This is a genomic window from Pontibacter cellulosilyticus (assembly GCF_014306105.1).
Classification (GTDB): Bacteria; Bacteroidota; Bacteroidia; order Cytophagales; family Hymenobacteraceae; genus Pontibacter; species Pontibacter cellulosilyticus.
Genome location: NZ_JACRVF010000005.1, coordinates 403,701 through 461,371, shown reverse-complemented (window position 1 = coordinate 461,371; position 57,671 = coordinate 403,701). Strand labels below are relative to the sequence as shown.

The 57,671-nt window shown below is 44.9% G+C and carries 53 protein-coding genes (2 of these 53 cut by a window edge); 28 read left to right on the top strand and 25 right to left on the bottom strand.

Features of this window, described 5'->3' with window-relative positions; translation table 11 throughout:
• The 4 genes from H8S84_RS17495 to hemG all read right to left on the bottom strand — a co-directional run.
• Window positions 1-96: the beginning of a 3-deoxy-7-phosphoheptulonate synthase gene (locus tag H8S84_RS17495; RefSeq protein WP_187068655.1), read on the bottom strand. 1,008 nt of this gene lie to the left of the window's left edge; the window shows 96 of its 1,104 coding nt (coding positions 1-96); it begins with the start codon at window positions 94-96; its stop codon lies beyond the left edge, outside the window.
• Window positions 97-338: 242 nt separating this feature from the next.
• Window positions 339-1,304, bottom strand: a complete 966-nt coding sequence (locus H8S84_RS17490) for a TerC family protein (RefSeq protein ID WP_187068654.1) — start codon at window positions 1,302-1,304, stop codon at window positions 339-341.
• 230 nt (window positions 1,305-1,534) lie between these two features.
• Window positions 1,535-2,275 carry a polyprenol monophosphomannose synthase gene (locus tag H8S84_RS17485; RefSeq protein ID WP_187068653.1) on the bottom strand — a complete coding sequence of 247 codons (741 nt, stop codon included), beginning with the start codon at window positions 2,273-2,275 and terminating at the stop codon, window positions 1,535-1,537.
• Window positions 2,276-2,292: 17 nt separating this feature from the next.
• On the bottom strand, window positions 2,293-3,639 hold the full coding sequence (gene hemG / locus H8S84_RS17480; protein ID WP_187068652.1) for a protoporphyrinogen oxidase: 1,347 nt from the start codon (window positions 3,637-3,639) through the stop codon (window positions 2,293-2,295).
• A 156-nt stretch (window positions 3,640-3,795) separates the two neighbouring features.
• Between hemG and H8S84_RS17475 the strand changes: the two genes are divergently transcribed.
• Window positions 3,796-4,323 (top strand): D-glycero-alpha-D-manno-heptose-1,7-bisphosphate 7-phosphatase, encoded by a 528-nt coding sequence (locus H8S84_RS17475; RefSeq protein ID WP_187068651.1) that lies wholly within the window; start codon window positions 3,796-3,798, stop codon window positions 4,321-4,323.
• Between the two features lie 180 nt (window positions 4,324-4,503).
• On the opposite strand, the gene H8S84_RS17470 is transcribed toward H8S84_RS17475, so the two are convergent.
• Window positions 4,504-7,794, bottom strand: coding sequence for a WD40/YVTN/BNR-like repeat-containing protein (locus tag H8S84_RS17470; RefSeq protein ID WP_187068650.1), 3,291 nt, complete (start codon window positions 7,792-7,794; stop codon window positions 4,504-4,506).
• A 345-nt stretch (window positions 7,795-8,139) separates the two neighbouring features.
• Between H8S84_RS17470 and H8S84_RS17465 the strand changes: the two genes are divergently transcribed.
• Window positions 8,140-8,442, top strand: a complete 303-nt coding sequence (locus tag H8S84_RS17465) for a DUF2867 domain-containing protein (protein ID WP_187068649.1) — start codon at window positions 8,140-8,142, stop codon at window positions 8,440-8,442.
• Window positions 8,443-9,067: 625 nt separating this feature from the next.
• On the opposite strand, the gene H8S84_RS17455 is transcribed toward H8S84_RS17465, so the two are convergent.
• On the bottom strand, window positions 9,068-10,462 hold the full coding sequence (locus H8S84_RS17455) for a type III PLP-dependent enzyme domain-containing protein (protein WP_187068648.1): 1,395 nt from the start codon (window positions 10,460-10,462) through the stop codon (window positions 9,068-9,070).
• Between the two features lie 177 nt (window positions 10,463-10,639).
• Between H8S84_RS17455 and rocF the strand changes: the two genes are divergently transcribed.
• The 5 genes from rocF (at window position 10,640) to H8S84_RS17430 (ending at window position 16,529) form a co-directional block, all read left to right on the top strand.
• Window positions 10,640-11,611 carry an arginase gene (gene rocF / locus H8S84_RS17450; RefSeq protein WP_187068647.1) on the top strand — a complete coding sequence of 324 codons (972 nt, stop codon included), beginning with the start codon at window positions 10,640-10,642 and terminating at the stop codon, window positions 11,609-11,611.
• Window positions 11,611-13,401 carry an arginine--tRNA ligase gene (gene argS, locus H8S84_RS17445; protein WP_187068646.1) on the top strand — a complete coding sequence of 597 codons (1,791 nt, stop codon included), beginning with the start codon at window positions 11,611-11,613 and terminating at the stop codon, window positions 13,399-13,401. The genes rocF and argS overlap by 1 nt, the downstream gene beginning before the upstream one ends.
• Before the next feature lie 56 nt (window positions 13,402-13,457).
• Window positions 13,458-14,054 carry a glutathione peroxidase gene (locus tag H8S84_RS17440; protein ID WP_187068645.1) on the top strand — a complete coding sequence of 199 codons (597 nt, stop codon included), beginning with the start codon at window positions 13,458-13,460 and terminating at the stop codon, window positions 14,052-14,054.
• A 47-nt stretch (window positions 14,055-14,101) separates the two neighbouring features.
• Window positions 14,102-15,037, top strand: a complete 936-nt coding sequence (locus H8S84_RS17435; protein WP_230407235.1) for a 1,4-dihydroxy-2-naphthoate polyprenyltransferase — start codon at window positions 14,102-14,104, stop codon at window positions 15,035-15,037.
• A 193-nt stretch (window positions 15,038-15,230) separates the two neighbouring features.
• The gene (locus H8S84_RS17430; protein WP_187068644.1) at window positions 15,231-16,529 is read left to right on the top strand and encodes a T9SS type A sorting domain-containing protein; all 1,299 of its coding nucleotides are present in this window, start codon (window positions 15,231-15,233) and stop codon (window positions 16,527-16,529) included.
• Window positions 16,530-16,609: 80 nt separating this feature from the next.
• On the opposite strand, the gene H8S84_RS17425 is transcribed toward H8S84_RS17430, so the two are convergent.
• The 4 genes from H8S84_RS17425 to H8S84_RS17410 form a co-directional block, all read right to left on the bottom strand.
• Window positions 16,610-16,936 carry a HesB/IscA family protein gene (locus H8S84_RS17425; RefSeq protein WP_187068643.1) on the bottom strand — a complete coding sequence of 109 codons (327 nt, stop codon included), beginning with the start codon at window positions 16,934-16,936 and terminating at the stop codon, window positions 16,610-16,612.
• 12 nt (window positions 16,937-16,948) lie between these two features.
• The gene (locus H8S84_RS17420; RefSeq protein WP_187068642.1) at window positions 16,949-17,356 is read right to left on the bottom strand and encodes a hypothetical protein; all 408 of its coding nucleotides are present in this window, start codon (window positions 17,354-17,356) and stop codon (window positions 16,949-16,951) included.
• A gap of 12 nt (window positions 17,357-17,368) precedes the next feature.
• Window positions 17,369-17,782, bottom strand: coding sequence for a Fe-S cluster assembly scaffold IscU (gene iscU, locus H8S84_RS17415; protein WP_187068641.1), 414 nt, complete (start codon window positions 17,780-17,782; stop codon window positions 17,369-17,371).
• Window positions 17,783-17,896: 114 nt separating this feature from the next.
• Entirely contained in the window at window positions 17,897-19,111 is a 1,215-nt protein-coding gene (locus H8S84_RS17410) for an IscS subfamily cysteine desulfurase (protein ID WP_187068640.1), read from the bottom strand.
• A 118-nt stretch (window positions 19,112-19,229) separates the two neighbouring features.
• On the opposite strand from H8S84_RS17410, the gene mce reads away from it, so the two are divergent.
• The 3 genes from mce (at window position 19,230) to H8S84_RS17395 (ending at window position 21,829) form a co-directional block, all read left to right on the top strand.
• Window positions 19,230-19,631: a methylmalonyl-CoA epimerase gene (gene mce / locus H8S84_RS17405; protein WP_187068639.1), complete on the top strand. Its 402-nt coding sequence runs from the start codon at window positions 19,230-19,232 to the stop codon at window positions 19,629-19,631.
• Window positions 19,632-19,717: 86 nt separating this feature from the next.
• Window positions 19,718-20,290, top strand: coding sequence for an L-threonylcarbamoyladenylate synthase (locus tag H8S84_RS17400; RefSeq protein WP_187068638.1), 573 nt, complete (start codon window positions 19,718-19,720; stop codon window positions 20,288-20,290).
• 96 nt (window positions 20,291-20,386) lie between these two features.
• Window positions 20,387-21,829 (top strand): CCA tRNA nucleotidyltransferase, encoded by a 1,443-nt coding sequence (locus H8S84_RS17395; RefSeq protein ID WP_187068637.1) that lies wholly within the window; start codon window positions 20,387-20,389, stop codon window positions 21,827-21,829.
• Between the two features lie 216 nt (window positions 21,830-22,045).
• On the opposite strand, the gene H8S84_RS17390 is transcribed toward H8S84_RS17395, so the two are convergent.
• A complete protein-coding gene (locus tag H8S84_RS17390) occupies window positions 22,046-24,574 on the bottom strand; it encodes a PspC domain-containing protein (protein ID WP_187068636.1) in 2,529 nt (842 codons plus the stop codon).
• Window positions 24,571-24,915, bottom strand: coding sequence for a PadR family transcriptional regulator (locus H8S84_RS17385; protein ID WP_187068701.1), 345 nt, complete (start codon window positions 24,913-24,915; stop codon window positions 24,571-24,573). Before H8S84_RS17385 ends, H8S84_RS17390 begins: the two co-directional genes overlap by 4 nt.
• 281 nt (window positions 24,916-25,196) lie before the next feature.
• Here H8S84_RS17385 and H8S84_RS17380 point away from each other — a divergent pair, with 281 nt between their 5' ends.
• Window positions 25,197-26,294: a putative type IX sorting system protein PorV2 gene (locus tag H8S84_RS17380; RefSeq protein ID WP_187068635.1), complete on the top strand. Its 1,098-nt coding sequence runs from the start codon at window positions 25,197-25,199 to the stop codon at window positions 26,292-26,294.
• A gap of 26 nt (window positions 26,295-26,320) precedes the next feature.
• The gene (gene porU2 / locus H8S84_RS17375; RefSeq protein WP_187068634.1) at window positions 26,321-31,297 is read left to right on the top strand and encodes a putative type IX secretion system sortase PorU2; all 4,977 of its coding nucleotides are present in this window, start codon (window positions 26,321-26,323) and stop codon (window positions 31,295-31,297) included.
• A gap of 54 nt (window positions 31,298-31,351) precedes the next feature.
• Here the strand turns inward: porU2 and H8S84_RS17370 are convergent, their stop codons facing one another.
• The 3 genes from H8S84_RS17370 to H8S84_RS17360 are packed head-to-tail and all read right to left on the bottom strand — an operon-like array spanning window position 31,352 to window position 33,987.
• Window positions 31,352-31,837, bottom strand: a complete 486-nt coding sequence (locus tag H8S84_RS17370) for a dihydrofolate reductase (protein WP_187068633.1) — start codon at window positions 31,835-31,837, stop codon at window positions 31,352-31,354.
• Between the two features lie 2 nt (window positions 31,838-31,839).
• Complete coding sequence (gene fmt / locus H8S84_RS17365) at window positions 31,840-32,769, bottom strand: methionyl-tRNA formyltransferase (protein ID WP_187068632.1); 930 nt, start codon at window positions 32,767-32,769, stop codon at window positions 31,840-31,842.
• A 3-nt stretch (window positions 32,770-32,772) separates the two neighbouring features.
• Complete coding sequence (locus tag H8S84_RS17360; protein WP_230407234.1) at window positions 32,773-33,987, bottom strand: exo-beta-N-acetylmuramidase NamZ family protein; 1,215 nt, start codon at window positions 33,985-33,987, stop codon at window positions 32,773-32,775.
• Between the two features lie 73 nt (window positions 33,988-34,060).
• Between H8S84_RS17360 and H8S84_RS20330 the strand changes: the two genes are divergently transcribed.
• Complete coding sequence (locus tag H8S84_RS20330) at window positions 34,061-35,269, top strand: ABC transporter permease (RefSeq protein WP_187068631.1); 1,209 nt, start codon at window positions 34,061-34,063, stop codon at window positions 35,267-35,269.
• A gap of 60 nt (window positions 35,270-35,329) precedes the next feature.
• Here the strand turns inward: H8S84_RS20330 and H8S84_RS17350 are convergent, their stop codons facing one another.
• From H8S84_RS17350 to H8S84_RS20160, 3 genes are all read right to left on the bottom strand, one after another.
• The gene (locus H8S84_RS17350) at window positions 35,330-36,166 is read right to left on the bottom strand and encodes a mechanosensitive ion channel family protein (RefSeq protein WP_187068630.1); all 837 of its coding nucleotides are present in this window, start codon (window positions 36,164-36,166) and stop codon (window positions 35,330-35,332) included.
• A gap of 96 nt (window positions 36,167-36,262) precedes the next feature.
• Window positions 36,263-36,961 carry a peptidoglycan DD-metalloendopeptidase family protein gene (locus H8S84_RS17345; RefSeq protein WP_187068629.1) on the bottom strand — a complete coding sequence of 233 codons (699 nt, stop codon included), beginning with the start codon at window positions 36,959-36,961 and terminating at the stop codon, window positions 36,263-36,265.
• A gap of 46 nt (window positions 36,962-37,007) precedes the next feature.
• Window positions 37,008-37,565: an HNH endonuclease gene (locus H8S84_RS20160; RefSeq protein WP_187068628.1), complete on the bottom strand. Its 558-nt coding sequence runs from the start codon at window positions 37,563-37,565 to the stop codon at window positions 37,008-37,010.
• Window positions 37,566-37,832: 267 nt separating this feature from the next.
• Here H8S84_RS20160 and H8S84_RS17335 point away from each other — a divergent pair, with 267 nt between their 5' ends.
• The 4 genes from H8S84_RS17335 to H8S84_RS17320 all read left to right on the top strand — a co-directional run bounded on the left by H8S84_RS17335 (window position 37,833) and on the right by H8S84_RS17320 (window position 42,695).
• Window positions 37,833-38,921: a ferredoxin--NADP reductase gene (locus H8S84_RS17335; protein ID WP_187068627.1), complete on the top strand. Its 1,089-nt coding sequence runs from the start codon at window positions 37,833-37,835 to the stop codon at window positions 38,919-38,921.
• Between the two features lie 115 nt (window positions 38,922-39,036).
• A complete protein-coding gene (locus H8S84_RS17330; protein ID WP_187068626.1) occupies window positions 39,037-40,767 on the top strand; it encodes a M3 family oligoendopeptidase in 1,731 nt (576 codons plus the stop codon).
• Between the two features lie 212 nt (window positions 40,768-40,979).
• Window positions 40,980-41,780 carry an META domain-containing protein gene (locus tag H8S84_RS17325; protein ID WP_187068625.1) on the top strand — a complete coding sequence of 267 codons (801 nt, stop codon included), beginning with the start codon at window positions 40,980-40,982 and terminating at the stop codon, window positions 41,778-41,780.
• A gap of 108 nt (window positions 41,781-41,888) precedes the next feature.
• Window positions 41,889-42,695 (top strand): copper resistance protein NlpE N-terminal domain-containing protein, encoded by an 807-nt coding sequence (locus H8S84_RS17320; RefSeq protein WP_187068624.1) that lies wholly within the window; start codon window positions 41,889-41,891, stop codon window positions 42,693-42,695.
• A 76-nt stretch (window positions 42,696-42,771) separates the two neighbouring features.
• On the opposite strand, the gene paaD is transcribed toward H8S84_RS17320, so the two are convergent.
• From paaD to H8S84_RS17295, 5 genes are all read right to left on the bottom strand, one after another.
• On the bottom strand, window positions 42,772-43,257 hold the full coding sequence (paaD, locus tag H8S84_RS17315; protein WP_187068623.1) for a 1,2-phenylacetyl-CoA epoxidase subunit PaaD: 486 nt from the start codon (window positions 43,255-43,257) through the stop codon (window positions 42,772-42,774).
• 9 nt (window positions 43,258-43,266) lie between these two features.
• The gene (gene paaC / locus H8S84_RS17310; protein WP_187068622.1) at window positions 43,267-44,022 is read right to left on the bottom strand and encodes a 1,2-phenylacetyl-CoA epoxidase subunit PaaC; all 756 of its coding nucleotides are present in this window, start codon (window positions 44,020-44,022) and stop codon (window positions 43,267-43,269) included.
• Window positions 44,022-44,660, bottom strand: a complete 639-nt coding sequence (locus H8S84_RS17305) for a phenylacetic acid degradation b (protein ID WP_187068621.1) — start codon at window positions 44,658-44,660, stop codon at window positions 44,022-44,024. Before H8S84_RS17305 ends, paaC begins: the two co-directional genes overlap by 1 nt.
• 12 nt (window positions 44,661-44,672) lie before the next feature.
• Complete coding sequence (gene paaA, locus H8S84_RS17300; protein WP_187068620.1) at window positions 44,673-45,659, bottom strand: 1,2-phenylacetyl-CoA epoxidase subunit PaaA; 987 nt, start codon at window positions 45,657-45,659, stop codon at window positions 44,673-44,675.
• Window positions 45,660-45,726: 67 nt separating this feature from the next.
• The gene (locus H8S84_RS17295; RefSeq protein WP_230407233.1) at window positions 45,727-46,350 is read right to left on the bottom strand and encodes a TetR/AcrR family transcriptional regulator; all 624 of its coding nucleotides are present in this window, start codon (window positions 46,348-46,350) and stop codon (window positions 45,727-45,729) included.
• A 237-nt stretch (window positions 46,351-46,587) separates the two neighbouring features.
• Here H8S84_RS17295 and H8S84_RS17290 point away from each other — a divergent pair, with 237 nt between their 5' ends.
• The 11 genes from H8S84_RS17290 to H8S84_RS17240 all read left to right on the top strand — a co-directional run bounded on the left by H8S84_RS17290 (window position 46,588) and on the right by H8S84_RS17240 (window position 55,594).
• Complete coding sequence (locus H8S84_RS17290) at window positions 46,588-47,361, top strand: enoyl-CoA hydratase/isomerase family protein (RefSeq protein ID WP_187068619.1); 774 nt, start codon at window positions 46,588-46,590, stop codon at window positions 47,359-47,361.
• Between the two features lie 50 nt (window positions 47,362-47,411).
• Window positions 47,412-47,912 carry a sterol desaturase family protein gene (locus H8S84_RS17285; RefSeq protein ID WP_187068618.1) on the top strand — a complete coding sequence of 167 codons (501 nt, stop codon included), beginning with the start codon at window positions 47,412-47,414 and terminating at the stop codon, window positions 47,910-47,912.
• Window positions 47,885-48,760 (top strand): MerR family transcriptional regulator, encoded by an 876-nt coding sequence (locus tag H8S84_RS17280; RefSeq protein ID WP_187068617.1) that lies wholly within the window; start codon window positions 47,885-47,887, stop codon window positions 48,758-48,760. The genes H8S84_RS17285 and H8S84_RS17280 overlap by 28 nt, the downstream gene beginning before the upstream one ends.
• A 222-nt stretch (window positions 48,761-48,982) precedes the next feature.
• On the top strand, window positions 48,983-49,498 hold the full coding sequence (locus H8S84_RS17275; RefSeq protein WP_187068616.1) for an RNA polymerase sigma factor: 516 nt from the start codon (window positions 48,983-48,985) through the stop codon (window positions 49,496-49,498).
• 16 nt (window positions 49,499-49,514) lie between these two features.
• Window positions 49,515-51,011 carry a phytoene desaturase family protein gene (locus H8S84_RS17270; protein ID WP_187068615.1) on the top strand — a complete coding sequence of 499 codons (1,497 nt, stop codon included), beginning with the start codon at window positions 49,515-49,517 and terminating at the stop codon, window positions 51,009-51,011.
• A gap of 21 nt (window positions 51,012-51,032) precedes the next feature.
• Window positions 51,033-51,866: a phytoene/squalene synthase family protein gene (locus H8S84_RS17265; RefSeq protein WP_187068614.1), complete on the top strand. Its 834-nt coding sequence runs from the start codon at window positions 51,033-51,035 to the stop codon at window positions 51,864-51,866.
• Complete coding sequence (locus tag H8S84_RS17260; RefSeq protein ID WP_187068613.1) at window positions 51,866-52,399, top strand: hypothetical protein; 534 nt, start codon at window positions 51,866-51,868, stop codon at window positions 52,397-52,399. The genes H8S84_RS17265 and H8S84_RS17260 overlap by 1 nt, the downstream gene beginning before the upstream one ends.
• 149 nt (window positions 52,400-52,548) lie before the next feature.
• On the top strand, window positions 52,549-53,247 hold the full coding sequence (locus H8S84_RS17255) for a lycopene cyclase domain-containing protein (protein WP_187068612.1): 699 nt from the start codon (window positions 52,549-52,551) through the stop codon (window positions 53,245-53,247).
• Window positions 53,248-53,252: 5 nt separating this feature from the next.
• Window positions 53,253-54,104, top strand: coding sequence for a 4-hydroxy-3-methylbut-2-enyl diphosphate reductase (locus H8S84_RS17250; protein WP_187068611.1), 852 nt, complete (start codon window positions 53,253-53,255; stop codon window positions 54,102-54,104).
• A 24-nt stretch (window positions 54,105-54,128) separates the two neighbouring features.
• Window positions 54,129-54,821 (top strand): fatty acid desaturase, encoded by a 693-nt coding sequence (locus H8S84_RS17245; protein WP_187068610.1) that lies wholly within the window; start codon window positions 54,129-54,131, stop codon window positions 54,819-54,821.
• A 209-nt stretch (window positions 54,822-55,030) separates the two neighbouring features.
• Window positions 55,031-55,594: a hypothetical protein gene (locus H8S84_RS17240; protein ID WP_187068609.1), complete on the top strand. Its 564-nt coding sequence runs from the start codon at window positions 55,031-55,033 to the stop codon at window positions 55,592-55,594.
• A 73-nt stretch (window positions 55,595-55,667) separates the two neighbouring features.
• On the opposite strand, the gene H8S84_RS17235 is transcribed toward H8S84_RS17240, so the two are convergent.
• The gene (locus H8S84_RS17235; RefSeq protein WP_187068608.1) at window positions 55,668-56,018 is read right to left on the bottom strand and encodes a heavy-metal-associated domain-containing protein; all 351 of its coding nucleotides are present in this window, start codon (window positions 56,016-56,018) and stop codon (window positions 55,668-55,670) included.
• A gap of 24 nt (window positions 56,019-56,042) precedes the next feature.
• A protein-coding gene (locus tag H8S84_RS17230) for a TonB-dependent receptor (protein WP_187068607.1) crosses the window boundary here: on the bottom strand, window positions 56,043-57,671 show its 3' portion. Its footprint extends 591 nt past the window's final position; 1,629 of the gene's 2,220 nt are visible here — the last part of the coding sequence; its start codon lies beyond the right edge, outside the window; the stop codon is at window positions 56,043-56,045.

The following is a 57,671-nucleotide window of genomic DNA, read 5'->3' as shown; positions in this document are numbered from 1 at the left end:
GGCACTGCATGGCCCAGCAATTAACACAAGCTGCCCGTTCGCCTGGCGAAAGCTGCTCTTAGATGTTAACTCGATGGTGGTTGTACTTGCTCTCATGGCATATTAATTTTTGCTCTTCCGTTTAGAGACTTGGTAAAACAAAAAGGGCCCCGCGTTTGCAGGGCCCCTTTGGTATGGTTGTGTACTTTTTCTATTATGCACAATATGTTACCACAGGAGCCCCACACGAGGAACCTTCACTGAATTGGCAAACATAATGCAATAAGATAGATACATATTTTTCGTCTTTGAACTACAATTAAAATTATAAAAACTTACAAAAGCAAATTAATGAAACACTATTTTACAGTTTTGTCCTGCTTTTCGCTTTCAAGTGGTAGCTCCGGCAGCTCTTCTTTCGGTTTCGGGAACAGCAGCGAAGCAATCACAGATACAGCCAGAATGCCTCCTACTACCATTAAAGCAATGCGCATATCCAGGTGGTAAATATCACTTATCAGTAGTTTAACTCCAATAAAGGTAAGTATAAGGGATAAGCCGTAGTGCAGGTAATGGAAGAGCTGCATGATACCCGCCAAGGCAAAGTATAAAGCCCGCAGCCCAAGCAACGCAAACACGTTGGAAGTATAAACAATGAAGGGGTCTTTTGAGATGGCAAGTATGGCCGGTATAGAGTCGGCAGCAAATACCACATCGGTACTCTCGATCATAACCAGTACCAGAAATAGCGGCGTGGCGAACAGCTTACCATTCTGCTTAACGAAGAATTTTCCGCCTACAGCTGCTTTGGTAACGCGCATGTGCTTGCTAACCCAGTTTACCAATGGGTTGTGCTCCGGGTCTATGTCCTGGTCTTTGGTAAAGGCCATCTTAATACCGGTATAAACCAAGAAAGCGCCAAGTATGTAAATAATAAAATGGAACTTGGCTATCAGGGCTACACCAACAACTATAAATATGGCTCTAAGCACAAGTGCCCCCAGCACTCCCCAGAACAGCAAATTGTGTTGATACTTTAGCGGTACTTTAAAATAATTGAAGATCAGAATGAAGACAAAGAGATTGTCTACACTCAGAGACTTCTCGATCAGGTAACCCGTCAGGAACTCAAGTGCAGAATCCTGTCCTTTCCAGAAATAGATCACTACGTTAAAGCCCAGTGCCAGCAGAATCCAGAACAAACTGGTAAGCAGCGCCTCCTTTATTTTTACCTCATGCTCTTTGCGGTGGAAAACGAACAGGTCGAGGCCCAGCAACAGTAGCACGAAAACATTAAATATGATCCAGAAGAAGATTTCATTCATAGTAAAAGACCGCACAGCGGGGATTGAAGCCAGGGCATAACTGCACCCTAACAAACAAATTTAAGCTAAAAGCTAGCTTGTTGTATACATTGGCGACAGAATGATTGCTGAATGAGACGAAATGCCGTCTGCACCAGACAAAGACTGTACCTGTAATGCCTTCATACACTATATTAACACTCAAAGATACTTTTGTAAGCCGCTTGTGGTTATTCATGAAATTACAAGCTTTATACTTCGTACCTATCAAAATGGCGGAAAATGCTGCTTACCTTCATCTTTAGTACTCCCAACACCGCCTCCTTAAAAATGCCGCTCGACATTTTAGATTCGCCTTTGGTGCGGTCGGTAAAAATAATCGGCACTTCCTTTATCTTAAAGCCATATTTGTAAGCCAGAAACTTCATCTCTATCTGGAAGGCATAGCCCACAAATCGGATTTTATTAAGTTGTATGGTTTTGAGCACTTTCTGACGGTAACACTTAAACCCGGCTGTGGTATCGTGGATGGGCATACCGGTTATCAGGCGAACATAGGAGCTGGCGAAGTATGACATCAGCACACGGCTCATAGGCCAGTTAACCACATTTACCCCTTGCACATAACGGCTTCCGATGGCTACATCATAACCCTCTACGGCGCAGGCATTGTACAGGCGTATCAGATCTTCAGGGTTGTGAGAAAAATCGCAGTCCATCTCGAAGATGTACTCGTATTTGTGGCGCAGGGCGTATTTAAAGCCGTGGATGTATGCAGTGCCCAGGCCAAGTTTACCTTTGCGGGTTTCCAGTTGCAGCCGGCCGGGGTACTCTAGTTGTAAGTCGCGCACAATGTCGGCAGTACCGTCAGGAGAACCGTCGTCTATGATCAAAAGATCAAAAGGATGGCTCAAAGACATTACTTTCCTAACCATTGCCTCTATGTTCTCCCGCTCGTTGTAGGTTGGGATGATAACCAGCGCGTCTTTCATTACGCAAATATAGGCAATCAGCTATTCACGAATAAGGGCCTCTTTAAATTAATTTTGTGAGCGAGTTCTTTCGAATGTTTTATACAGTTTGGCACCGATACCCCTGCCTGCCAATTAGCAGCAATAAAGAGCCCGTCCTGCTCCAATGTTTTGGCTATGTCGTGGGCATCTTCTATGTACAGATCGTATTGCGGAATGGAGTGCTCCCAGAGATGTGCGTACTGAAAAATGGGTTTATCTGCCGTTATGTCGTAAAGCCTGCGTAGTTCCTCGTGTACTTTTCGCATCTGCAAAGAGCGTTCTACCATTGCATTGGGTGCATACTGGCTACCTCCTACAAATGTAGTAAACATTACTTCATGGGGGCGGCAGCGTCCGTCGAACACAGAGCTAGTCCAGATGGATCCGGAGGCGAATGTACCTTCAGCTTTAGGGTGCAGCGCTCCAAAGCCTTTGAGGTGGTGGCCTACATCGTGGCGATTATATACGGTGTATACCATAGCCATAGGCGGATAGTTGATGTTTTGCAGTGCAGCCGCCATACCCGGGAATGTAAAGTGTAGCAGGTCGGCAGCTTGGTAGGCTGGTAAGGCCAGTACCAGTATATCATACTCCTCGGTGTCGTAATCGCCGGAGGAGGCGCAGGAAATAACATACTTACCATGGGCACGGGTAATCATTTCTACGCGGTGCTCTGTATGCACTGATACCAGTTTTTCGGCGATGGCATTAGGTAGCGTGCTCATGCCCTCCGCAAAGCTGAATACCTCTTGCCTGGAGTAAGAATCCTTGTGGTGTACTAAACCACGCAGCACCGAGCCATACTTTTTCTCCATTGCCTTTAGCTGCGGCATGGCCTTATGTACAAGCAACTGGTTTGGGTCGCCGGCATACAGACCGTTCACAAGCGGATTAACACCATACTCCACTACGCCTTTACCGAACCTGCGCTCAAAAAATTGCGAAATGGTTTCGTAATCAATATCGGCGGGTGGCACGTTCTTTTCCTGAAGTATGCGGTATTTTGTTTTCCAGGAGAAGAAGTTGTTAGACAGCAGCGAGAACGGAGAGGTGGGTAATTGGTGATAGTCGCCGTCGCGTAGCACATAACGCTGGTGGTCGAGCGGGGCAGCTGGCAGCAGTTCGTGCTCCAGTTTTAATTCCCTAATGAGTTCTCTAAGCTCAGTGGAGGTCTGCAAAGAGTTAGGCCCTAGCTCAAGAATATAACCACTGGTTTTAACTGTGCGCATCACACCGCCAACTTGTGAACCCGCCTCAAAAAGATCATAGGCAACTCCTAACTTCTGGAGATAGTAAGCTAAAGCCAATCCTGATATGCCTGCTCCAATTATAGCAACTCTCATACGCATAATTCCCAACAAACGTAACCCTCTTGGCTTTGGTCTAATAGTATTAGACTAGCTTTCGCGATTATCTGTTGCCTATATTCAGTTAATTTTTTTGATGTATTTGAAACGAAGAAATTCTAATTTTAGCACATCAATCATATTATTATAAGCATGCAGCAGCAGAAATGCGTTTTCCTGGACCGTGACGGAGTACTAAACAGAGAACGCGGAGAGTACACCTATAAATTGGATGATTTTGAAGTGCTTGCAGGCGTGCCTGAGGCGCTGCGCCTGCTGAAGGATAACGGATACCTGCTTATCGTGGTTACAAACCAAGCTGGCATTGCCAAAGAATTGTACAAAAAAGAAGATGTGCTAGCCTGCCACAACAAACTGCAGGACTGCACCGGCTCTTTGATAGATGCCATTTACTATGCTCCCGGCCACCCAAACTTTTCTGAGTCGCTTTCGCGCAAGCCCGATAGTTTAATGCTGGAGCGAGCCATGGCTAAGTATAATATTGACCCCGCCCAAAGCTGGATGATAGGCGACTCGGAACGGGACCTGCATGCCGCTGACAAAGTAGGAGTACGCTCTATACTTGTGGGGGATAAGTATGAGAAGGGTACACATGAGTACCAGGTGAAGGACCTGCTAGAGGCGGCCCGGCTTATACTTGCTGAAGTGAATGTTGAATAGCTTTCTTGCTTCACCTCTCTTTGTTAAGCTGCCAGTTTTGATTATACATGCTGCCCTTTAGCAGGAGTTGATAATTAGCTTCTTCAAGTGATAACATTGCTTAAGACTTAATTCCTGAAAGCAAAAGGGCGCCATGCAAGTATTTGCACGGCGCCCTGTTATTTATTTAAAAACTTTACACTAGTTACTGCTCGTCGGATTTATTTCTGAATAAGCTTTAACTACCATAATAGGAGTAGCCTCTACTTTCCGGCGGTACTCAGCCCATTGTGTAGTGAAAAACTGGTTTACTTTAGCTAAAGCCTCCCGCGTCATTACATCTGCCTGGGCTACCAACTGGGCTTCTGTTTGTGTTGGAGCATCTGAGCGGCCGTTTACGTAGGAGCTAGCTTCACGTAGCTTCGACACCACCGTCAGTTGGTATGGACGTCCGTAACCTTGCTTCTCCATCTTTTTGCCTACAATATCTTCTCTTATAGTTTTAAGAGAATCCTGTACCGCTTTGGTGGCCTTGCGCAGATCTGCGAACTCTTTTCCGTTTTTATCCTTCAGCTGAGCCATCATTAATTCTGTTGCAGCATTTGCCTCCTGAAGGCGATCGGTTGCTTCAGTTAGTTGGCTGATGTTTTGGTTCAATCTATCCTGAAGGTCACGACGGGCCATAAGCACCTCTTTGTTGAAAGGTATGCGCGGGTCTGGATTTACGTTAATGAAAGTCGAATCTTTAGCACCTGCATACTGGAACACCAGCTTATAACGGCCCGGCAGTACCTGGCTTCCGGACGGCTCCGCATCTGTTTTCTTAGGCTTATTGCTGCCCGGCTGGCGCAGTCCCTTCTCGGTCAGGTTCCAGGTCATGCGCTGTACGCCAAGGGTGCTATCCGGCACCTGCTGCAACGTACGGATGTGCTGATTCGCCTCGTTGTAAATGCGCACATATACTGTATCAGTTTTAACTGTTTTTTTAGTCTCTACTGCAGACGTAGCCGGGAGAGTTGTTGCCATTTGATCGCCTGTTTCCTTATTCACCGTCTTTTTCTTCTGTTGCTTTTTAGCAGGCTTAGAAGATGTAGGAGCTACATCAGCAGACTTCTTTTTCGGCTGGATGTAATACGTCAGGTTGACACCAGAGCGGCGATTCTCAGCTTGGTACAGGTTATCAGTGTCATTCATGTAACCAGCTGGGTTGCGGTAGTTAACCAGATAGGCATCAGATGCCTCAAAGGCTACAAGCGGCTGCTCTAACGCTTTGCCACCTGTAGCGGCCAGCTTACGAAGCGGACGAATATTATCTAACACAAAAATGGAGCGGCCAAAAGTGCCAACGACTAAGTCAGCCTCGCGTTCCTGCAGGGCAAGGTCCATCACAGGTGTGGCCGGTATACCTTGGTCCCATTGCGTCCATGATTTACCTGCGTTTATACTTACCCAAAGGCCGTGCTCTGTACCGGCAAACATTAGGTTTGGTTCAGTAGGGTCCTGCAAAAAGCTGAGGGCATAGCCTTTTACTTTTTTCTCATCTACCAGGCGTACCCAGCTTTTGCCATAGTCGGTGGTGCGGTAAATGTATGGCGCCAGATCAGAGCCCGCACGATAGTGGTTGGCTACCACAAAGGCCTCACCGGCATTATGGCGGGATGCAGTTATCTGCGGAATCCAAGCCTCTTTTGGCAAGCCAGGTATACGGCCGTTCACATTGGTCCAGGTCTTGCCTCCATCGCGGGTTAACTGCACGTTGCCGTCATCGGTACCAACCCAAATTACACCCTGCTGTAGTGTACTTGGAGCAATGGTAAGGATAGTATTATGGTTTTCGGCGCTGGTTACATCCAATGTTAAACCGCCGCTTTCATCCTGCTTTTGCTGTTCAGGGTTGTTGAGTGTGAGGTCTGGAGAGATCGTTTCCCATGTCATACCCTTGTCGTTAGACTTGTGCACGAATTGGCTACCGTAGTAGATGGTGCCTTTGTTAAACGGATCCTGGGCAATGGCGGCATTCCAGTTAAAGCGCAGCTTTGTTTTATAGTCAGCTATAGTGGGCTTCAGGAACTGCGTACGGCCTGTTTCTTTATCAAAGCGGGCCAAATTACCACCCTGCGACATCGCATAGCCATAGCGGGCATCTTCCGGATCAGGCATCACATCAAAACCATCGCCGTAGAGCACCACCTGCCAATCATAGTTGCGGATGCCTCCTTGTGCGAAGGTATAAGCCGGACCGGTCCAGGAGCCATTGTCCTGCAAGCCGCCGTAGATGTTGTAAGGTACTTCGTTATCAACGTTGATGTGGTAGAACTGCCCGATCGGGATTGTTTCGGGAAATGTCCAAGTTTTGCCTCTATCGCGGCTAATGGCCACTCCACCGTCATTGCCATCTATAATTAGGTTCGGGTTTTCCGGGTGTATCCAGAAAGCGTGGTGGTCGGCGTGCACTTTAGACAGATCGGCAATCACCTTGAAAGATTTGCCAGCGTCTTCGCTAACGGCAATAGGCTGATAAATCATGTACACGCGGTTCTCGTTTTTCGGATCTACAAAAATCTCGTTGAAGTAGAATGGACGGTTTGTCACGATAGAAGCATCATCAGTTACCTTGGTCCATTTCTCTCCACCATCGTCGGAGCGGTACAGGCCGTTTTTACTTGCTTCTACCAAAGCATAAATACGGCTTGGCATGCTGCGGCTCATGGCAATACCGATGCGGCCGAAGTCTCCTTTAGGCAAACCGTCTGCTTCGGTTTTCTTCTTCCAGCTTTTGCCTCCATCGTAGGTAATATATAAACCGGAACCGGCTCCGCCCGAAGTAAAGTCCCAGGCTGTGCGGCGGTGCTGCCACATGGCTACCACGAGCTTGTTCGGGTTGGTAGGGTCCATCACCATGTCGGCTACACCCGATTTCTCGTTGGTATAAAGCACCTGCTCCCAAGTTTTACCGCCATCAGTTGTTTTAAACACACCTCTTTCCTTGTGCTCACCAAAAGGCATACCGATTGCTCCGGCATATACTACATCCGGATTGGTCGGGTCGATGAGGATACGGTGGATGTTGAATGTTTTGTCGAGGCCCATGTGCTGCCATGTGCGGCCGCCATCTATACTTTTGTAGATGCCATTACCTATGTTAACGGAGTTACGCGGGTTGCCCTCGCCGGTGCCCACCCATAGCACGCTTGGGTTGCTCTGCTGGATGGCAATAGAACCAATGTTGATGTTAGGCTGGCTATCGAAGATCGGGTCCCAGGAAACGCCTCCGTTCTCGCTTTTCCAGACACCGCCGGATGCGGCACCTACATACATAACATCGGGGTTGCTGACCACGGCGTCAATGGCGGTGATACGGCCGCTCATCACGGCAGGCCCGATGCTACGGGCTTTCATCTGCTTGAACACAGCCGTAGGTAACTCCTGCGCCTGTGCCCCCGCCATACCTAGCATGGCAGCCAGGAGAAGATGGGGTAATTTTTTGTACATATAAAGTAAGGTTAGTTTAGGTTGATTTGTATAAGTAAATGTAATTAAGTTTTGATATAGTGTTCAATGAATGAACAAAATTTTGATCTATCGAAGAGTTGATTCTCTGGAAAAGGAGTAGGATACTTATACTTGTGCAGATTAGGTATTGTATTTTAGGATTGGCTTGTAAATAGAATCTGTGTTCTTCGGTCGATAAGACTGTATTGACAATTAAGTTTAGTATTTTATTAGTAGACTTGGTAAATCAAAATTAGCTTATCAATCATATAGATAATACAGATTGTAGAAGTAGGTACTCATATTAGTAGGTATTGTATCTGATACCCCAGCAATATTGAACAAGTGCAAGAAGCCGATAAACACGAGAGAGTTGTAGAAATGGTTATGAAAACAGAAATGCCTGAGAGTTCAATTTTGAAAAAGTATGGCAGCACCTTTGACTACGTTGATTATTATCAAAGTTCATTTATAGACAAAGAACAATCGATTGATGTAGATAAAATCGTGAAAATGTTCTTTACGAGCCCACCAAAATGGGTGAATGTCTTATTTACTCTGAGAAATAAGGTAGTGGGATTTTTAGGACTAAAAACACCGGACGGGATGGCTGAAAGACAGCAACAACTCGACAGCTTCAAATGTTAGCCAGGAGAACAACTTGGACTTTTTAAATTGTATGAAAGAACCGAAAATGAAGTCATTTCAGGCGAAGACGACAAACACCTGAGCTTTAGGTTTTCACTATTGCTTGATTAGCAGCACGACCAATCTGGAGGAAAGACTTTAACAATAACGACAACAGTAAAATACAACAACGTTTTTGGATAGCTCTATTTTTGCCTGTTCGTCCATTACATAAACACATTGTTGCGACGATGCTAAAAAGAGTGATACGACAAATAGAAGCTGAAAAAAAACGACCCGCTAATCTCGTATAGCTGCTATACGCAAATTGTTGATAAACTTAACAAAACAAAAAAACCGGCCCAAGAGCCGGTTTTAATATTTTAAAGCAGTGGCTTATACTTAGCCGTTTGCTCGGGTGTCTGTAGCAACTTTAGCAGTTACTGTGGTTTTTGTTGCTTGCTCAACTTTTGCATAGTTGTAGGCTGGGCAATACGTTTTGCAAGACGCCATACCAAGCGCTAAACATAAAGAACCTACTGCTAACACTCTTTTCATATTACTATCGTTTTGGGATTTGAGATCAAAAATATAACTTTTCAATTAAAAGCAAAAAGCGTTTACTAAAAAGTTTGTTTTCATGGTGTTATACTTCGTAGCCTAGTATGTTTAACATGCTTTCGTAACTCTGCTCCGGCGCAAACTGCCAGGTTTTCAAGTTACCGTCTTCATCACGGTCTACGAGTATATGTTGCGGCGATGGTATTAAACAATGCTTTATACCGCCATAACCGCTTAATTGTTCTTGATAAGCTCCTGTATGGAAGAAACCAATGTACAAAGGCTGCTCTTTTGGGGTTTTCGGCAGGAAAACCTGGAACGAGTGCATCTCAGAATTATAGTAGTCCTGGCTATCGCAGGTCATACCACCTAATTGTATTTTACGGTATTCCTTGTCCCAATGGTTTATGGCAAGCAGTGGCCAGCGCTGGTTAAGTGCCCATGCATCCGGCAGGTTTGTGATAAACGAGCCATCAATCATGTACCATAACTCCTTGTCGTTCTGTAGTTTCTCGTCGAGTACAGAGTAAATGTTGGCAGCACTTTCGCCTACGGTAAAAATTCCGAATTCAGTAAAAATATTTGGCTCCGGCACACCTTCCTCCGCACAGATGCGCTTAATGGTACGCAAAATCTCCTGCGTCATGTACTGGTAATCGTAATCAGCCTGAATAGAAGTTTTGATCGGGAAGCCACCACCGATATCTATCGTGTCCAGCTCCGGACATACTTTCTTTACCTCGGCATACTTATGTACAAAACGGCTAAGCTCCGACCAATAGTATGAAGTGTCCTTGATACCTGTGTTAATAAAGTAGTGAAGCATCTTCAGCTCAAACCTATCGTCTGGCTTTATCTGCTGCTCATACAGGTCTATCACATCGTTGTAGCGCACACCCAGGCGCGAAGTATAAAACTCGAACTTCGGCTCCTCGTCGGAGGCCAAACGTATACCTACTTTGGTTTTGTTTTTGACATGCTCTTTGTAATAATCTATCTCACCCAGGTGGTCAAGTATAGGCATGCAGTTCTTAAAGCCGTCGTTAATCAATTCAGTTATCCACTGGCGGTAACGCTCACGTTTAAAGCCATTGCAGATAATGTAAGTGTTCTTGTCAATCTTACCTTTTTTGTACAGCGCGCGCACTATCTGCATATCGTAACCAGAAGAGGTTTCAATATGTATATCGTTCTTCAGCGCCTCTTCCATCACAAAAGAGAAATGCGATGCTTTGGTGCAGTAGCAATAAGTATAAGTGCCTTTGTAATCCAGCTTTTCGATGGCCTCATTAAACAGGCGCTTGGCACGCTGAATCTGAGAACTTATCTTGGGCAGGTATGTTAATTTTAAAGGCGTGCCGTATTGCTTGATGATGTCCATCAGCGGAATGCCGTTGAACAAAAGCTCGTTATTCTCTACCTGGAATTCTTCTGTCGGGAAGTCGAACGTTTGATGAATCAGGTCGGTGTATTTATCCATTCTGTGATGTGTGGGTTAAGAAAACATGCAATATTGATTGTATTTTACCATCTTTGCAAAAACTTTGTTCAGATTATGTGAAACGTTCATAAATTTATTTACATCACACCCTTTTAAGGGCGATAGATAAACGAATGAGCTTTGGAGGTGGGGCAGATAAAATCTAAGAACTAACACATGAAAAAAATAAAACTGATAGAAGTAAAGTCTGAGTTAGGAGCCGGAACACGCGGCGCAAGTATGGGCGTTGATGCCCTGCGAGTGGCCTGCTGGGACAAAGGCTCAGACTACTTTAAGCGCTTTAACTCTGTTTCTGTTCCGGATCTGAATTATACTTTGTTCGATAAGGACGTTTTTCCGAACGCGCACCGCATCGACAGCATCCTGACGGTACAGAAAAACATCGCCAATGCCGTAGAGCAAACCATAGACATGGGTATGTTCCCATTGGTGCTTTCTGGCGATCACTCCAATGCACACGGTACTATTGCTGGCATAAAGGCTGCTTACCCGGAGGCAACGCTGGGCGTGATCTGGATAGACGCGCACGCCGACATCCACTCACCTTATACTTCGCCGTCGGGTAATGTGCACGGCATGCCGCTTGCCATGGCTCTTAACATCGATAACTTGGACCGCCAGATAAACGACCCGGAGCCGGAAACCATCTTCTTCTGGAATTCACTTAAAAAGTTAGGTTTTAACGGACCAAAACTGGAGCCTCGGCACCTGGTGTACATCGTAGTGCGCGATACCGAAGAGCCAGAAGATTACCTGATGCAGCAGCAGGGCATCAAGAACTATACTTATGCCGAGTTTACTCAGAAGGGAGCCGAACGCGTTGCCGACGAAGCTTTGGAGCGCTTGAAAGACTGCGACATAATTTATGTATCGTTTGACGTGGACAGCCTGGACTCTAAGTTTTCGAAGGGTACCGGAACACCGGTAGAGGTGGGACTGACGGTACAAGAGGCCAAGGAACTAAATTATCACCTGCTGCAGGACCCACGCGTGGTGTGCTACGAAATGACGGAGATAAACCCGACGCTTGACACCGAAAACACGATGGCCGAGAATGCCTTCGATATACTTGAGACAGCCACAGAGGCTATCTTGCACCGAGAATCTAAAAGTACAGCCATACATTAATGCAATTACAATACGCTATTAGCCAAAGTATAAGCCAGGCGCTTCAAGCTTTGTTCGATATTTCTGTTGATGCCTCTCAAATAGCCCTGCAGCCTACCCGCAAGGAGTTCGCTGGCTCATTTACGTTCGTTACTTTTCCTTACACCAAGCAGGTGGGCAAAGGCCCAGAGCAGATTGGGCAGGCCTTGGGTGAGTACCTGAAGGAAAACGCCAAAGAGATCAGGGATTTTAACGTGGTGAAAGGTTTCCTGAACCTGGAGGTAGAGGACACAGAGTGGCTGGCGCTGTTCCGCAACCTGATGCAGAACCCGAACTTCGGACAGGCGGAGGAAAGTGGACGCAATGTAATGGTAGAGTACTCTTCGCCAAATACGAACAAGCCATTGCACCTAGGCCACCTGCGCAATAACTTCTTAGGCTACTCTGTGGCCGAGATTATGAAGGCAAATGGCCACAACGTGATGAAGGTGAACCTGGTGAATGACCGCGGTATCCATATCTGTAAGTCAATGCTGGCTTACGAGAAAATGGGTAACGGCGAAACACCGGAGAGCAGCGGCATCAAAGGCGACCACTTGGTAGGTAAATACTACGTGTTGTTTGATAAGGGCTACAAAGAGCAGATAGACGAGTTGGTAGCGCAGGGCATGGACAAAGAGGAGGCGAAGAAAAAAGCCCCTTGGATGCTGGAGGCGCAGGATATGCTCCTGAAGTGGGAGCAAGGCGATGCGCACGTGGTTAACCTTTGGAAAATGATGAATAGCTGGGTTTACGCTGGCTTTGATCAGAGCTACCGCACCATCGGTGTTGATTTCGACAAGTTTTACTATGAATCTGAAACTTATACTTTAGGAAAAGAGCGCGTAGAGGAGGGGCTTCAAAAAGAAGTATTTTTTAAGAAAGATAACGGTTCTGTTTGGGTAGATCTGACGGATGATGGCCTTGATGAGAAACTACTGTTAAGAGCCGACGGCACTTCGGTATACATTACCCAGGACCTGGGCACAGCAGAACTAAAGTATACCGATTTTCCATACGACCAGTCGTTGTACGTAGTGGCTGATGAACAGAACTACCACTTCCAGGTACTGAAGGCAACACTGAAGAAATTAGGGAAGCCATACGCTGATGGTATTTTCCACCTGTCTTACGGTATGGTAGACCTGCCTTCTGGCAAGATGAAATCCCGTGAAGGTACCGTAGTGGATGCAGACGAGTTGGTGCAGGAGATGATCGATACCGCACGTCAGCAGACAGAGGAACTGGGCAAGATTGAAGGCTTTACGCCGGAGCAGGCGCAGGAGCTGTATCATACGTTGGCTCTGGGCGCCTTGAAATATTTCCTGCTAAAAGTAGACCCTAAAAAGCGCATGTTGTTTAATCCGCAGGAGTCGATTGATTTCCGTGGTAACACTGGCCCGTTTGTGCAGTACACACATGCCCGTATCTCAGCCATACTTCGTAAGGCAAGCGAAATGGGTATTGAGGTGGATGTTAACTCTTTCGGTAATGTAGAGAAGCTGCACGAAGTCGAACAGGAAGTTATCTCCCAACTGGTAAATTATCCTGCTGTTGTAAAAGAGGCTGGTAACCTGTATGCACCGTCTGTTATAGCAAACTATGCTTACGAGCTGGCTAAATCCTATAACCGCTTTTACCAGGAGATCTCCATCTTTAACGAGACGGATGAGCAGGCGCGTAGCTTCCGAATAGCCATGTCGGCCATGGTAGCACGCCTGATTCGCCAAAGTATGGCCTTGCTCGGCATCGAGGTACCGGAGCGAATGTAATTTCATTAAACAAAAAGATCATCATACTGTTTCTGCATAAGTATAACCAAACCTAAATGAACAAGAGCATTGCTTTCTTAACTATGGCTGTTGCAGTCGCATTTACTGCCTGCAAAGAGCCAAATCAAGCAACTAAATCAACGGAAGAAACTATGGCAACAGAAACAGCATCAAACACAGCAATTAAAAGCGATTTCTATAACTTTAAAATGGAGTCGCTGACTGGCAAAGAAATCGATTTTTCGCAGTACAAAGGCAAAAAGGTATTGCTGGTAAACACGGCATCGGAGTGTGGTTACACGCCGCAGTACGAAGATCTGCAGAAACTAAACGAGCAGCACGGCGATAAGGTAGTTATACTTGGTTTCCCGGCAAACAACTTTGGCGGTCAGGAGCCGGGCAGCAATGAAGATATTGCGAGCTTCTGCCAGAAAAACTATGGCGTAACGTTCCAGATGTTTGAGAAGATCTCTGTTAAAGGCGAAGACAAGCACCCGCTTTATACTTGGCTGGCCCAGAATGCGCCGAACAATGAAGAGCCAAACTGGAACTTCTGCAAGTACCTGGTAAATGAAAACGGTGAAGTAGTGGCTTTTTTCCCATCTAAGGCAAAACCAATGGGAGAGGAGATTCTTGCTGCTATCCAAAAGTAGTTTTATACTTGCCGCTGTAAATTTTACACAGCATACTCATTTATACTTTGAACAACACATCACAGAACATATCCCAGAATCCAGGCTTGTTAAAGACCTGGATTTCGGCTTTTAGGCCACGTACACTTCCGCTGGCTCTTTCCTGTATTGGTATGGGAGGGTTTATGGCGGCTGCCTATGGCTCCTTTAATAGCACCATTGTAGCCCTATGTGTGCTTACCACGCTTTTCCTGCAAATACTCTCCAACTTGGCCAACGACTACGGCGACACCAAGCACGGCGCCGACAGCGAATACCGCGAAGGACCTATGCGTGCCGTACAAGCGGGGCACATAAAAGCGGAGCATATGAAAACCGGTATGGTGGTTTTTAGTTTGCTGTCGTTGGTATCGGGGCTTTTGCTGCTGTGGGTAGCCTTCGGAACAGAGGGAGTGCTTTTGTTTATACTTTTCCTGGCTTTAGGCCTTGCTTCTATCTGGGCAGCTATCAACTATACGGCTGGTGATAAACCTTATGGTTATGCTGGTCTAGGCGATATTTTTGTATTTGTGTTTTTCGGTTTGGTAGGTGTGCTAGGTACCTATTACCTCCAGGCACAGGAGTTGCAAACGTTGGTTATACTTCCCGCCCTGATCTGTGGCTTCTTTTCTACAGCTGTACTTAACGTCAACAACATCCGAGACATTAAATCTGATACTTTGGCAGGTAAACAGTCTATCCCTGTACGCCTAGGGCCGCAAAAGGCACGGGTATATCATTTGCTACTATTATCTGGTGGCGTGCTTAGTGCAGTGCTCTATGTGGCACTTAATTTTTATAGCTATTGGCAGCTGCTGTTTATACTTGCCTTACCACTTGTTGCTTTAAATGGAATAAATGTGTGGCGCAAACAGACATCTAAAGAGCTTGATCCTTATTTAAAGCAGATGGCAATGACAACACTCTTGTTTGTGCTGCTGTTTGGACTTGGGCAGGTATTTTAAAGTTAAAACGTAATAATTAATCGAAGCCGAATCTAACAAGATTCGGCTTTTTTATTGTTGTAACATTGTATTATTTCTTTAAAAGCAAATGCAAATATTGAACTTTAGAAGGAAGTTGAAAGTTGGGAATTTGATTCTGATCTCCAACTTTTTAAGTATAGACACATTTTTCTAAAACCGCTAACTCTAAAGTATGAAGTATAATTTTACGCAGCTCTCAAAAGTTTATGTTTCTTTAGTACTGGTTGGGTTGCTCACCTGGTCTCATGCAAATGCTCAGGTAAGTATGGGAAAGTATAATACTTACTATAGTCAAAATTTTGATTTGCTTCCTAATCAGACAAATGGCACTTGGGCTAGCGGCACCGAATATTTTACTGGGTGGCAGCTGCATCGTACTAAACCTGCTTATACATCCTTGACAGTTAATACTGGTACAAGCAACACCGGCGGTCTTTATAGCTATGGTGCTTCAGGAGCCTCAGACAGAGCACTGGGATCTATCGGTTCCGCGACTTATGGTGAGTTTGCTTATGGCTTACTGCTACAGAACAATACAGGCAGTGACATTAGAGCCTTAGATGTAAATTATGTCGGAGAGCAGTGGCGCAGTGCCAATAGTACGACCGGGATTCATAAAGTTACTTTTTGGTATGCCATCAGTAGCGATAAAAGTAGCTTTAACCTATGGCCAACTGGCGACGCAGGCTGGACGCAGGTAAATGAGCTTACTTTTTTCTCATCGGTTTATCATTCTGCTGGCTCACCGCTAAATGGCAATGATGCAGCTAACCGTAGAATGCTATTCTATACGTTGGCTGTCAATATACCAGCAGGGCACTATATAATGCTTCGCTGGAAAGATGCCGATGAACCAGAGGCAGATCATGGCCTTGCTATAGATGATTTCAGCCTTACCTGGAGAACAGATGCGGATTCAGGACCTGCTATTATGCCGGTAGAACTCAAAAGCTTTACTGCAAAAGCCAAGAGTAGTATGGTTGAGCTCAATTGGCAAACTGCCTCTGAAGAAAATAATGATCATTTTGTTGTGGAGCGCAGCTCTGACGGACTTTTTTTTGAAGGGATAGGCGTGGTAAACGGTGCAGGAAACTCTAATCAAGAAAATAGCTATGTGCTTTGGGATGAGCACCCTTTAACCGGTACTTCCTACTATCGTTTAAAGCAAGTTGATACAAATAGTGGTTATACTTATTCTTCTATTGTAAGTATAACCTTAGGGTCAGGAAAACGTGAGGTGCTGGTTTATCCTACCGTAACAGACGAAACGCTGAACATACTGCTTCCTGGTTCCCAAAAGTATAGCCAAGCTGTCGTGTTGGATGTGATGGGTAAACAAATACTACAGGTGACACTAGCAGCGGCAAAAGAGCACAAAATCAATGTTAGTAGTTTAAGCAGTGGTACTTATGTGCTGGTGCTTCAGGACGTTAAAGGAAATAGGGCAGCTAAGCGCTTTAAGAAAGTGTAAGTGTTCAGAGATGTTACAAACAGAAGGGGCAGCTACTCAGTAGCTGCCCCTTCTGTTTGTATATAACTGCTATTTTCGATCTACACCGAGAAGCTGTCGCCGCATCCGCAGGTACGGGAAGCGTTGGGGTTGTTAAAGAAGAAGCCTTTACCGTTTAAGCCGTCCGAAAAATCAAGCTCGGTGCCTGCCAAGTATAAAAAGCTCTTCATGTCCACTACTACTTTCACGCCTTTATCCTCAAACTCCTGATCCATGGGTTTTACCTCATCGTCAAAGTCCAGCTTATAAGAAAGGCCTGAGCAGCCGCCACCTGTAACAGATGCGCGCAAACGGAATGAGTCATCTAGCTGAGCGTCCTGCTTCAGCTTATATACTTTCTCTTTCGCTTTGTCTGATACTGTGATCATAATCTTTTCCTTTTAAGAGACCGGGTTAAGTACGACACTAAAAACAGTGATCGTATTCATATCGCGGCCATAGTATAATTTATCAAGGGCCTCATACATATTACGTGCCCTGAAGTAAGATGTCTGTAACTCTTTATCATCGCGGGCCATCCACTGCACGGTGTACGAACTTTCTTTTTCACGGTAGCTCTGCACATAGCTAAGCATTTTACGCAGCACATCCACTTTGTCATAACCTGTTTCTGAGTGAAACAGGAAAGACTGCTGGTGGCGCGGGTTTACCGTAATCAAGTCGAGGCGCAGCTTGTTGTCTATCTGTCTGAATTCAAAAAGCAGACTGTTGCCGCTTATACCTAAGTGGTTCTCAATCTGCTTTTGAATACGTGCACTTTCTACGTGCACATCCGTGCTTGACTCCATTGAGTCTTGTTCTTAGTGGTGAGACTTAGGCAACTCTAATGCTGGCAAACCGTTCTTTACTCTGTAGTCGTTGATGGCAGTTTTAATAGCATCTTCGGCAAGTACAGAGCAGTGAATTTTAACCGGCGGCAATGCCAACTCTTCTACGATATCCATGTTGTCGATAGAAAGAGCCTCGTCTACCGTTTTGCCTTTTAACCACTCTGTTGCCAGAGAAGAAGAGGCGATAGCAGAACCACAGCCAAATGTTTTAAACTTAGCATCGGTAATTACCTGGTTCTCGTCTACCTCAATCTGCAGGCGCATTACGTCACCGCACTCAGGGGCACCTACAAGACCAGTACCAACGTTATTTTTTGATTTGTCAAGCGTACCTACGTTACGTGGGTTGCTATAATGATCAATTACTTTATCTGAATAAGCCATAGCTTTTGTTTAATTAGAAATTAAAAATTATGAATTAGAAATTATACTTTAGAATTTAAGAATTAGAGCGATTACAAGAGCATCATCTCTAATTCCTAATTTCTAATTCTAGTCTTAGTGTTCTGCCCACTCAATAGTGTCCAGATCTATACCTTCTTTAAACATCTCCCAAAGCGGAGACATTTCGCGTAGCTTGCTCACTGCTTCTTTTACGTGATCGATGGCAAAGTCGATCTCCTCATCCGTCGTGAATCGGCTCAAGCCAAAACGTAATGAAGAGTGTGCCAAGTCATCGCTCAAGCCTAGAGCCTTTAATACATAAGACGGCTCTAGAGAGGCAGAAGTACAGGCAGATCCTGAAGATACTGCCAGGTCTTTTACACCCATCATCAAGCCTTCACCTTCTACATACTTAAAGGAAATGTTAGAAACGTGTGGCAGGCGGTGCTCTACAGAACCGTTCACATAAGACTCCTCAATCGTAAGAAGCTCCTTCTCTAAGCGGTCGCGCATAGCCGATATACGCTTGGTGTCAGATTCCATGTCCTGCTTTGCGATCTCGGCAGCTTTGCCTAGGCCAACAATGCCAGGTACGTTTAGTGTACCAGAACGCATGCCGCGCTCATGGCCACCACCATCCATCTGGGCAGTAACTTTAACACGTGGGTTTTTACGGCGCACATAAAGCGCACCTACACCCTTAGGGCCATACATTTTGTGACCAGAGAAAGCCATCAGGTCAATACCATCAGCTTCTACATCTACAGGAATTTTGCCTACTGCCTGCGTACCATCTGTAAAGAACAGAATACCGTGCTTTTTAGCAATGGCAGAGATTTCACGCATTGGTTGAATTACACCAATTTCGTTGTTAGCATACATCACAGAGATAAGGATTGTCTTGTCTGTAATGGCTTCTTCCAACTGCTTCAGGTCTACAAGGCCTTCTGCATCAACAGGAAGATAAGTTACTTTGCCGCCTAACTTTTCAATGTGCTTGCAAGTATCCAGTACTGCTTTGTGCTCTGTAGTAAGCGTAATAACATGATTACCTTTGGATGCATACATTTCGAACACCCCTTTTATAGCAAGGTTGTCCGATTCTGTCGCTCCAGACGTAAAGATGATTTCTTTTGGAGAACAATTGATTAAAGCTGCGATTTGCTCGCGGGCATAATCAACGGCCTCTTCGGCCTGCCAGCCAAAAGCGTGGTTACGAGATGCAGCGTTACCAAACATTTTAGTCATGTAAGGCAGCATGGCATCCAACACGCGTGGGTCTAATGGCGTAGTGGCGTTGTTATCCAGGTATATTGGTAATGTTAGCATATAATTCGATTTTCTCTACTTTTTGTCCTGTTATCTAAACAGTTTAAAGAAATTATTAGTTTTGAATCGGATGCAAAATTAACAAAAAAACCTTACTTAGACTAATTACAAACTGAAAATGAAAAACGTAGAACATATAGGGATCGCAGTCAAAAATTTTAGCGAGGCAAACGGTTTATACTTTAAACTATTAGGGGTAGAGCCTTATAAAACTGAGTTTGTAGAATCAGAAAATGTGAACACTTCCTTCTTTAAAGTAGGCGGTACAAAAATAGAGTTGCTGGAGGGCACAACACCTGATAGCGCTATTAGTAAGTTTATTGAGAAGCGTGGGGAAGGTATACACCACATTGCCTTTGAAGTAGAAGACATTTATGCTGAAATGGAGCGTCTTAAGAAAGAGGGATTTACGTTGCTAAACGAGCAGCCCAAAAAAGGAGCTGACAACAAACTGGTTTGTTTCGTACATCCTAAAAGCGCCAACGGCGTGTTAGTAGAATTGACACAGGAAATACGTTAAACTGTTGATTTTTAATGCAGATTGTTTTTTCTGCATTTAACGATCGATGATTAACAATTTTCAATCGACAATTAACAAATAAAACTATGAGCCAATTAGTAAAAGAGATACAAGCCGCTGAGGAAGAGGTAATCTTGGGAAACGTTATACTTTACCCTACCGATACCGTGTGGGGTATTGGCTGCGATGCCGAGAATGCTGAGGCGGTTAGAAAGATATTCAAGATAAAAGAGCGCGAAGAATCTAAAACAATGATCCTGTTGATGGCAGACTTAGACATGTTAAAACATTATGTTGAAAAGGTGCCGGAAGATCTGGAGAAGCTGATTGAGGAGCAGGAGAGACCCACTACATATGTGCTGTTAGGCGCCACTAATCTACCTCAAGAAGTTATTGCCGAGGATGGAAGTATAGCGGTTCGCATTACGAAAGATGAATTTAGCCACCGGTTAGTGCGGCAGATTGGCAGACCTTTGGTTTCTACCTCTGCCAATATTAGTGGTGAGAACACAGCTGAATCTTTTAAAGATATCTCTGATAAGATTAAGGAGCGGGTAGACCATGTGGTGCGCTGGCAGCAGGACGAAGAAGTGAATACTAAGCCATCTCGTATTGTTAAAGTTGAGCCAAGTGGTAAGCAGACTGTAATCCGGGATTAGTAGCCTATACTTTGTTTTAAGTAACGCTTTCGATATAATACCTTATTTTTGCACCTCAGGCCGCTAAACTGTAGCCTGAGGTGTTTGCTTTTACTGATGGAGAAAATAATATTACCGGAACATTCCATATTTGAAGTAGTGGCAGAGGCTGCTGCAGAATTAGGTGTAGAAGCCTATGTAATTGGAGGTTTCGTACGCGACCTAGTGCTTAAAAGACCATCTAAGGATATAGATGTAGTATGCGTTGGCGATGGCATAGCCTTGGCAACTGCTGTAGCGCTAAAGCTTCCGCACAGGCCTAAAGTATCAATTTTTAAGAATTTTGGTACTGCCATGCTCCGCGACCGCGACTGGGAGGTTGAGTTTGTAGGGGCAAGAAAGGAATCATACCGAGAGCACTCCCGCAAGCCGGAGGTAGAAATTGGCACACTGGATGATGACCTGAAACGCCGCGACTTTACCATTAATGCGCTAGGTATTAGCTTAAACAAAGAGAATTATGGTGAGCTGATTGATGAGTTTGGCGGCATTAAGGACATGAAGCGCCAGATCATCCGAACACCTTTAGCGCCTGGTATAACCTTTTCTGATGATCCGCTGCGCATGATGCGCGCCATACGCTTTGCCTCCCAACTAGGCTTTGATATAGATCCAGATACGTTTGATGCCATCATGGACTATAAAGATCGCATCAAGATTGTATCGGGTGAACGGATTATTGATGAGCTGAACAAGATCATACTTTCGCCAAAGCCAAGCTACGGGTTTAAGCTGCTGTTTGCCTCTGGTTTGCTGCACCTCATCTTCCCGAAAATGGTAGAGTTACAGGGCGTGGAGACCATTAACGGCAACTCTCACAAAGACAATTTCTACCATACCTTACAAGTACTGGACAATGTAGCCGAAGTATCAGATGACCTCTGGCTGCGCTGGTCTGCAATTATGCACGACATCGCTAAACCTGATACCAAACGTTACCACCCCAAGGCCGGCTGGACTTTCCATGGCCACGAAGATAGAGGTGCGCGCATGGTGCCTAAGCTGTTCCGCGACCTGAAGCTGCCCCTGAACGAGCACATGAAGTTTGTGCAGAAGCTGGTAAGGCTGCACTTGCGCCCAATTGCGCTGGTAAAAGAAACTGTTACAGATTCGGCTATCAGAAGGCTTTTATTTGAAGCCGGTGACGATATTGATGCGCTGATGAAGCTTTGCCGTGCCGATATCACCTCTAAAAATGACACCAAGGTAAAGCGTTACCTGCAAAACTTTGATAAGGTAGAAAAGCGACTGGTAGAGGTGGAGGAGAGTGATAAGCTTCGCAACTTCCAGCCTGTGATTACCGGCGAAATCATCATGGAGACCTTTAACCTGATGCCGTCCAAAACAGTAGGGGAGTTAAAAGAATTACTCACCGAGGCTATACTTGAAGGGAAGGTGCGGAACGAGTTTAAAGATGCTTATGCCTTTCTGCTGAAAGAGGGGGAGAGAAAAGGGCTTCAGGTGGCAAAGCTGATTACTATAGATGAAGAAGGAGTGTAGCGGAGTCGGTGCATCCTCACGCTATAATTTTACAAATAACTTATACTTTATAAATAGTTAGGAAAAACTGATGGAGCCAAAGCTTTCCATATATAATACAGAGAATATGGCTCCATCAGTTTAGAACTAAATACTAAACAACTAAACAAACACTATCTTTAAAACGGCAGACACATCGGCTTTAGTACAAAGAATCTGCCGTTATTCTTTTTGGTTTTAGCGACGCTTTACGCTGCTTGGGCCAGAACTGTCGATAACAGTGTTTTTAGGGTTGCCGGAATATGTGATTTTGCTTGCACCAGAGGCGTCTGCCCTTAATGTGTTAGCTGCATATACTTCGGCCACACTGGCACCTGTTAAATCTACGTCTACCGTGTTCGCTTTAAGGCCTTGTGCATCTATGCCAGAGGCACCTGTTGCATCAAGTTCAAAGCGTTCGGCTCGTCCCGCAAACTTACTAATAGAAGCTCCTGAGATTTCTACCCGAAGGTCACGCACGTTTACGCTGGTGTTGGAGCGAATAGCGCCGGAAAAACTGATTTTTAAATCATCACCCGTAATTCTAGAAATATCAGCTCTAATGGCGCCAGACAAATCTATCTTACTGATGTCGGGAGCTGTTATTTGCAGCAGGATAGGCTCGCGGTCATTAAAAAGATTGATACTTTCTTCGTCGTAAGTGATGCGTAGTTCATTTCCTCTTTTGTTAATCTCCATACGCTTTAACTCGTCACGCTCACCTCTTACGCGTACGCTATAGTTATTACCCTGGCGAAGTTGTACATGGTAAGGCCCACCAATCACTATTGAGTTAAAGTCTGTGTAGTTAAGTGATCTGCTGTTGCTGCTATACTTGTCATCATCGAGTAACACAGCTCCACTGATTTTTACAGAACCCCTACTAATGTCTAGGTTTACATCATCATCACCTTCAAAATTTGCTTCGCCATCGAAGTTATACTCATCTTCAGTATCCAGCGTATCGGCAGCACAGGTTAAGCACTCTAACATATCGCCTTTAACCTGCCATGTGTTGCGTACAATTTTGTCGCGGCTGTAGTCCTCTTCGAAAGTGGCGGTTGGCAGCAAGTAAGTAAATTCGCGTGTTAGGCGGAGCGGCTTGTTCTTTGGTAATCTAAGTTCAATGTTGAGGTCCTGATCACGAAAAACAGCACCTTCTTTAAACTCATAGGTATTGTCGAAACGAAGTACAGAGTCTTTTTGCAGCACTTGGTAAGTTACCATGCGTGCATTCTCCTGAGCTTCAGCTTCTGTTTTGCCTTTAGCCTCAGCACGTTGTATAATCTCTACTTCATTGCCGCTGTGCTCCTGTACATCAATGTATACTCTGTCGTAGCTTAAGTTGGTATCATAAGCATCTAATACCAGCGTGTTGTAACTAGTAGCCGGAATGGTTTGTGTAGTTACCACCTCGCCGCTTCTGCGGAAGTTGTTGCTGTAAATCCAGATGCTGGAAACCATGGTAAACAAAGCCACCAGCCATACACCAAACATCGACCACCCAACGATAGGGCGCATGAAGGTACGTTTAATTAGCAGGCTAACTGCAAGTATAATTAACAGCAGCAGCGGGATAAGGCCTACAAAAAAACCTGCCACCAATCCGTACCTGGGAAAGCCCCCGAGCAATACGGAGGCCGGGAAATCACCAAGGTTTACAAACTGCGACTCATCGATAACACCCAGCGAAACAAAGAAAGCAGAAAACAGCCCAATGGTGAGGCCAATGGAAACAACTAAAAGTATAATACCGGCAGCTACACGTATCAGGGTAATCAGTACGGCAAGCACAGGACCCAATGATTTACCCAACCAGCTAAAAACCTGAGATATCAGCCTGATCGGGAGCAGGATTATTCTTGCCAAGGGAGTCTCGTGCCCGTTGGTGTCGCGCATGTTCAGGTTGTCTTTCAGAGTACGCTCTATACCTGCCAGTGTAACCGGATCGCCTTGCATTTGCATACGCTCTGTAAGGGTAACAGCCTCTGGTACAGCTATCCATAGCACAATGTAGGCAAGTATACCAAAGCCGCCCAAGAAGATTAACACCAGGAACAGGATTCGCATCACAGCCACATCCACTCCGAAGTACTTAGCTATACCAGCGCAAACACCTGCTATTTTTTTGTCCTCAGGGTCACGGAATAGCTTTTTAACGGTTGTTTCGGGTAGGGCGTCGCTTGGTGGCATAGCTATCCACAGCACAATGTACAGAATAATGCCAAAGCTAGTGATGCCGCCTGAGAACGGAATACCGATTACAAGTATAATAAACAGCAGCCTGATCCAGACCATATCGATGCCCAGGTAGTTGGCAATACCGGAGCAAACCCCTGCAACTACTTTGTGGTTAAGGTCGCGGTAAAGCTTTTTAGGGCCGGTTGTGGTATAAGCCCCTGCTGTGCTGTGTGCACCACCGGCTGCCTGCCCAGTATAAGGAATTTCCTCATCAATCGGCTCTGCCACCTCGAAGTCTGTTACATTACCCATGCGTGCAGTCAGATACTCTACATCTTCCAGCGATATAACCTGTTTGCCCGGGTTAAGCCTGGCAGAGAAAATCTCGGCAATTCGCGATTCGATATCTGCAATAATCTCTTCGTGCCCCTCATAGTTGGAGAAGTACGTTCTGATAGAAGCCAGGTATCTGCTTAGCTGTTCGTAACCGTCTTCCTCGATGTGGAAAATGATACCCTGCAAGTTGATACTTATATTCTTTTTCATGATTGCTGCGCTTTCTTGTTTTGGATAATGTATTCTGTGGAGTCAACTAGTTCGTACCAGGTGGCGCGAAGCTCATCTAAGAACTTTTGCCCGGTTTCGGTGAGCTTGTAATATTTTCGTGGCGGACCTGAGGTAGACTCTACCCAGTTGTATTCTAGAAGCGACGCGTTCTTCAGGCGAGTGAGGAGCGGGTAGAGTGTACCCTCCACAACGATCATTTTTGCCGCTGTGAGCTCTTCTAACATGTCGGACGCATATACTTCACCACGAGAGATAATCTCCAGAATGCAGAATTCGAGAATTCCCTTCCTCATCTGCACTTGCGTGTTTTCTACTTTCATGATGATTCCGTTATAATGTTGAAGCAAAGATATAAAAAGGTACTATGTAAAACAAGGTACTGTTTAAAAATTATTACGATGCTTTTTTTAAATGGTTATCTAAGGCAGGATTTATAATTTTAAATCAGTATTTTTGGACTAAAATATTATTGAGCAAAAGTCAACTAAATTGCGGCAAAAGGTGTTAGAAGAGCATCTTTACAGGCAATATCTTTTTAACCTGCACATTAGTAGGATAATCCGCTTAGTAGTAGTTATGAGAGAACTTTTACTTTCGAAGTATGAATAGAATCACCCTTCGCCTTTTCTTCATAGTTGTATTTTCAGGCTGCTGGTCTATTGCATTGGCCCAAGTATCAACTCCAAAGTATAGCAACGAATTCCTGAATATAGGTGTAGGAGCACGAGCGCTGGGAATGGGTAACGTGCAGGCTGCCATCGCCGACGATGCCACAGCTGGCTACTGGAACCCGGCAGGACTGCTTAACTTAAAATATAAGTATAATATAGCCCTGATGCACTCAGAGCTTTTTGCAGGCATTGCCAAAAATGATTACGGCAGTTTTGCCATGCCACTGGATAGCAACAGTGCTTTGGGGGTATCTATTATTAGGGTGGGTGTAGACGATATTGCCGATACACGGCGTTTACAGAACGAGTATGGTTACATCCAGTACGATAGCATCAGGTTCTTTTCTGTGGCAGATTATGCCATGCTGCTTTCATACGCACGCCGTAGCAACCTGATTGAGGGACTGCAGTTAGGTGCCAGTGCTAAGTTAATTTACCGTAACGTAGGAGAGTTTGCCAATGCCTATGGCTTTGGTATAGATGCAGGGGCACAGCTACAGCGCGGCAGCTGGCAGTTTGGCGTTATGGCTAAAGATATCACTACCACCTTCACTGCCTGGACGCACAATGTAGAGGAACTTGAAGAAGCCTATCAGCAAACCGGCAACGATCTGCCTGAGAGTTCTGCAGAGCTGACCCTACCGCGCCTGGTGCTGGGGGTTGGCAAAAGCTTTGAGATCAACGATAAGTTTTCAGCCCTCGTTGCCACAGATATCGACTTTACTTTTGACGGAAAACGCAATGTGTTGATCAAGTCAGACCTGATGTCGGTAGACCCGCATATTGGTATGGAGCTGGTATATGCCAATGCTGTTTTTGTGCGAGGTGGTTTTAACAACTATCAGCAAACCAAAAACTTCGACGGCAGTATGAACAAGCGTATGCAGCCGAATTTCGGTGTGGGCTTCAAGTCGCATGGGCTAAATCTTGATTTGGCATTATCGCGTGTAAATGGCAAAGAGTCAAATGCTGTGTCCAGTGGCGGTATCTCTTCTGTGATTATTTCTTTTGGTTACGCTTTTAAATAATGTATATCATAACTGCTAAACAGCCAATGTATAAATTATTCATGCACAAGCGGTTTATACTTGTATTTATACTTAGTGTACTAGGCTTCGTTATTCCTGCACATGCGCAGCACACCTTCGGTAACGAGTGGATAAAGCATGAACAGACGTACTACAAAATAAAGGTAGTGCAGACAGGTTTGTATCGCTTGGATTATACTTATCTAAGTAACTTAGGGCTTGCCGGTGCAGATCCTCGCAATATTCAATTATTCCGAAGAGGCAAAGAGATTCCTATTTACGTAGCAGGCGAAGGCGACGGTAACCTGGGGCAGCAGGACTATGTTGAGTTCTTTGGTGAGCGGAATGATGGGGCCTTAGATAGGGAACTATATAAGGATCCTGCACACCAGGTGCATCAGCTACATAGCTTTTATACAGATACAGCATCTTATTTTTTAACAGTTGCTCCTGCTGCCGGTAAGCGTGTGCGTGAAATAAACCCTTCAGCTGCTGGTAAAACATCGGAGACATATCATCTACAGAAAAGTGTTTATGTTAGCTTAGATAGATTTAATCCAGGTAAATTTTACGGCGCTAATAAAATGCCGTGGATTGATGAGGGCGAGGGGTGGTTCTCTCATTATTCTATAAGCCCAAGGAATTACAGCATTTCTAATGTAAACAATGTAGAAACTACAGGACCTAAACCTGTTGTAGAGTATGCTACAGTTGGTGCCTATCAGGAATATCATAACCTTAGTGTAAGCGTAGTTTCTGGAATACCAAGAACGCTAAACTCATTTTCTTATGATTGGTTTAGCTTTGCCAGAGATGTAAAGACCCTGGAATTTAGTGATATAAATTCTCAGGGAGAAGTTACACTGCAGGTGGTACCTGTGCCCACCGCAACAAGGGCAAATGCGGTTAGTTTTGCTTATGGCAAGCTAACATATCCTCAAAAGCTGGTGTTCTCGGGTAACTCCAAATTTTTATATACAGATTCTACCCGCACTCAAAATCCATACTTTGAGTTCAGTAATATGCCGTCTACTGTGGTTGCTTACGATATTTCTGACATGGGAAATATTGCAAGAGTGGATGGTAGAGTTGTGGGTGCAGGTAAAGGCTTTGTAATTGAAACAGGAGCCAAATCCCATAAAGTATTTTTGGCAGATACAAGTACACCGCTGGTGCCAGTTGGCAAACCTGACAGAATCAACTTTAGGAGGATAGATCCGAGTACAGCTAACTATATCATAGTGAGTAATAAGAGGCTTGTTAATGCGCTTTCAGCACCTAAAAAGTATGCTGCCTATAGAGCCTCAGCAGCGGGTGGTAGCTTTGATACGTTGTTGGTGTATGTGGATGATATTGTAAATCAGTATCATTACGGTGAATACTCGCCTAGTGCAATTAAGAAATTTACGTCGCACTTAACTTCTGCTCCGGGGCCAAAGCACTTGCTGCTGCTGGGCAAAGGTATAGAGTACAACAGAATTAACCATCGTAATCCTTCCCAGTTTCTGCTTGACCTAGTTCCTACAGGAGGAACACCTGCATCAGATGCTTTTTTTGCGATGGATTACCGAAATAACAATTTTAGGCTTTCGATACCAGTAGGCAGAATTGCAGCAACATCTGCTAACGATATCATCAACTACCTGAATAAGGTAAAAGAGTATGAAGAAGCAACTGTGGGTGCTGATTGGCGAAAAAACATACTTCAGTTAGGCGGGGGTAAAACAATTGGAGAAATAAACCAGATCGCAACTTACCTGAGATCCTATGCTGCTATAGCAGAAGGTCCACTACTAGGTGCCAAGGTCACTGAAAAGTACAGACAAAATGTGAGCGAAGTAGTAGAGGTGGTAAATGTATCAGAGGAGCTGAATAAAGGGCTTTCATTGATAACATTCTTTGGTCACAGCTCTCCAGGCACCACTGACTTGGACATTGGCTATGCTTCTGTGGCTGTAAACAACTATAAGAACAAAGGTAAGTACCCGATCATGCTCATGAACGGCTGTAATGTTGGCGATTCATATATCCCAAACTATGTATCGTTCGGAGAAGATTGGTTGAACACGCCTGATAAAGGAGCAGTTGCCCTTATTGCACATGTGGGTGCAGGTTATGCTAACTTCTTAGATCTTTATACTTCTTATTTTTATTCTGCAGCATTTCGGGAGGAGCAGTTTTATGGAGCTACCTTAGGACAGGTGCAACAGGAAACCGTAAAGCGTGTTGCGCAGACAACAAGCAGTAATATAGCTATAGCCATGGTCGCTGAAATGGCGCTGCAAGGCGATCCTGCCCTTAAAGTTTATAACCCAGCCAAACCTGACTACCTCTTCAAAAACAACAGCTTTGCCGTTATATCTGATAACGGAGAAACAGTAACCGCTACCTCTAATGAGTTTACAGCAACTGTTAATGTGCAGAACTTAGGTAAAGCTATTACTGATTCAGTAGTGGTTACGATTAAGAGAACGCTTCCGGATAATACTACCGTTATATACAACCCTATAAAGATTGGACCTGTTTTAAGGGAGCAGAAAGTGCAACTGAAACTGGGTAATAAAGGAATGGCTGCCCTGGGCATGAACTCTTTTGAAATAAAGCTGGATGGAAATGATGAGATTGAAGAGTTAAATGAAACTAACAATACGGCAACTTTCCAACATTACTTTCCGGCCAGTGGGCTAGTTGCCTTAAGCCCTTCAAATTACGGTATTGTTGGCACAGCAAATGTTAAATTGGTTGTACAGGCGACTCAGCTTGCTACTAACACAAAAGGGTATTATTTCGAACTAGATACTACCCAAGCGTTTAACAGCACACTTAAAAAGAGCTATACAACTGACTATGCACTTATGCCATCCTGGGATGTTGTGTTACCGAAAGGTGCGTCCGATACAGACAGTACTGTATATTACTGGCGGGCAAGGTTTAAAACGTATGAAGTAGGAGAAGACACCGTATGGGCGAACAGTTCTTTCCGATATATTCAAAATGCAGGCAACGGATGGTCGCAGAGCCACTACGGGCAGTTTGAAAAAGCATTAACTGATAAAGTAGCCAATGAAGGCAATCAGAATATAAAGTGGAACTTCAAGCGTACTAAAACGGAAGTCGCCATTAAGACAGTTGGCGGTGACTTTAGGTATACAAACCCGCCTTACGGCCTTTTCTTCACAGGTGAAATGCTGTTCCATGCTGCGTGCGGTAACCCTGGCGCGTCTCCCACACCGCGTATTTTCGCCATTGTAATCGATGGAAAAACGCTGCAGATGGTGGAAGGGATGGGAAAATATTACTGTGCTAGCTTCCCATATTTGTATGAGTTCGGAGACATGAACGTAGATGCGAACCGTGAGAAATTGGTAGACTTTATGAATACCGTTCCACAAGGACATTATGTTGTGGCAATGACGGTAAATAGCGTGCCGTTTGATAGCTTTACCCCTGCCCAAAAAGCTGCTTTTGGCTCTATTGGCTCATCCTTGATCAATAACCTGAGAAATGGTTATCCTTTTGGCATTGTTGGCCAAAAAGGTAGTGCGCCGGGTGCAGCGAACGAAAGAACAGGAATAGCTGATGATAGTACCCCGATTACCTCGCAGGAAGTTATCATGAACGATATACTATACTCTAACCAACCAGAAGGCACTATTACCTCTACAGTAGTTGGACCAGCACTTAAATGGAAGAGCCTGCACCACAACATTGAACGCTACAAAGCCGGCAACGACTCTTACAAGCTAAGTGTAATTGGTGTGAGCATAGCCGGGGATGAAAAGGTACTGGTGGAGGATGTAAACAGTAAAAACTTCGACCTTTCAAGTATAGATGCCTCAGAATACCCATCATTGAAGTTAAAAGCGCAGCTAAAAGACCTGGAGGATAGGTCTGCACCTCAGCTTAAGGAGTGGTTTGTGTTTCATGATGCGGCGCCTGAGGGTGTAATAAGGCCGGATTTAGTTAAAGTAAGTGAAGCCATACTCACAGAGCAGGCTCAGAAGGGAAGTATACTGGTGCCGATGGCCTTCCAAAACTTAACTTCTACAGCATTCCAGGATTCAGTAACCGTTGAAGTATCGCTTACCGGCGAAAAGTCTGATCCTATTGTAAAACGTTTTAAGATAAAACCAGTTGGGCCAAACGAGACGGTTAACTTCCAATTTGCCATGTCTACGCTTCAGTTGGAGGGGGAGTATAAACTTAACATGTTTGTAAACCCGCGTATCCTGCCGGAGCAACAGTACTTTAACAACGTGTACGAGGTTAAATTTAAAGCCAAGACCAAGCTTCACCCTATACTTGATGTAGCCTTTGACGGCATGCACATTATGGATGGAGAGCTTGTGGCGCCAAGCCCGCTGATAAGTATAACCGTTAAAGATGAAAATCGCTTCGTGCACTTAAAGGATCCGTCTACGATGTCTGTGGTGATGATTGACCCGGATGGAAACGAGCAGGAGGTAGATCTGATGGCCAACCTGAACGAGGTGCGTTACTTCCCGGCAGATGAGAAGAATGATTTTAAACTGGAGTATAAGCCTGAAAAGCTTATAAATGGCAGGCATACTATGGAAGTGCGTGCCCGCGACGCTGCAGGCAAAGCATCAGGAATTTCGCCGTATCGTATCAGTTTTGAAGTAGTTAACGAGTCTAAAATCACCAACTTTTACCCATTCCCGAACCCATTCTCAACTAAGACTAACTTTATATTTACTTTAACAGGTAACCAGGTGCCAGAGCATATCAAAATACAGATTATGACGGTTACAGGTAAAGTTGTGAAGGAGATAACGAAGGAGGAGATAGGGCCGATACGCATAGGCAATAACAAAACAGAGTATGCCTGGGATGGTACCGATACTTTTGGCGATAAACTTGCCAACGGGGTTTACCTGTACCGTGTGGTGATGACGCAGGTAGATGAGGGGATGAGACACATGTATAAAACAGGAGACAAATCCTTTAAGAATGGCTACGGAAAGATTTACATACTCCGGTAGACTGATACAAAAAGAGAAGCGGCCACTACTTGTAGTGGCCGCTTCTCTTTTATACTACTTCCTTCTTAGCGTTTGGAAAGTATAGCTATACTTGTTCTTTTCGTCTGGCTCATGCTTCTCTTCAGCGGTAACCGTCCATTCGTCCTCTTTTATCTCAGGGAAAAATGTATCGCCGTCGAAGGTATGGTGAATTTTGGTAAGCTCAATACAGTCTGTTAGCGGCAAGGCTTGTTTATAAATTTCTGCTCCGCCTATAATACATACTTTTTCGTCTATTTCTTTGGCTTTGGCAATTGCCTCTTTTACAGAGTGTGCTACAATACAACCTTCTGCCTTATAATCTTTCTGGCGCGTGATGATGATGGAGGTACGCCCTGGCAGTGGTTTTCCGATAGATTCGTATGTTTTGCGCCCCATCAGGATCGGGTGCCCCATCGTAAGCTGCTTAAAGTGCTTCAAGTCGGCGGGCAGGTGCCAGATCAGTTGGTTGTCCTTTCCGATTACATTATTCTCTGCAGTGGCTACAATTATACTTACCATACTTACACGTTAAAAGTATACCCTCTTAATAAATCCTGGACCGGCATGCGCTTTTTGCCTTCCATCTGCAGGTCTAGTACAGAAATGGCACCATCGGCAGTTTGTACGTGCAGGAAAGTTTTATTATCGGAGTGGATGGTGCCGGGCTCTGAAGTATAGCCTGCATTCTCCAGCGTCTCTACTTTAAAAATTTTGAAATTCTTGTTCTGAAAACGAGCCCAGGCGGCAGGGTAGGGGCTGAGCCCACGGATAAAGTTACGCACCTGCTCAGCCGGTTGGTTCCAGTTTATCTCGCAGGTCTCCTTAAATATCTTTGGGGCGTGCTTCGTTTCGGAGTTTACGATCTGTGGCTGCGTGATTACTTCACCAATTTCAATTGCCTGTACTGTTCGCAGCGCCAGTTCAGCACCTTTATACTTTAGCTTTTCATACATGCTGCCAAAGTCATCCTCCTCCAGCACCGGTACATGTTCCTGAAAAATCAGATCACCCGTATCAATCTCATGCTTCAGGAAAAAAGAAGTAACACCTGTCTCTTTCTCCCCGTTGATGATGGCCCAGTTAATGGGAGCAGCTCCTCGGTACTGCGGCAGCAGCGAACCATGGATGTTAAAGGATCCCAGGTCCGGCATGCTCCAAACTACCTCCGGCAGCATTCTGAAAGCCACAATGATCTGCAGGTTTGCCTTGTAACTGCGCAGCTCCTCCAGAAATGTTTCCGATTTTAGATTTGTTGGCTGCAATACCGGTATGTTCTGCGACACAGCATACTCCTTTACCGGCGACTGATGAATTTTCTGTCCGCGGCCGGCTGGTTTGTCTGGAGCGGTTACAACGGCAACTATGTTATACTTATGCTCAACGAGTGTTTGCAAGGTAGGCACAGCAAAATCTGGCGTGCCCATAAACACTATCCGTAAATCATTTTTCATACTTTATTCGAAGTCAGGGTACAGCAGGTATTGCTTACGCATTTTTTTGTAGTTGCTAAGTTCAGGCTCCCAACTGGTTCTGATCTCAGCTTCTGTTTTGCCGGCTTTTACCTGATCTCTTAGTTTAAATGTGCCTGCCAATTTTTCGAAGAAGTTGTTGAAGAACTTCTCCTTTTCTGAAGAGTTCTGATACATCTCCAACAGGTAAGAGAGGTCTACTTTGTTTGGTACGGCTACCTTGGTCAAATCCATGCCATAGCACACAACACCTTTGTGAGGAGGATTGGTAGCACCTGGCGTACTTACTGGTGTAAAGCTAAAGTTCTTCTTCGTATAGTTTGGACTGCCGATTACCTGGAAAGGAGTTGGTGTGCCACGGCCCACGCTCACATTCGTGCCCTCGAAAAAGCAGATAGACGGGTATAGCTCAATCGCCTGATCGTTTGGCAGGTTAGGAGATGGCTTTACAGGCAAGGAATAGGTTGTTTTGTGCGTGTATCCCTTCATCGGAATAACCGTTACTTTCGCTTGGCGCTGCCCCTCCAGCCATTTCTGACCGTTGATCATATTAGCCAGTTCGCCAACTGTGAGGCCATGTACGATCGGAATTGGGTGCATACCTACGAAGGAGGTATGCTCTTTCTCTAGTACCGGACCATCTACATAATTTCCGTTCGGGTTAGGTCTGTCAAGTATAAGCACTTCTTTGCCGTTTTCGGCGGCAGCCTCCATAACGTAATGCATGGTGCTGATGTAAGTATAAAAACGTGTGCCTACATCCTGAATATCAAACAGCAGGACATCCAGATCCTTAATTTGCTCTGGCTTCGGCTTTTTGTTAGTGCCGTAAAGAGAGATAATCGGAAGGCCTGTTTTAGTATCTTTTGCGTCTTTTACGTATGCACCTGCATCAGCTTCGCCTCTGAAACCATGCTCTGGAGCAAATATGGTCGTGATTTTAACGCCACGGGCCAGCAAGGTATCTACCAGGTGTGTTTGCCCAATTGTGGAGGTTTGGTTTACTACCATGCCCACGCGTTTGCCAGCAAGCTTAGGCAAGTATAAATCGAGCTGTTCTGCACCTAACTGCAATGGTTTTGTAGCGGGCGTAGCAGCAACTTCGGTTGTAGCTTTAGTAGTTTCAGGTTGTGTGGCAGGAACCTGCTTTGAGGTGCAAGCATTGAATGCTAACAGCACCGTGGCGTAAAGGAATAGCATAGGCTGTGTCATAGTCATAAGGGAGAAATCAAAATTCATACCTATCTTTAAGGCAGATTAGAAACAAGCGCGAGTGAACGTCTCCAAGTATATATCAGATAAAATATCCGAAGTGCAGGCCGGCACGTTTACGTCGTCGGTTACAAAAATAGCAATTATAAGTATAGCAGCAGGTATTGCTATCATGATTGTGTCTTTTGCTATCCTGGAAGGCTTCCGTAACGAGATACGCGATAAAATCTTCAGCTTTGGATCGCACTTGCAGGTGTCGAAGTATGATACCAACAACTCTTATGAAGGGGCACCTATCAGCAAGAACATCGGTCTGACCGATTCTATACCAGGGGTAAAGAAAATCCAGCCTTTTGCCCGTAAAACTGCCATTATCAAAACCGAAGACGAGGTGCTGGGGGTGGTGCTGAAGGGTGTGGGAGAAGATTACGACCTGAGCGCGATGAAGCAAAATCTCAAAAGCGGGGAGCTCATCGCATATAATGATACTGCCTCATCGTTGGAGGTAATGATAAGCCAGACGATTGCCTCTAAATTAAAGCTTGAAGTAGGCGACGAAGCTATCTTCTATTTTATTCAGAACCCGCCCCGCGCTCGAAAACTAAAAATAAAAGGCATTTTTAATACTGGGCTGGAGGAGTTTGATGAGGTTTTTGTAATTGGTGATATAGGCCTTATTCGTGATCTGAATAACTGGCCTGACACGTTGGCTGGCGGTATCGAGATTGTGCTTACCGATTTCAACAAAATAGACCAGGTGTCAGAGGTGGTATTCGACCAGATGAACTACGACCTGCAACTCGAGAAAATAACAGACCGTCATGCCCAGCTATTCGATTGGCTGAAGCTGCTGCAGAAGAACGTTGTCATTTTCCTGGTACTGATTATTTTTGTCGCCACCTTCAACATGGTATCTACTGTGTTTATCATGATCATAGAGCGGATAAACATGATAGGCGTGTTGAAAGCTGTTGGAGCCACTGATGCGCAAATTCGGAAGATATTTGTGTTCAGAGGCCTCAATTTAACGATCAAAGGTCTGATTTGGGGTAACATTTTAGGCTTAGGCTTTTGCGCACTGCAGTACTACTTCGAGTTGATACCACTTGACCCGGAAAACTACTACATGGACCGCGTGCCGATCAGCTGGAATTTCTCAATGGTCTTAATCCTGAACGTGGTTACGCTGGTACTTACAATGTTGGCTATACTTATACCTGCCGCCATGGTAGCCCGAATAAAACCGGTAAAAGCGATCAAGTTCGATTAGAGTATAAAATAGAAGCCCCGGAAAATTTTCCGGGGCTTCTATTTTATACTTTATACTACATTAAACGGTCGCCTGACTACTAGTAGCAGAACTACTCAGCATTTCCCGCCTAGGTACCGGCAGCGCAATTCCATTTGCTTCAAAAGCAGCCTTTGCTTTCTCGGTCATATCCCAGTATAGCGGCCAGAACTCTTCTCGTTTGCTCCAGATACGCACGCTGATGGTAATGGCATGCTCGGCAAAGTTGGTAACAACAATGGCTGGCTCTGGCTCCGGCAATACCCTTTCATCTTCATTTATCAGCTGCTGAATGAGCTGTCGCACTTTGCCGATGTCGTTGTTAACAGAGACAGTAAAAAGCAGCTCCACGCGCCGGGTAGCTTCTACAGAGTAGTTTACCACCACCGACGATGCCAGCGGACCATTAGGTAGGTAAATGGTTTTATTGTCGGCTGTTTTTAGCACTGTGTTAAAGATGTTGATCAGATGCACCGTTCCGCTTTGGCCCTGCGCATCAATAAAATCACCAACCCTAAAAGGCTTGATGGTAAGTATAAGTACTCCGCCTGCAAAGTTAGACAAGCTACCTTGTAAGGCTAAACCGATGGCTAAGCCAGCAGATCCAAGCACTGCAATAAAAGAGGTCATCTCAACGCCTATCTGTGAGATTACTACCACAATCAGTACTACCCACAGGGCCACCCCAATTATACTTCCCAGAAACGGCCTCAACGATGGATCCACATTTTTGCGAATCATCAGGTTGCTGATGAACCGGTTTAGGCGTTTAATAATCCAAGCTCCGATGGCAAGTATAAGTATAGCTAAAACCAGCTTCATGCCATAGAGCACAACATAATCGATAGCCAATACTCTGTACTTTTCTATGTCAAACATTTTGGTAAGTATAAAAAGGTGATAAAACAGAAAGGCACTGCCTGCCCAGCAGTGCCTAAAATGGCATTTTACTTAAAAATTAAAGTTTTTGCAAACTCAGGGAAGATGGCGGCACTGCAGAATCAGATTAGGGTTTGGGCAAAGTGCCTCATACTTAGCTTTTTCTGCTGTTGTAGCCACTCCTGGGTAATCGCCAAACTTTTCGTCCATGCTGCACATCACCTGGAAGTGAAGGTGCGGTGGCCAGTTTCCGTTTTCGGGGTATGGTCCAACTTCAGCAATTTTAGCGCCTTTTGTAAAGCGTTTTCCAACTTCCAACCCTTCTAATGAAGCGCGGCTCAGGTGGCCATACAAAGTATAAAAGGTAATGCCTTCTAATTCGTGCTCCAGAATAATAGTTGGGCCGTAGTCTCCGAAGTTGTTGTTATCCTTGAAACTATGCACAGTGGCATCTAGTGGCGTGAACACAGCGGTACCAGCATCAAGCCACACATCCACACCTAGGTGCAGGTTGCGGCTTTCTGCGGCAACATCAAAGTGCTTGCTTCTGCGGTAAATAAACCTATCCTCCAGGTAACCGCCCACACCTATACTTGCCTTTTGCTCCTGCAGCATTTTTTGCACAGTGCGGTTAAAGGCATCTGTATCTGTCAGGTCTGTTGCCTGCAGGTGGGTGTTTTTTTCGGAAAAGTCGAGAGTGCAAACTGCATCTGCGTTCAGGTCTGCATCCAGCACAGGCGCAAAGTCATGGCGGTGCCGGCTTAGTATCTTACTAAGGTTTTTTAAATCTTCCATAAGTTAATGAAGACGCGGCAAACGCAGATGCAGTTTACAGGAGAGGCTATGCCATCTCTTCCTCTACATACTTAGAGAGCGTTTTAAGGCTCTTGGTTTTACCGAAAAGTTCTTCTGATTTTTTACTGTAGGCTTGAGCTGCCTCATGCAAAGTTTCGAAAGTGCCCAGGTTAATTCGCTGCTTGTTATAGTGAATTATAGCCCTGTACTTCTGCGCCTCTTTGTGTACACCGCGTACACCAAGTTTATTCTCAGTTTTGGCGGTGTTTCTAACGATTTTGCAGAGCGGAGCCCACTCCAGGTTTTCGCGGCGGCAATCTAACTTGTTGCCGTTGATAAAATGGACATACAGTTTAATGTCGCTTTCCGGCTTCTCCAGCAACTGCTCACCAATCATCTTATGCAGATAAATGGTTTCGTTGCGGTACTTGCCGTCTTTCAGCGGCCAGTTCTTCTGGAAGAAGGCGTAGCCGTTAGAGTGAATGCGCAGGTGCTTCAGAAATTCGATCTGCTGCAGGTACGCGTTGTTTTGGATGTACTCGTAGGTGCGGTCGTCGACAACTACGGTTTTTTCACAGTTTTTGAGTGTCAGTTTGTAGAGCATTATTGTTTTCAATAGTTTTAATTGCAAAGGGCGGCGGCGAGACTTTGGGTAAAGCCTATCGTCGGGATGCTCGAAAGCACAATACAAAGGTGCATCTTTTTTTTATATCAATTGCAACTAATATTTATTTAATTACATTAAATATCGAAAAAATTTAGTGAATGTTGATTTTTTGAAGGACATCCTAAAAGAAGAGCCTTTATTATCGTAACTTTCAACTCTCAATAATGTTTAAAAGCAAATTCTTAAGAGATAAAGCATAGCAAAATGAGCAGTCCTTACTTAAATCTGAAGATAGTAGAAATAACCCACGAGACTTCAGATGCTATTACCATTCACTTCGAACATCCCGAAAAACAAGCCATACCTTATAAGCCTGGTCAGTTTCTGACCCTGATTCTGAACATAGACGGAAAAGAAATACGCCGCTCTTACTCGCTTAGCAGCACACCACACGAAGCTCCACGACTTGCTGTAACAGTAAAGCGCGTTTCGGGTGGTTTAATGTCCAATTACCTGCTCGATAATGCCAAAGTTGGCGACGAAATTAAAGTGATGCAGCCAATTGGCAACTTCTGTCTTACCTGTGCCCCGGATAACCAGCGCCATGTGTTGTTGTTTGGTGCAGGCAGTGGTATAACACCGCTTATGTCTATACTTAAGGCTGTGCTACGCGAGGAGCCAAACAGCCAGGTAACGCTACTGTATGGTAACACCGATGAGAACTCTGTTATTTTTAAGGACCAACTGCAAGCGTTGGAGACGCAGTATGCCGGTCGCTTAAAGGTTGCCTACATCTACAGCCAGCCAAAGCAAGCCTGTGAAAACCGCGGCCGCATGAACCAGAGCCTGATCATCAAAATACTGGAGCGTCTGCAGTTGGCTAAAGTGGACAATGCGGTGTACTATATGTGCGGCCCGGAGGGAATGATGGAGGAAGTGCGGCATGCGCTTGATGTGCTGCACGTGCCTGCTGACAGGATATTTAGGGAAAGCTTTGTAAGCAACAAGCTAATTGAGCAACAACAGCAAGCGGCTCAGCACGGCGATGTGTTAGCTACTGAAGACGACGGTGAGATTACAACCCAAACCGTTACCATCATATATGAGGGGGCAGAATACCAGGTAGAGGTACAGCCAGACCAGACTATACTGGAAGCTGCCTTGGACCAGGACGTAGACTTACCTTACTCTTGCCAAGCCGGGCTTTGCACCGCCTGCCGTGGCAAATGCCTGAGCGGAAAAGTACACCTTGATGAGCGGGAAGGGCTTTCTGATGCCGAATTAGAGGAAGGATATGTGCTAAACTGCGTAGGCCATCCGTTAACAAGTAATGTGGTTATTGAGATCGGTTAATACTTTTTAGCGTACGTACATAGAATAGAGTCACATAAATTAATTGTGGCTCTATTCTTTTTTTGCACTTTCGTAAGAAGTAACTATATTACCTTTCTATAATGTATTTGTGACTATGAACGCAGCCTCCAAAACCTTAAGTATACCGAAACGAAAACAACGCACTTATTTATCCGAAGACTTCAAAGTTGAAAAGTGGGAAACTATTGCGCCATACTTCGAAGAACTGAAGTCGAGGGAGATTAACAGTGTTGAGGAGTTGGAAAAGTGGATGTATGATCGCAGCGAACTGGAAAGTGTGTTGTCGGAAGAAATGGGATGGCGTTATATCCGGATGACCTGCGATACGCAGAACGAGGAAACCACGAAGGCCTTCCAGTATTTTGTATCTGAGATTGAGCCCCAAATAGCGCCGCTAGACCATGAGCTGAACCTGAAGCTGATGCACTCACCGTATGAGCCTGCATTAGAGCGTGAAAAGTATAGAATATACTTGAGAGGGGTAGAACGTGCGCTTGAAATTTTTAGAGAGGAAAATATACCGCTACAAACAGAAATAAGCACTAAACAACAGCAGTTTGCAGCTATTTCAGGAGCCATGACGGTGACGCTGGACGGAGAGGAGATGACCTTGCAACGTGCTGCAGACCGCCTGAAAAAAACAGACCGATCTGTGCGTGAAGAAACCTGGCGTGCTGTGCAGGAGCGCCGTTACGAAGACCGCGAAAAGTTAGATAACCTGTTTGATGAACTGCTGAAACTGCGCCACCAGGTTGCCTTAAATGCAGATTTCGATAACTTCCGCGATTTTATGTTTGCGGCTATGGGACGCTTCGACTATACGCCTAAGGATTGTTTCGATTTTCATACTTCTATCAAGGAGACTATTGTTCCTTTGCTTACAAAGATAGATGAAGAGCGTAAGCAACAGCTTGGTGTAGATGAACTGCGCCCTTGGGACCTAGATGTTGATCCGACCGGCAAAAAGCCATTAGAGCCATTTAAAACAGGGGAGGAGTTACTGGAAAAAACGGTGCAGGTGTTTTATAAACTCGATACCTACCTAGGCGACTGCCTGGCAATTATGCGGGAGATGGGCCACCTGGATCTGGAATCGAGAAAAGGCAAAGCTCCGGGTGGGTATAATTACCCGCTGGATGAGATCGGTGTACCATTCATCTTTATGAATGCCACCTCGAGCCTGCGCGATGTAATAACTATGCTGCATGAAGGGGGCCACGCCGTTCACTCTTTCTTAACCCGGGATTTGCGCCTTAACTCTGCCAAACATCCACCATCAGAAGTTGCGGAGCTGGCCTCAATGTCTATGGAATTGATTTCTATGGATTACTGGGATTCCTTCTTCGAGGATGAGGATGAGCTGAGACGAGCCAAGCGCACGCACCTTGAAAGCGTGTTAGAAACATTTCCATGGGTGGCTACGATAGATAAATTCCAGCATTGGATCTACGAGCATCCAAACCAGACGCAGAAAGAGCGCCAGCAGGAGTGGGTGAAGATATTTGAGTCGTTCAACCACAAGATTGTAAGCTGGGATGGTATAGAAAAATATAAACCGTTTATGTGGCAAAAGCAGCTGCATATTTATGAGGTGCCTTTCTACTACGTGGAGTATGCCATGGCCCAGTTGGGTGCAATCGCCGTCTGGAAAAACTACAAAGAAAATCCTGCGGAAGGTCTTGATGCATACAAGCGTGCCTTAAGCTTGGGCTATACTGTGTCTATTAGTGAGGTGTACGAAGCAGCCGGTATTAAATTCGACTTCAGTACGAACTATATCAAAAGCCTGGCTGACTTTGTAAAGGAGGAAATGGCTAAGATATAACTGCCTGTTTAATATATACAAAAGCCCCGTTGCTGCACTAATTGTGGCAGAGGGGCTTTTTACATTTGTGCAAGAAATAAGTATGGGTTTACTCTTTTAGCAAAGGTATTATACAGTAAGTTTGATGAGTAACAGTATTGCTGTAGCAGATAGAGTTAATACATATGCTTGCCAAATACCCATTTTGTTAATAGCATGATCATCTAAAAACAATGTTTAAATCATACTTATTTATTGCACCCAGCTTACTCCTGTTTTTATTCTCTGGCTCTTGTGCATCCAGGAAAGCTGTAACAAACCAGGAAAACACATCACAGGCTACTACTCTTGCTGAAGAGCCTGAAAACAACAGCCCCAAGACATTACAGGAGAAGTATGAACAAGGGGTCGATTTTGCAGCCTCCGGTATAGAGCCTTCCTGGACGCTGGGCATTCACGGAGATGCATTATTTGACTTTAAAACTTCGAGTCCTGAAGATGGAAGTATAAAAGTTCCGACGTCAGTAGTTGCAGAGCTTAATGAAGGTGAAAATGTAAGCTATTTTGCAGACACGTCTAAAGGCAAGTTTGTTTTAAAGCTACTGCGCGAAGATTGTCTGGATGCTGTAACCGGCAAAAAGCTGCCTTATACTGTAATAGTGCAGTATGGTAAAGATGAGTACAAAGGCTGCGGAAGCTACCTCAGCGATACCAGGTTAGATGGCAAATGGACGGTGGTGCAACTGAACGGTAAAGAAGTTACAGGTGAGAAAAAGCCGTACCTGAGCTTCTCCTTAGCCGACAAGAGAGTATCAGGAAATGTAGGCTGTAACAATATATCAGGTAGTTTGGATGCAAAACGTAATAAGCTTCACTTTGGTGCTATCGCTGTAACCCGTATGGCCTGCCCGGACATGGGTATTGAAAATGAGCTGCTCGAATTGCTAAACAAGTCAGAAATTGCATACAGAATTATAGAGGGCAAACTGCTGCTGTTCCAAGACAGGAACGAGGTGGTACTTTTAAAGCAGTAACTAAAATTTAAAGCTATCAGCAAGAGAGCCCCGTAATAACTGCGGGGCTTTTTGTTTTAGGTGTGGTAAAGTATGAACGGAGGATATACTTGAGTCGTACTACATACTATGAAAAGACGAAATATAGTACTTTGGGTTTGGTTGGTACTGTGGGGTAGCTTTGCCTCCTGCTCCAGAAACTCACAGATGGACGTTGAAGACTGGGAAGATACTGAGGCTGTTTTGGTAAGTACAGAGGTAGCTCCGAATGATGTCATCGGAACATGGCATGGGTTTATACCTTGTCCCGGTTGCCGTGGCTATACCTATGACCTGGTGCTGATGGACAATTACAACTTTGAGGAACGGGTAATTTACGAGGACCAGCCCGGTGAGCCTGTTACACGAATCGGTACCTGGAGTGTAACGGACGGGATTATTGAGCTAAGTGGAGATGAGGCGGCACGAACCCGTTTCTCCCTGTCAACAGCCGGTGAACTTCGTGCCTTAGACTTAGCAGGTAAGCCGATTAACCAGGACCTGCAGGCACAGTATAGTTTAAAGAGAAGTGCTGGTTTGGCAGAAGATGATCCGCGCTTTTGGGAAGATAGTCGCAAAATAGGAGTAGATTTTGTAGCTACAGGCCATAACCCAAGCTGGGTGCTGGAGATTGATAAAGAAAACCAGATGCTGTTTAAAACAAGACCGGAAGAGACAGTGATGCTGCAAGCTAAAACGCCCGCCCCCACATCTAAAGGACGTATCACCAGCTATCGTGCTACAACAGGTGATGGCAGTCTAGAAATTGAGCTAACTCAGGAAACTTGTGCCGACGCGATGTCTGGTAAGGAGAGGCCTTATACCGTACGTATTACTGCCAATGGAGAAGTTTACACCGGCTGCGGGTTATACTTAGGAGATAATCAGAGTAAGTAAGATAGTGCCACTTATACTATAAAACAGATGCGCCTGCTAACGTATAGCAGGCGCATCTGTTTTATTTATACTTTTGTTAGAGTGGCTTAAACTGCTCAAACATCTGCTTGCAATCGTTGCAATAGTGCATGGAGCGGCAAAGGGTAGGACCGAAAGGCGTTCGTAAATCTGTGTTCTCGCTATCGCAGTACGGGCATTTTACGTGCTCCAGAATATCCAGATCAAGTATAAGGTCATACTTTGGCGGCGGGGCCAGGCCGAACTCTTTTAAATGCTGCCGTCCTTTCTCAGATAGTTTGTTGCTATCCCAAGGCTTATCGAAAGTCATATTAACCGTATACTTGCTGATGCCATGTTTCTCCAGTGTGCGTTCTACATCTTTCTTCATGTAGTCCATGGCAGGGCAACCGGCAAAAGTTGGCGTCATGTTCACGGTTACGTGGTCATCTTCCGATATCTCCACACCCGTGATCACCCCCAAGTCCACCAGCGACAATACCGGTATCTCAGGGTCTTTTACCTCCCCCAGTAGGGTTAATATGTTTTCTTTGGTTAGCTCCATTAAGTTATTCTACCACTCAGCAGTAGGGTCAATTTTAAATACTTCAGCCATTTCGTCCAGCAGCGGCTGCAGGTGCTCAGTGTGCTCGCCGTAGCGTCCGCCGAACTTAGGAGTTATACTTTCCAAGTCAGGCATTTTCAGTTCGGTTTTTTCTATCACCGCCTGAATGCGCTTCAGCCATTCGGCTTTTACGGCTTCTTCGCCAGCGTAAACACCAGCATCAATCAATTCCTGCTCATACTTCGATTTCTCGAACATGCCCAGCGCATAAGGTAATGCCTCACTCAAAGCAGATTGTAAACGAAGTATGGCTTCTTCAGTAGATGAACCCAGATTCTTGATCCAGGTGTTGGCGTGCAGCACATGGTATTTTACTTCGCCTTTCAGTTTGGTAGCTACTTTAACAATCGGCTCGTATCTGGACTGCGAAAGCATCTCGAAGCGGATGATCTCAGCGTTGTCGTACAAAAAGTGACGGATCAGGCTAAAATCATACTCTCCGTTTGGCAACTCCACCAGCTGGCTGTTATGGAACTGGTTGGCATTTCGGGTAAAGGCAACCGTATCTGGCTCTGCTTCACCAAGCTCCTGCAGCAACGTATAAAATGCCAGGCTGTGTCCAATCTTATCCTGAGCCATCGACGAGAAAGCAATGTCCTCCTCCAGTATCGGGCCGAAGCCGGTCCACTCAGAGTTGCGGTGGCCAAGTATAAGCTGGTCGTCTGCCAGTTTGTATAACAGGTCTTTTATCGCTTGCTCGTTCATTATTGGGCAGTTGTAGGTTTATTCTCTTCTTTATACTTCGTGATCTTGTCCATCACTTTGTAGGCAATGGCTTCGCGGTACTTCTTCTCCGGAATAGTAGTCCACATGTCCTTGTCCTCTTCCGCAGATTGCAGCACATCTTTCGATTTTGCTATCCATACATTAACGATAGGGCCTTTATCACCGAATTGCTGCTTCGCTTCCTGCAGGGCTCCCAGGTATGAGGTTGCCATTATGCGGCCTGCATGAGTATGCGCTTTGCCACGCTTCTTCAGATGGAAGATCTCATAAGGCTCCGGCTGCTCAGTACGCTCAGCCGGCTCTTCAATGCGCAGCATGTCATACACGTTCTCGCCATCGTTGCCATAAGGCGTTACCTGAATATTCTCAGTGCGCACGATCCAAAGGCCAACACACGGGAAACGGCGGCTATACTGCTCTTTCGCAAACAGGAAGGCTACATCCTCGTTCGGGGCATGTACAGGTCCAACGTAAGTATGGGCAGCGCCTTCTTTCTTTTGATGGAAGGCTTCATATGTTTCAAACTGATCCAGCTCTGGCTTTTCCTCCATCGGTGGCACTTCGCCTTCCGGCAGATTCAGTCGGGTTACTCTCGGGTCAAGTGACTTTAAGCTCATAGTTTTATATCCTTAGGCTAGTGGCTTCACGTATTTTGCTTTCGGGTTGAGCAGGGCTCTGCGTACCCAGGCACCACGCTCCTCGGCAGTACGACGTACAGCCAAGCGTTCAGCGTTGCAAGGGCCATCACCGTTGATTACACGCTTAAACTCATCCCAATCTGGCTCTGTGTATTCCCACTGACCAGTTTCCTGATTTTTCTTCAGCTTCGGGTCCGGAACAGTTAAACCAAGCTCCCATATCTTCGGTACGTACATGTCCAGGAACTGCTGACGGCACTCATCGTTAGAGGCCATTTTCACTTTCCAACGCATCAGCGTTTCAGTGTGCGTACTCATTTTATCAGACGGTCCGAAGAAGGTCATGATTGGTGGCCACCAGCGGTTAAGTGCAGCCTGAATCATTTCGCGCTGCTTTGGTGTACCGGTTGCCATGTGTACCACGGCATCATGGCCATACTTCAGGTGAAAAGCCTCCTCAGCACAAATACGCTCCAGCGCACGTGAGTAAGGACCGTAAGAACCTTTGGCATTCGCCATCTGGTTTACAATCGCACCCGCATCAATCAGCCAGGAGATGATGTTAGAGTCTGCCCAGGTAAAGGCAGGATAGTTAAATACGTTAGAATACTTTGATTTACCGTTGATTAGGTCCGTCAGCATTTGCTCACGTGATTTACCTAAGGTCTCTGCGGCAGAGTATAAAAGCTGCGCGTGGCCTACCTCGTCCTGCACCTTAGCCATCTGCGCCATTTTGCGGCGGAAGCCAGGAGCACGGGTAATCCAAGTACCTTCCGGTAGTGCACCGATAATTTCAGAATGTGCATGCTGCTCAATCATTCTGATCAGCTGCTTGCGGTAAAGCTCAGGCATCCAGTCAGTCGGCTCAATCTTTTCGCCGCGTGCAATGCGTGCCTCAAATTCGGCCAACTTTACAGGATCTTCGCTCTGCAGGTTGTCGAACTTGGTGGCTTCAAAAACGTTTCCTCCTCCGTACATAATATCTATAGTTTAAAGGTTCAGTAAAAGGTGCCGGGCCGCGTTACCAGCCCGGCGGTTAGTTAGTTTAGTTAGGTATATTAAGGTGTATCGGTTTAACCGATAAGTTAGTCTGTGTGTTGTTTAAGCCCGTCAGTAGCATGGCCGACAGGTTGACTGCAATTTCCTCTGGTTTCATTTTGCCATCTGGCTTGTACCAGGTGTGAATCCAGTTAAGGCCTGAGAAAATCATCAGGGTAGCAAATTTTTCGTCGGGTACAGCGAACTCGCCGCTGTTAATGCCTTCCTGAATTATGTCCCTAAAGCGGCTCTCATACTTATCGCGCAGGGCAAGATACTCTGTCAGGTGTGGCTCGCTCAGGTGGCGCCATTCGTGCAGGAAAACCGCTGAGGCAGCTGTATTGTTAGTAAGCACCTGTACGTGGGCTGCAATAGCGCGCTGTAATCGCTCCGTTGCTGTGCCATTTATACTTTCAGCAGCATCCAAGGCATCAAAGAACTCCTGCGCCATTCTGAAACAAACCCGCTGCAGAATTTCTTCTTTAGATTTGATATGCGAGTAGATGCTGGCCGCCTCAATGCCAAGTGCATTGGCTAAATCACGCATCGACGTAGCCGAAAAGCCTTTTGTCTTAAAAAGCGCCGTAGCTGTTCTTTCGATTTGTTCTTTTCTGCTCAATACTGCTTCCATATATAATTAACAAATATAAGCAACCTAACGTTCGTTAGCAAATATTTTATTTCTTAAACGTTTAGGTTAAATTTAGGTTGATACTGTAGTTTGTTAAAGACAACCGTTACAAGTAAAATGACACATAAAACATTTTACGTTGAGCGATGGATACATACTTCCGTATATTTGAAACAATAGTAATTATCATTAAAAAATTAGATGAGCGAACAGGAAGAATACACGGCAACACACACTATGGAATTTGTACACTATGAAACCAAAGAGCGAGTAGGATATATTACACTGGCACGCGCCGAGAAAAGAAATGCCCTTAACTATGAAGTAGTAACGCAATTAAAGAAAGCTTTTGCCTTTGCTGAAGAAGATGAGAACTGCAAAGTTGTTGTGCTGCGATCTGAGGGAAAGGTGTTTTGTGCCGGTGCAGATTTAGAATACATACAGCGCCTGCAGGAAAACGATTACCATGAAAACCTGGCTGATTCTACTCACCTGATGGAGCTCTTCCGGTTGATTTATACTTTAAAGAAAGTAGTGATTGCCCAGATACACGGCCATGCTATTGCCGGAGGCTGCGGTTTAGCTGCCATCTGCGACATTGGCTTTACAGTGCCAGAGGCTAAGTTCGGCTATACAGAAGTTAAGATCGGTTTTATACCTGCCATTGTTAAAGTGTTCTTGCTGCGTAAGATTGGAGAATCGAGGGCCAAGCAGTTGTTGCTTACCGGCGATCTCATTTCTGCGGAAGATGCTGAGAAGTATGGTTTGGTAAATTATATAGTGCCGGCTGAGGAATTGGAAAGCCGTGTGTTTGACTTTGCTCGGAAATTGTGCTTCGAGAACTCAAAACAAAGTATGGAAGTAACCAAGGAAATGATAGCGCGTGTGCAGGAGATGAGCCTGGAAGGTGGCCTGCAGTACGCCGCCGAAATGAATGCTATTGCCAGAGGCAGCGAAGACTGCCAGCGTGGTATTGCCTCGTTCTTAAACAAAGAACCGATTAAGTGGTAAAATTTTGTTCAATATTAAAAACTAAATGTTAAACTTGTTGTTTGCCTAATATGATTGCAGGACTCGGAGTCATGTTGCTAACCTTTGTGGCCATGGAGGGCGTTGCCTGGCTAATGCACAAATATGTGCTACATGGGTTCATGTGGTTTCTACATAAGTCGCATCATACGCACCATAAGCATAAGTTTGAGCTAAACGACCTGTTTTTTGCTTACTATGGCACATTGGCTATGCTGTTCTTTATTTTTGGAACAGAGCCCATAGACTACAGGTTTTGGATAGGCGCAGGTATTACGCTTTATGGAGTGGCATACTTCCTCATACACGATGTATTTATTCACCGGCGGCTAAAGTGGTTTGGTAAATCGTCTAATGTTTACCTAAAAGCTTTAAACATGGCGCATAAGGTACATCACAGCACGCAGGGGAAGTATGGGTCGCAGTCTTTCGGAATGCTGTGGGTAGCTCCGAAATATTTTAAGAAGGCAAAAGAAATTGTTCAAAAACAACAAGAAGGAGAAACGTGGCCCAATATACCATTAAAGAGCTAGAGCATTTATCTGGCATAAAAGCGCATACCATTCGTATTTGGGAGCAACGCTATAATATACTTTGCCCCAAGCGTACTGAAACAAACATTCGTTACTACGACGATGCAGACCTGAAGTCTATTCTCAATATATCGCTGCTGAATGAGCGGGGCTATAAAATATCAAAGATAGCTCAGATGCCGAAGGATCAAATCCAGCAAAAGGTGCAGCAGCTTTGTGACGATTCCTGCCGTGGCTCGCATCACATACATACACTTGTGAAAGCTATGGTTGATATGGATGAGGAGTCTTTTGACAAAACGTTGTCTACAGCGGCTCTGCAACTCGGACTCAAAGGTACTATGAATGAGGTGGTGTATCCTTTTCTAACTAAAATAGGCATTCTGTGGCAGACAGGAAATATAACTCCGGCTCACGAGCATTTTGTGAGTAACCTGATACGCCAGAAGCTTATTGTAGCCATAGATGGGCAAGTAGTAAGGGCGCAGCAGGGCTCGCCGGTGTATGTTTTATACTTGCCGGAAGGGGAGCTTCACGAACTTGTGCTTTTATACTTGAATTACCTGTTAAGAGCATCTGATAAGAGAGTAATCTATTTGGGGCAGAATCTTCCTTTTGCTGACCTTGAAGTTACTTGTAAGCAGTTTAATGCCAAGTATATATGTACTGTTCTAACAGCCTCTCCAGAAAGAGACCAAGTACAGGCTTATATCAATAAAATGGCAGCAGCCTTTCCAGAAAGTACGATCTACATGTATGGGTACCAAATTCAGAACGAAGAGTTGGCTTTCCCAGACAATGTAGTTAAAATAGGCACTTCAACTGAACTGTTAACTATATTCGGTTAAAACTTCCTGTTGATAAATCCGGGCCCCCTGTTGCTGACGTTGGTTAGTGGCAGGGGGCCTCTTTTTTTGCTGTTTACAGTAAAATAATGTACGTACACAGGCTTTAAGATGTAGTTTGTCTATTTTGTTTAATCTTTATCAAAATAATATTCAACAATATTGGCTAATTAATTTTAGTGTGCGTATATTTGTTTATAGTTTTACATTTAAAAGGTAAACAAAATGACAGCTATAGAATTCAATAACCTGATACAGGCTGTAGCGCAATCGCTTAGTCCTGCGGCCATGAACCTAACCAGAAATTCCGATGATGCGAAGGACCTGGTACAAGAAACAATGCTGAAGGCCTTATCAAACAAAGACAAGTTTAAGGCGGGTACAAATCTAAAGGCGTGGTTGTACACTATTATGCGCAACACGTTCATCAACAACTACAACAAAATCACGAAGCGCAGCAGCAACATCGACAGTGCTGACTACCTGAAGTACCTGAATACCGATGAAAATTATGTCACACAAAACAAAGGCACCTCAACTTTCGTCATGCATGATATTAACAAAGCAATTGCAAGCCTGAACGAGGAGCATCGTACCCCATTTATGATGTACTATGTGGGGTATAAGTACCTTGAAATTGCCGATAAGCTTAAAATTCCGATTGGAACCGTAAAAAACAGAATCCACATAGCTCGCAAAGAGCTTAAGAAGGTGCTTAAAGTCTACAAACAAGACGCCTAACCTATAAACCAGCCCTATGTCTGCAACCAAAGTAATTGTTATCGGCTCCGGTTTTTCCGGTCTTTCCGCTGCCACCTGCTTAGCTGATCAAGGTTACGATGTAACTGTGCTTGAGAAGAACAGTACACCCGGCGGACGAGCCAGAAGTTTCTCTGCAGATGGTTTTACTTTTGACATGGGGCCGAGCTGGTATTGGATGCCAGACGTGTTTGAATCATATTTTAACCGTTTTGGCAAAAGCACCTCCGATTACTACAAACTCAAGCGCCTTGACCCCTCCTACACAGTAGTATTCGGCGAAAATGATTTTGTAGACATACCTGCCACTATGCCGGAGCTGCACCAACTTTTTGAAAGTATGGAGCAAGGCAGCACAGCCCAGTTAGATAAGTTTTTGGAACAGGCAGCCTATAAGTATGAGGTAGGTATAAACCAACTGGTGTATAAGCCTGGTCGTTCTGTTTCGGAGTTTATGAGCCCTAAGCTGCTACTGGACGTGCTCCGAATGGATGTTTTCCAATCCTTTTACAAGCATATCAGGCGCTACTTTAAAAATGAGCGCATCCTTAAGCTGATGGAGTTTCCGGTGCTCTTCCTTGGAGCGCTTCCACAAAACACACCAGCTCTGTACAGCCTGATGAACTATGCCGATATCAAACTAGGAACATGGTACCCGATGGGGGGTATGTACAAGATTGTAGAGGGTATGGTACAGCTGGCAATGGAAAAAGGTGTAAAATTTGAGTTTGATCAGAATGTACAGCAGATAGAGGTGGCAAATGGTAAAGCCACGCATGTTGTTACTAACTCAGGTTACTTTGAAGCCGATGTAGTTGTGGCTAGCGCAGATTATCACCACGTGGAACAGCATCTTTTGCCAAGAGCCTATCAAAGTTATTCCGAGAGCTACTGGAACAGTCGTGTAATGGCTCCGTCGTCACTTTTGTTTTACCTGGGTATTAATAAGCCATTACAGAACCTGCAGCACCACAACCTGTTTTTCGATGAAGACTTCGGGCCGCATGCCCACGAGATATATACCGATCCAAAATGGCCTGAAAAGCCTCTTTTTTACGTTTCTGCTCCATCAGTTACCGATGCCTCGGTAGCACCAGCTGGTTGCGAGAACCTGTTTATACTTATGCCTGTAGCACCTGGCCTGGAAGATACGCCTGAATTGCGTGAGTTATACTTTGAGAAAATTATGGATAGGTTAGAGCAGCTAACTAAGCAGGAAATCCGTAGTGCAATAATATACAAGCGTAGTTATGCCCATAAAGATTTTATATCTGACTACAACGCATTTAAAGGCAACGCCTACGGTTTAGCAAACACCCTCATGCAAACCGCCCTGCTCAAACCCAGTCTTAAAAGCAGGAAAGTAAGCAATTTATACTACACCGGCCAGCTTACAGTGCCTGGTCCGGGAGTGCCGCCATCCCTTATTTCGGGGCAAGTAGTGGCAAAAGAAATCTCTAAAGAATACGCAACACCAGTTGCGGTGAAAGTATAAAGCACCTAAATCAAAAGGCTTATGGAGTTATTCAGGGAAACGTGTTTACAGTGTAGCAAAATTGTTACAGAGGCATATAGCACATCATTCACACTAGGTATTAAAACCCTAGACAAAAAATTTCACTTGCCCATTTACGCCATTTATGGTTTTGTGCGCTGTGCCGACGAGATTGTAGATACCTTTCATGATTACGATAAGCGAAAACTGCTGAATGACTTTAAAAAGCAGACCTTTGAGGCCATTGAGAACGGTATAAGTTTGAACCCGGTGCTTCACGCATTTCAGTGTGTGGTAAACGAATACAACATCGACAAAGAGTATATCGAAGCCTTTCTCAAAAGTATGGAAATGGATCTCGAAGATCATGCTTACGACAGATCATTGTATGAGGAGTACATTTATGGATCTGCGGAAGTAGTAGGGCTCATGTGCCTGAAGGTGTTTTGCGAAGGAGACCAAGAGCAGTTTAACAAGCTTGAAAAGCCTGCACGCAGTTTAGGTGCTGCCTTCCAGAAGGTTAATTTTTTGCGTGATATGCGCAGCGACCACGAAGAAAGGGGTAGAGTATACTTTCCGAAGGTTGACTTTAAGAACTTTAACAACGCTAGCAAGTCTGAAATAGAGGCTGATATTCTGAAAGACTTTGACGATGCCTATGCCGGAATCATGGCTTTGCCAAAGGCTGCACGAATGGGAGTATACCTGGCATATGTTTATTATCTCAAGCTTTTCCGGAAGATCCAGAACCTGCCGGCAACCCATATCCTCAAGGAACGCGTAAGAGTACCTGACAATACGAAGCTGGCTTTGCTGCTGGGCTCGTATCTTAAGTACAGATTAAACGTTATTTGATGATTACTTTTTTACTTTGCTTACTGCTGGGCTTCTTTACCACTACACCTCTGGCAGATAATACCAAAACATATTCGCTTACAACTTTGCGGCAAGAGTACCTTGCGGCAAGCAAAGAGGAGGCAGCAGCCAGGCGCTTCTTCCAGAAAATGGCAGACTATGACGACAGGCATCCGGTAAAACTGGCCTATAAAGGCGGATCGGAGGCAGTAATGGCTAAGTATAACTGGAACCCCTATGCCAAGCTGAAGCACGTAAAAAATGCCGCCGCTCTTTTTGAGGAAGCCGTAGCCATGGATAAAACAAACCCGGAAATACGCTTCTTAAGATTTACGGTAGAGCACTACGTGCCGCGCTATCTGAACCTGAGCGAACACCTGCAGGAGGATAAGAGAGTTATTATAGAAGGTCTTCGAACTCATCCAAAGTCAGGGGTTTCTACAGAGGTGATGCGAAGCATTAAAGACTTTATGTTGACAAAGGACCATTGCACCCCAGAAGAAAAAGAGGTGTTGCGAAGTATAGCAATTTAGGCGCAGTTATTTCCTTGCTTCTTCTTTGTCTAGCGTGGAGCACTCATTTCGATATAGGCGCATGTAATTGTCTTTGCATATAAATAAGCTAGTATAGTAAACTTGCTGCCGGGGTAATGGTTGAAGTAACAGTTTAACTTTAAAAAAACATGTACCTGTACCTGTATCTGAACATATGCACCATCGCCTTCCCCTTGATCTTGTCTTTCGACAAGAAGGTGGCTTTTTACAAAGGGTGGTATGCCTTATGGCCCGCTATACTTGCCAATGCCTTATTCTTTATAATTTGGGATATCATGTTTACACAGGCAGGAGTATGGGGCTTTAACGAAGCATATTTAACTGGTTTATACTTATTTGGTCTGCCCATTGAGGAGATTCTGTTTTTTATTACCGTGCCCTACGCCTGTGTCTTTATTTACGATGTGCTGAAAGCCTATGTGAACAAAGATCTGCTGCAGCCTTATGCCAAAACCATTGCTTTTTTTCTGATCATTATACTTCCCGTGATCGCTATCTTTAACATGAGCAGGGTTTATACTTCCATAACATTCGTGCTACTGACACTGACGCTGTTGCTACACATAAAGTATTTTGATACGCGCTACTTGGGGCGCTTTTTTATGGGTTACCTGGTGCATCTAGTGCCGTTTCTGCTTGTAAACGGAGTGCTGACTTATTTGCCAATTGTGTGGTACAACAATGCGTATAATTTGGGTATAAGAATCATTTCTATTCCTGTGGAGGATACCATGTACTCTATGTTGATGCTGCTCGTCACGATTTCTATCTATGAGGGTATAAAACAGCGTAAAAGAATAAAACAATATCAAGCCTCAGTTGTATAAGGAGTATGAGCGCCTTACACGTAACCATCGATGCCAATTCCGGATTTTGTTTCGGTGTGGTTTATGCCATACAAATGGCCGAAGACCTGCTGGATGAGCAGGGGTACCTGTATTGCCTCGGCGATATTGTGCATAACGATGTAGAGGTGGAGCGATTGCAGAAACGAGGCCTGCGTATCATAAACCACGATCAGTTGCGGCAGCTGCAAAACGAGGCCGTGCTTATAAGAGCACACGGCGAACCACCTGAAACATATCAGACGGCACTACAAAATAACCTGACCTTAGTAGATGCCTCTTGCCCGGTAGTGCTAAAGCTTCAAAACCGCATTAAATCATCTTACGATAAGCAGGAGCCTATCTTTATTTACGGCAAGCATGGCCACGCAGAGGTGTTGGGTTTGCTAGGGCAGACAAGCAACGAGGCAGTTGTGTTTGAAAACATTGAGGAGCTACTGCAGCATGAGTTGCCGCCAAAAATTACACTATACAGCCAGACCACTAAAAGCACTGACAACTTTTACAGGATAAAAAACAAGCTGGAGCAGGATGGCTACGAAGTTGATGCCAACGACACTATTTGTAGGCAGGTATCTAACCGCGACAAAGAACTGCGTAAATTTGCTTCAAATTATAATAAGGTTGTGTTCGTTTCGGGTACAAAGTCATCCAATGGCAAAGTGCTTTACCAGGTTTGCAAAGATACAAATGAGCATACGTTCTTTATATCGAAGGTAGAGGAGCTGCAGCCAAATTGGTTTAGCTCTGGAGATACAGTGGGTATCTGTGGTGCAACCTCAACGCCAATGTGGCTGATGGAAGACGTAAAAGCTGCTTTGCTGGAAATGGAAGTATAAGTTGCGGTTACACAATTAAAATAGATGGCTAAAATAAGGCAGAATGACTGGAGGGGCATAGCGATTGCGGCGATCATTATTGTCTGTTGGTTTGCGCTGTTGGTTTACCTGCTCAATTCTTTTGAAGTTTCCTTCGCTTCGCCGTTAACTTACCTGTTTATACTTCTCCAAACGCATCTTTACACAGGCTTGTTCATCACCGCCCACGATGCCATGCATGGTGTAGTGGCTCCCGGTAAACCTGCATTGAACAAGGCTATTGGCACTACTACTGCTTTTCTGTTCGCATATAACTGGTATCCGCGCCTTTTGCCAAAGCATCACCAGCACCACCGCCATGTAGCTACCGAACAAGATCCGGATTACCATCATGGCTCATTTTGGCCCTGGTACTTTAGTTTTCTTAAGAACTATATTACTTGGTGGCAGATTCTGCTAATGGCCATTACCTATAACGTTTTGCAACTGTTCTTTCCGCTGCAGAATGTAATCCTTTTCTGGATGTTGCCGGCTATACTTGCTACCTTCCAGCTCTTCTATTTTGGAACTTATCTGCCACATAAAGGCGAACACGCAGCAGATAACCCGCACAAGTCCTCTACCCAAAGTAAGAACCACTTATGGGCTTTTATAAGCTGTTACTTCTTTGGTTACCACTACGAGCACCACGACAAGCCATACTTACCTTGGTGGCAATTGTATAAGGCAAAGGTGTAATTGATATATTGCGATAATTCTATTTCGTTAATAGAATGCATTTATTTAAATATATTGATTATCAGTTTATTGAGGTGTGGTTTGAATTTTTTGTTGTTGATTTTGAAACATTTGCAGGCAACGAAAGTATGATACAGCTAAATACTCAGTACAGTTTACCTGTAAAACACGCGACCTTAGATTCACCACTTCACCCTTTTTAACTGTTTATGAAATTATCCTTACGTTATTTTTATATAATCCCTATTGCCTTGCTGCTTTCTGTTTCTTCTGCCCATGCGGGTAAAGATCCGAATATGCTTAAGGCAGGGGTAAGCTATATTTGGTTGTCAGAGTATGATAGCCAAGGGCTTATGTTCAACAACAGGTACAGCCACCATCTAAGCGATCGATTTGCGTTAGGCCTGAATATAGGACTGGCAAACGGCTCCCGGTACGACGACATCAAACAAATTTACTCTATTAAGAATACCTTTTACATGGCTAACCTGGAGGCTAGCTTTGATTTGCTGAACAACGAATCTGTGGCTTTTAGAATTGGTGGAGGGGTTGGAGCAAGACATCGTGCCGAGATCAACTCAAATGCCGAGGACGGTACCGCTGACGGCTCGGTAAAGCACATCAAAAAGTCTGACGTGGGCTATAACGGCTTTATCGAGAATGACTTTAATATTCTGCGCAACGGCGTTGCCGGGGGCAGGGTAGGATATTTTTACTACACAAGTGGCACGCCTGTTTTCTCTATTGGCCTGCATCTTGGTTTTAAATTTTAAGATAATACCATATAAAACATAAAAGGGAGCTCGACCAAGCTCCCTTTTATGTTTTATATGGTGCTGCAGGAGATTAATGTGCTCCTTTTTTACAGCAATCGTCTAATCTTTTGTAGGCACGCTCAGATGCTGGTTTGTCGTCGGCATCGTAACCTGTTTCGTTTACAGCTTTGCGTAGGTTGTCAACATTGGTTTTGCGGCTATCAAACACAACAGTCAGAACCTTAGAATCCACATCCAGCGACGACGCTTTTACGCCTTTCTCGTAAGCCATTGCTTTTTCCAGTGTTGTCTTGCACATATCGCAAACTGCAGATGTCTTAATCTTTACCGTCTGCTCGTTTTTGTTCTGAGTTTGTGCGTTTGCTCCAAAACTCATCAGTGCAAGTGTTAGAACGACTAAAAGTGATTTTAGAACTTTCATGTATTATTAGTTTTAGGTTATGAGTTAATCAAGTGTAAAGCGAAGCCCTGCATATAGCACACGACCTGTAATCGGACCCCAAACCATGCTAGCATCAAAGTTTGGGCCAAAAGGTTGGTCTGCCCCGATAACAGGGTTAGGTTGTTTGTAGTTCAGTAAATTTTCTCCGCCTACGTATACTTCCCAGCGCTTAAAGGCGCGGCTTACCTGTGCATTAAAAGTATAAAATCTGTCTGACTCTCTCATGTCGTTTGCCGTGCTGGCCTGCTCAATAGAGGCAAGGGGCATCATGCCAAAATACTGCCCGGTCAGGTCGGCTCTCCACTTGTCAAATGGCGTGGCAAAGCCCAGGTTTACGAAGAAGCGGTGCTGCGGGATCATTGGTTTCTGAATCAGCTGGCCGTTGTAGGTTGTCTTCACATCAAAGAACTTATAAGCTGCTTTAATATCCAGTCCCTTTAATACCTCATACTGTATCTCCGTCTGAAAGCTTTTTGAGAAAGAACGGCCATCGAGGTTGTAAAACAGCGCCTGCGATGGATTGGTGTACATATCTAATACAACCTGGTTGGTAAAGGTAGTATAGTAGTAGTCTGTCACAAACGTGCCAGGTCTGCCGTCCAGCTCAAAATAATGGGTAAACGAACCACCTAAATTCCAGGCCTGCTCAGGCTTCAGTTCTTCGGTTGCTTTGATAGTACGTGAGCTTACAAGTATAGCTGAGTTCTCTGCGATAGGGTTGGCCACTCTGAATCCTTTACCGGCTGCCACTCTAAAGATCGTATTTGGTGTGGCATCAAATTTTACATTCAGTCTTGGCGTGAAAACCGTGCCGTAAAGGTTGTGAAAATCCACTCTGGAGCCTGCTACAAGCGTCAAATTCTTTGTGTTGTTGTAGATGTACTCCACAAAAGCGCCCGGTACATGCTCGGTGCGGCCAAATGTGCTGTCAGAGAATGTTTCGGAATAGTTGTCGTAGTTATAGCTCAGGCCGGCTTTGTACGTGTGGCCGGTGTGCCCAAGTATAGACTGGAATATTAACCTGGCGGAGCCACTGTTCTGTTCGCCGTCATAATCGCGCAGGCCATAGCTGGAGTCGAATTTGTGATGTGCTAAGGAGGTGATAAGGCCTATACTTTGATAGGGTTTACCCGGGAAAGTATAAGAGGACTTGTTATAAGCCATTGCTCTCTCTGTCTCCGAGTTAGTGCCGTAGTATGGCTGCTCGCTCTGGGGGACTTTTTCGTTGTATTCCATCTGGCCGCCAACTCTTGTCTCACGCAAGGCATTTATGCCGAACTCAGACACCACATCATTGTGGCTATATTTCCACTTGTTAAAAACATTATATTGTGTGCCCAGCGGCAGGTCCATAAAACCATCGTTGTTGCGGTCTACGCGGTTGCCTAGGTGGTTGGTGTGCAGCATTAGTATGGTATTCCACTTTTTACCCACCGATGTAGCCAGGTTTAGGTTGGCATCAAACTTTGCCAGGCTGTTGCCATATAAGTTAAAGTATAAACGCTCCGCCTTTTCAGGGTCTTTCAGCATCACGTTTACCTGTCCCGAAATAGACTCATAGCCATTTAGTACAGAGCCAGTGCCTTTAATAATGTCAATTGACTCGATAAAAGTGCCGGAGAGGTAATTTAG

What these genes read in the sequence shown, in the direction of transcription:
- H8S84_RS17260 (WP_187068613.1), top strand. Translation starts at nt 51,866, where the DNA reads ATGATTACTTTTTTACTTTGCTTACTGCTGGGCTTCTTTACCACTACA.
- H8S84_RS17295 (WP_230407233.1), bottom strand. Translation starts at nt 46,350, where the DNA reads ATGGAAGCAGTATTGAGCAGAAAAGAACAAATCGAAAGAACAGCTACG.
- H8S84_RS17290 (WP_187068619.1), top strand. Translation starts at nt 46,588, where the DNA reads ATGGAATTTGTACACTATGAAACCAAAGAGCGAGTAGGATATATTACA.
- H8S84_RS17410 (WP_187068640.1), bottom strand. Translation starts at nt 19,111, where the DNA reads ATGCTAACATTACCAATATACCTGGATAACAACGCCACTACGCCATTA.
- H8S84_RS17320 (WP_187068624.1), top strand. Translation starts at nt 41,889, where the DNA reads ATGAAAAGACGAAATATAGTACTTTGGGTTTGGTTGGTACTGTGGGGT.
- H8S84_RS17470 (WP_187068650.1), bottom strand. Translation starts at nt 7,794, where the DNA reads ATGTACAAAAAATTACCCCATCTTCTCCTGGCTGCCATGCTAGGTATG.
- hemG (WP_187068652.1), bottom strand. Translation starts at nt 3,639, where the DNA reads ATGAGAGTTGCTATAATTGGAGCAGGCATATCAGGATTGGCTTTAGCT.
- H8S84_RS17380 (WP_187068635.1), top strand. Translation starts at nt 25,197, where the DNA reads ATGAATAGAATCACCCTTCGCCTTTTCTTCATAGTTGTATTTTCAGGC.
- paaD (WP_187068623.1), bottom strand. Translation starts at nt 43,257, where the DNA reads ATGGAGCTAACCAAAGAAAACATATTAACCCTACTGGGGGAGGTAAAA.
- H8S84_RS17265 (WP_187068614.1), top strand. Translation starts at nt 51,033, where the DNA reads ATGGAGTTATTCAGGGAAACGTGTTTACAGTGTAGCAAAATTGTTACA.
- iscU (WP_187068641.1), bottom strand. Translation starts at nt 17,782, where the DNA reads ATGGCTTATTCAGATAAAGTAATTGATCATTATAGCAACCCACGTAAC.
- H8S84_RS17285 (WP_187068618.1), top strand. Translation starts at nt 47,412, where the DNA reads ATGATTGCAGGACTCGGAGTCATGTTGCTAACCTTTGTGGCCATGGAG.
- H8S84_RS17240 (WP_187068609.1), top strand. Translation starts at nt 55,031, where the DNA reads ATGAAATTATCCTTACGTTATTTTTATATAATCCCTATTGCCTTGCTG.
- H8S84_RS17425 (WP_187068643.1), bottom strand. Translation starts at nt 16,936, where the DNA reads ATGATCACAGTATCAGACAAAGCGAAAGAGAAAGTATATAAGCTGAAG.
- H8S84_RS17270 (WP_187068615.1), top strand. Translation starts at nt 49,515, where the DNA reads ATGTCTGCAACCAAAGTAATTGTTATCGGCTCCGGTTTTTCCGGTCTT.
- paaC (WP_187068622.1), bottom strand. Translation starts at nt 44,022, where the DNA reads ATGAACGAGCAAGCGATAAAAGACCTGTTATACAAACTGGCAGACGAC.
- H8S84_RS17400 (WP_187068638.1), top strand. Translation starts at nt 19,718, where the DNA reads ATGAGCCAATTAGTAAAAGAGATACAAGCCGCTGAGGAAGAGGTAATC.
- H8S84_RS17440 (WP_187068645.1), top strand. Translation starts at nt 13,458, where the DNA reads ATGAACAAGAGCATTGCTTTCTTAACTATGGCTGTTGCAGTCGCATTT.
- paaA (WP_187068620.1), bottom strand. Translation starts at nt 45,659, where the DNA reads ATGTACGGAGGAGGAAACGTTTTTGAAGCCACCAAGTTCGACAACCTG.
- H8S84_RS17255 (WP_187068612.1), top strand. Translation starts at nt 52,549, where the DNA reads ATGTACCTGTACCTGTATCTGAACATATGCACCATCGCCTTCCCCTTG.
- H8S84_RS17475 (WP_187068651.1), top strand. Translation starts at nt 3,796, where the DNA reads ATGCAGCAGCAGAAATGCGTTTTCCTGGACCGTGACGGAGTACTAAAC.
- H8S84_RS17360 (WP_230407234.1), bottom strand. Translation starts at nt 33,987, where the DNA reads ATGCTATTCCTTTACGCCACGGTGCTGTTAGCATTCAATGCTTGCACC.
- H8S84_RS17335 (WP_187068627.1), top strand. Translation starts at nt 37,833, where the DNA reads ATGAGCAGTCCTTACTTAAATCTGAAGATAGTAGAAATAACCCACGAG.
- H8S84_RS17395 (WP_187068637.1), top strand. Translation starts at nt 20,387, where the DNA reads ATGGAGAAAATAATATTACCGGAACATTCCATATTTGAAGTAGTGGCA.
- H8S84_RS17250 (WP_187068611.1), top strand. Translation starts at nt 53,253, where the DNA reads ATGAGCGCCTTACACGTAACCATCGATGCCAATTCCGGATTTTGTTTC.
- H8S84_RS17490 (WP_187068654.1), bottom strand. Translation starts at nt 1,304, where the DNA reads ATGAATGAAATCTTCTTCTGGATCATATTTAATGTTTTCGTGCTACTG.
- fmt (WP_187068632.1), bottom strand. Translation starts at nt 32,769, where the DNA reads ATGAAAAATGATTTACGGATAGTGTTTATGGGCACGCCAGATTTTGCT.
- H8S84_RS17330 (WP_187068626.1), top strand. Translation starts at nt 39,037, where the DNA reads ATGAACGCAGCCTCCAAAACCTTAAGTATACCGAAACGAAAACAACGC.
- H8S84_RS17245 (WP_187068610.1), top strand. Translation starts at nt 54,129, where the DNA reads ATGGCTAAAATAAGGCAGAATGACTGGAGGGGCATAGCGATTGCGGCG.
- argS (WP_187068646.1), top strand. Translation starts at nt 11,611, where the DNA reads ATGCAATTACAATACGCTATTAGCCAAAGTATAAGCCAGGCGCTTCAA.
- H8S84_RS17455 (WP_187068648.1), bottom strand. Translation starts at nt 10,462, where the DNA reads ATGGATAAATACACCGACCTGATTCATCAAACGTTCGACTTCCCGACA.
- porU2 (WP_187068634.1), top strand. Translation starts at nt 26,321, where the DNA reads ATGTATAAATTATTCATGCACAAGCGGTTTATACTTGTATTTATACTT.
- H8S84_RS17370 (WP_187068633.1), bottom strand. Translation starts at nt 31,837, where the DNA reads ATGGTAAGTATAATTGTAGCCACTGCAGAGAATAATGTAATCGGAAAG.
- H8S84_RS17385 (WP_187068701.1), bottom strand. Translation starts at nt 24,915, where the DNA reads ATGAAAGTAGAAAACACGCAAGTGCAGATGAGGAAGGGAATTCTCGAA.
- H8S84_RS17420 (WP_187068642.1), bottom strand. Translation starts at nt 17,356, where the DNA reads ATGGAGTCAAGCACGGATGTGCACGTAGAAAGTGCACGTATTCAAAAG.
- H8S84_RS17390 (WP_187068636.1), bottom strand. Translation starts at nt 24,574, where the DNA reads ATGAAAAAGAATATAAGTATCAACTTGCAGGGTATCATTTTCCACATC.
- H8S84_RS17235 (WP_187068608.1), bottom strand. Translation starts at nt 56,018, where the DNA reads ATGAAAGTTCTAAAATCACTTTTAGTCGTTCTAACACTTGCACTGATG.
- mce (WP_187068639.1), top strand. Translation starts at nt 19,230, where the DNA reads ATGAAAAACGTAGAACATATAGGGATCGCAGTCAAAAATTTTAGCGAG.
- H8S84_RS17345 (WP_187068629.1), bottom strand. Translation starts at nt 36,961, where the DNA reads ATGGAAGATTTAAAAAACCTTAGTAAGATACTAAGCCGGCACCGCCAT.
- rocF (WP_187068647.1), top strand. Translation starts at nt 10,640, where the DNA reads ATGAAAAAAATAAAACTGATAGAAGTAAAGTCTGAGTTAGGAGCCGGA.
- H8S84_RS17275 (WP_187068616.1), top strand. Translation starts at nt 48,983, where the DNA reads ATGACAGCTATAGAATTCAATAACCTGATACAGGCTGTAGCGCAATCG.
- H8S84_RS17430 (WP_187068644.1), top strand. Translation starts at nt 15,231, where the DNA reads ATGAAGTATAATTTTACGCAGCTCTCAAAAGTTTATGTTTCTTTAGTA.
- H8S84_RS17325 (WP_187068625.1), top strand. Translation starts at nt 40,980, where the DNA reads ATGTTTAAATCATACTTATTTATTGCACCCAGCTTACTCCTGTTTTTA.
- H8S84_RS17305 (WP_187068621.1), bottom strand. Translation starts at nt 44,660, where the DNA reads ATGAGCTTAAAGTCACTTGACCCGAGAGTAACCCGACTGAATCTGCCG.
- H8S84_RS17350 (WP_187068630.1), bottom strand. Translation starts at nt 36,166, where the DNA reads ATGTTTGACATAGAAAAGTACAGAGTATTGGCTATCGATTATGTTGTG.
- H8S84_RS20160 (WP_187068628.1), bottom strand. Translation starts at nt 37,565, where the DNA reads ATGCTCTACAAACTGACACTCAAAAACTGTGAAAAAACCGTAGTTGTC.
- H8S84_RS17485 (WP_187068653.1), bottom strand. Translation starts at nt 2,275, where the DNA reads ATGAAAGACGCGCTGGTTATCATCCCAACCTACAACGAGCGGGAGAAC.